Here is a 56,680-nt window from a genome sequence, read left to right as displayed (position 1 = left end):
GCAGCCAGCGGCGCCAGCTTGCGCAGCGGCGCCGTGGCGCCCGCCGAGGCGATCGCGGAAAACGCTGCCGCCGGCGCCGTCACGCCCGGCTCCTCGGCTGGCGAGCAAATGCAGTCTGCCGTGCTGCAGCCTGCCATGGCTGCGCTGCGCGCCATGCCGGAGATCGATCATGAGCGCGTGGCCATGCTGCGCGATGCGCTGGCCAAGGGTGAACTGCCGTTTGACCCGTCGAAACTGGCTGGCTTGATCCAGCGCTTTCACGGCGGTGAATCGTGAACGCCATCGTGAACACACCACGCAAGGGCATCACGCGCCAGCAGGCGCTGCAGCGCGTAGTGCAAGGCATCACGGACGATGGCCAGGCTTATGGGGAATTGCGTGCCTTGCTTGAGGAACAGTTTCAATCGATCTTGCGCCACCAGAACACGCATTTGGCCGTGCTGGCCGAACAGATCGTCGCCGCCGTCGAGCGTCTCGATGGCCGGCGCCGCCAACGGGTCAGCCTGGCCACTGCCCTGCTGGGAGCGAAGCCGGACATGCAGCAACTGTTCGCGCTGCTACCGGCCGAAAGCGGCGCGGCAGCCGCCGGCAACTGGACGGCACTGGAACAGATGGTGCTGGAGTGCAAGCGCCTGAGCGCACGCAACAGCGAATTTCTAACGGAACAGTACAGCACCATGCAACGCGTGCTGCACGGCGAGGATCATACTTATGCGCCAGGCTGATTTTTTCACCAGCAGCACCATGGCGACGCAGGCAACGACCGCCACGTCCGCCATCCAGAGCAATGTGCGCGCCACCGCAGCGACCGCTTCCACGGGCAGCTTCAACAGCGTGTTCCAGCAGGTGCAGGGCGAAGTGGCACGTTTCATAGAACAGGGTGGCGGCAGCGCCGCTACCACGCTCAGTCCGCAAGGGCGCGCCTATCTGGACCAGACTCAGTCCAGCAATGTATTGGGTAATATCAACCAGGGCGGCGAGATCGGCGAGGTGCAGCAGCAGTTTCTCGCCTCCATCAAACCGTGGGCCGAGGAAGCTGGTGCACGCCTGGGCGTGGCGCCGGAAGTCGTGGCCGCCCATGCGGCGCTGGAATCGGGCTGGGGCCAGCATCCGCTACGCCAAAGCTCGGGTTCCAATCCGGGCGCGGATACCAATAATCTGTTCGGCATCAAGGCTGGCGGCAAATGGCAAGGCGACGTGACCACTGCCCTGACCACGGAATATGAAGGCAATAGCGGCACGGCCCTGAAAAAAACCGAACACTTCCGCAGCTATCCCGACCAGGCCAGCGCCTTCCGCGATTACACGCAAGTGCTGCTCGATAATCCGCGCTACCGCACTGCCCTCAATACAGGCAGCAATGCGGGTGCGTTTGCGCAAGGTTTGGCGCGCGGCGGTTATGCCACCGATCCCAACTATGCCGCCAAGCTGACCCAGCTGGCCACGCGTTTGCAGCGCAGCGCGCTGACCGGCAACTGATCAGCGGCCGGGAATCTCGGCCGGCTCGACCACGCCGGCATCGAGCACCCTGGCGCGTATCTGCGTGCCGCTGGTGGTATTACGCACGCGAATGATTTCGCCTAATGCACCAGGATCCATGGCCTCGCCGGCCATGCTCACTTCCACCTGCTCCTTGCGCGCGACGATGCTGACCGCACTGCCCCGCTTGATCAGCACGGCCGACGCCAGCTGCCCCTGACGCAATACTTCGCCGGCGCGCAAGCTGCGTTTGCTGGTCAGGCCCACCACGCCAGACAAAGAAGAAACACTGTCCGGTATCAAGGTCACATCGTGACGCGCCAGGCTGATATCGGCAGCCTGCAAGGGCGTATTGGCTATTACTGGAACACTGGTGACAGCGACCTTGGCCGTGATGCTGCTACGCACCAGGATGTCATAGCGCCAGCCGCCAGCACCAGGACAGCTGGCCACAAAACGCATGCGCTGCGGCACGCGGCTGTCGGCCAGTTCCAGCGTGACTGGCACGGCGCAGGCCGGCATGATGCGTGACGTTTTGACGACAGCGACCTGGAATTGCGGTTCCAGCAGACCGGCAGCATCCGCTTGTTGCGTCAATTGCTCACGCGCCATGCTTTCTGTTCTTAAAAATATATTGTCGGCTGGCAATTCTGCGCGTCCTGCACTACTATAGAGGCTGGTCAGTAAAAACAGGCTTGGGATCAGTATGTGCAGACGCCGCGCCTGGTTGGATGTCACGACAGAGTTGTCGAAATGAGTCATTGCTAACCTTAATCAAAGATACTGAAGCGGCATGACCTTACCATGTGTCAATACGGCCTGGCAGGCATTTTACTCCGCCTCAGCTATTTTTAAGCCCAAACTGCAACAGCGCGATCACATTCAACACAAAGGAAGACCATGGGGATTAATTTCAAGGAAGCACTGGGTGTGCACAGCGATGCACTGCACTTGCGCGCCGACCGTACGCGCGTGCTGGCGGCCAATATCGCCAATGAAAATACACCGGGTTTCCAGGCCATGGATATGGATTTTGGCAGCGCCCTGCAGCAACTGCAGGACAATAGCGCCGGCCTGCTGTCGACCGACGACGACGCCAGCGCCCTGTACCGTGTTCCCTACCACCCCAGCCGCGACGGCAACACCGTCGAGATCGGCGTCGAACAGGCGGCGTTTTCACAGAATGCCACCGACTTCCAGACCAGCCTGACTTTCGTCAATATGAAAATCAAAGGTCTGGCCAAGGCCATCGCCGGACAATAAGGACAGCCATGAGTTTCCAGGACATTTCCAAGATCGCCGGTTCGGCGATGGCGGCGCAAACCGTGCGCCTCAATACTGTTGCCAGTAACCTGGCCAATGCCGATTCCGTGGCCGGTTCCGAAGGCGAAACCTACCGTGCGCGCAAACCCGTGTTTACGACCGTCATGGATGGCAGCGGCAATGCCGGTGGCCAGGTACAGGTGATGGACGTGGTCGAAAGCGACGAACCGCTGCGCAGGGTCTATGAACCGGGCCATCCGATGGCCAATGCCGACGGCATGGTGTTTTACCCGAATGTCAATCAGGTGGCAGAGATGACCGACATGATGTCGGCCTCGCGCGCATTTGAAACGAATGTCGAAGTTCTGGGCCGCATCAAGTCGATGCAGCAATCTCTCCTCAAATTAGGTGACTCGTAAGCCATGGAAACCAACCTCTTCACGAATAACAACAACAGCAGTGGCAGCAGCAGCGATGCCGTCAAGTCGCAAAACAATGCGACCCAGGACATGTTTACCAAGTTGCTGGTGGCACAGATCAAGAACCAGGATCCGCTCGCCCCTACCGATCCCAGCCAGTTCGTCAATCAACTGACGCAGCAGGCGCAAACCGAGGCGATCCAGAATATGGCTGCGCTGACCAGCTCCAATGCCAGCGTGCTGCAATCGATGCAGGTGCTGGCCCTGGGCGCCCAGGTCGGTTCCGAAGTCACGGTCAACAGCCCCACCGTGCAACTCGATAGCAGCAAGGTCAACGCCAGCATTGCGCTGACCGCCAACAGCAACAAAACCACCGTCACGCTCAAGGGCAGCGACGACAAGGAATACACGATAGAACTGGGCTCGAAGGCCGCCGGCACCGTGCCCTTCAGCATCGATCCGGTCGCGCTGGGTATCCCTGCAGGCAACTACACGATGACGGTCACCACCAGCAGCGGCGACAAGCCCACGGTCGACATCACCGGCAAGCTCAACAACGTACGCCTGTCATCGACCGGCACCATGGTGTTGAATGTCGCCAACGTCGGCGACATCAATCCTGGCGCCATCACCGGCTTCAACGGTAAAACAAGCTGATCTGCGGCTACCTGCCCCTCCTAATCCCGTCCTCCATTAAAGGAAGTCAACATGAGTTTCGACATCGCACTGTCCGGCATCCAGGCCATCAACCAGCAGCTCAACAGCACCAGTAACAATATCGCCAACGCCGGCACCTATGGCTTCAAGAGCAGCCGCGCCAACTTTTCCTCGATGTATGCCGGTTCGCGTCCGACGGGAACGGAAATCGGTTCGGTCACGCAAAACATGTCGCTCAACGGCGGCGTACTGAACACGGGCCGCGCGCTCGACGCCGCCATCGACGGCCGCGGCTACTTCGTCTCGCGCGATGGACAAAACACCCTCAGCTACAGCCGTGTCGGCATTTTCTCGGCCAGCAACGACGGCTACCTGGTCGATTCGAGTGGCAAAAAAGTGCAAGGTTATGGCGCAATTCCTGGCTCGAGCGCCCTGGGCCCGATGGGCGACTTGAAGATTCCAACCGGTCAGATTCCGGCACAGGCCAGCGACAAGCTGACCTATACCTCCAATATGTCGGCCGACTGGGTCGCCAAGACTGGCACCTTCAGCGCAACCGACAATCAAACCTATAACAGCCTGAAAACCTCGGTGCTGTACGATTCGCTGGGCAGCAAGCATGCCTTGAGCCAGTACTTCGTCAAAACCGGCCCCAGCACCGTCGAGGTGCATTACACGCTCGACAATGGCGCGCTGGCGGCGGGTACGCCCAACCCGACCACGCTGACCTTCGACGCCAAGGGCCAGCTGGCCACGGTGAATGGCGCGGGCCCGACCAATGCCCCGCCGGCAGGCACCACGCCGCCGAGCGACTACGTCCCCACGTTCGCCAACGTCGGCCTGACCAGCAACGCCATTCCTGGCGCAGCGGTGCTTGCCTTTGGCATCGACTACAACGGCACCACGCAATTCGCCGGTGAAGCGACCACCTCGACAGACCAGCCGAACGGCTACGCTTCGGGCACTTACATGGGCGTGGAACTGGCCAATGACGGCTCGCTGGTGGCAAAGTACTCGAACGGTTCGAAACAGAACATCGGCACCATCGCCCTGGCCAACTTCGCCGACGAAGGCGCGCTGACGCCGGTCAACGACACCAGCTGGATTGCCTCGACCACCTCCGGCACGCCGCTGTACGACCGTCCGGGTGTCGGCATGTCCGGCAAACTGGCGACCAGCTCGCTGGAACAGTCGAACGTCGACATCACTTCCGAACTGGTGGGCCTGATGACCTCGCAACGTAACTACCAGGCAAACTCGAAGGTCATCTCGACCGAAAGCGCGATGCTGCAGTCGCTGATGCAAGCGCTTTAATGCCCGCCACCCAAGGATAAAGCACGATGGATGCGCTGATTTACACCGCCATGAGCGGGGCCGACCGAGCCCTGCGGGCACAGCAGGTACACGCCAACAATCTGGCCAATATCGAAACGAGCGGCTTTCGCGCCAATCTGGAGGTATCGACCGCCCAGCCCTTGCAGAACGGCTACGGTTACGACGACCGCCACATGGCGCAAACGCAGTCGAGCGCGATTACCACGCGCAGCGGCACCCTGAAGGAAACCGGGCGCGATCTCGATGTGGCGATTGTCGGCAACGGCTTTCTGACGGTGCAATGGCAAAACGGCGAAGCCTACACGCGCGCCGGCGCCATGAATCTCGATGAGAATGGCACCTTGAGCATCAATGGCCGTGCCGTGCTGGGCGAAGGCGGCCCGATCACCTTGCCTGAGAACAGCAGCGTCTCCATCGGCGTCGACGGCACGATTTCCGTGCAGGTGCCAGGTAGTGCGCAAATGCAAATCATCGACAAGCTCAAACTGGTCAACGCCGAAACGGGTGAACTGACCAAGAACGAGGCGGGTCTGGTGGTGGCGCGCAATGGCGAAGACTTGCAGGCAGACCCGACGGTACGCGTCAGCGACCGCCACCTGGAAGGCAGCAACGTTTCCGCCGTTGAAGAAATGGTGGCCACCATGAGCCTGAACCGCAGTTTTGAAATGCAGATGAAGGTTTTCAAGGCCAGCGATGACATGACCCAATCGGGCAACCGCCTGCTTGGCGCCTGATCCACCTGACGAATGTAAAGGAAGAAACCATGAATCCAGCAATGTGGATCAGCAAGACCGGCGTGCAGGCACAAGATGCAAAACTGCAAGCGATCGCCAACAACCTGGCCAACGTCAACACGGTAGGCTTCAAGCGCGACCGCGTCGTCTTCGAAGACCTGTTTTACCAGGTCGATCAGCAGCCGGGCACGCAGCGCGCCGACAATACCCTGTCGCCATCGGGCGTACAACTGGGTAACGGTACGCACATGGTCGGCACGCAAAAGGTATTTACCACCGGCAGTCTGCAAACGACCAGCCGCGATATGGACGTCGCCATCACCGGCAACGGTTTCCTGCAAGTGCTGCGCCCGAACGGCGAAGCGGCCTACACGCGCGCCGGCCAGCTGACGATGAATGAAAATGGCGTACTGGTCAACGCCCAGGGCTTGCCGCTGGTGCCGCAAATCACCGTCCCGAACAATGCCACCGGCATCACCATCGGCGAAAACGGCCTGGTCTCGGCCACCGTGCCCGGCAACGTCGCCGCCACGCCACTGGGCCAGCTGACCCTGACCAACTTTATCAATCCGACCGGCCTGCAGGCACTGGGTGAAAACCTGTTCCAGGAAACTGCCGCCAGTGGCGCACCGACCGAAGGCGTGCCCGGCGAAGGCGCGCTGGGCAAGATCAAGCAGTTTGCGCTGGAAGGCTCGAACGTGCAGGTGGTCGAAGAAATGGTCGACATGATCGCGGCGCAACGCACCTATGAAATGAATACCAAGGTGCTGTCGGCCGCAGATAACATGCTGCAATACCTGTCGCAAGCGGCACGCTGATGAAACCTGCACTGAACACTGCGGCAGTGCTGCTGGTGTTGATGGCTGGCTGCGCCAGCCGTCCGCCGGCGCCGGTGCCGCCCAGCTTTGCCGACGAACCCCTGCCGCTGGCGCAGCGCAGCACGGCGCGAGGCGGCGTGGCGGGCGGCGTCTTCAATCCCGATGCCGGCCTGGCCCTGACCTCGGACAGCCGCGCCTTCCGCGTGGGCGATGTGGTTACCGTAGCCCTGCAGGAAACCACGCAGGCCAGCAAAAAGGCGGGCACCTCGTTCAACAAGGGTTCAAGCGTGGGCATCCAGGCCGCCAACGTGCTGGGCAAGACCTTGCCGAAGACCGGGCTGGACCTGGGCGCCAACCGCAATTTTGCCGGCGACTCCACCAGCACCCAGCAAAATGCCCTGTCTGGCGCGATCACCGTGATCGTGCAGGAAGTATTGCCGAACGGCTTGCTGCGGGTACAGGGTGAAAAAACACTGACCCTGAACCAGGGCGAGGAATTCGTGCGCCTGCGCGGCTATTTGCGCTCGGCCGACATCGATTCAAATAACCAGGTGTCATCCTTGCGCATCGCCAATGCGCGGATCGCCTATTCCGGTCAGGGCACCCTGGCCGAAGCCAATACACCAGGCTGGCTGACACGTTTCTTCGTCGGTCCATGGATGCCGTTTTAAGGTGACATCATGAAATTTCGCTCCGCCCTGCCTCTGGCAGCCCTGCTGGCCGCCTTGAGCGGCCTGTCCCTGCCGGCCACGGCTGCGCAAGTGCTGCGCAACCTGGTCAGCATCGAAGGCGTACGCGACAATCCCCTGGTCGGCTACGGCCTGGTCGTTGGCCTCAACGGCAGCGGCGACAGTACCCAGGTGAAGTTTTCCAGCCAGTCCGTGCTCAATATGCTCAAGCAATTCGGCGTGAAAATGCCGGACGGTATCGATTCAAAAAGCAAGAACGTAGCCACCGTCATGGTCAGCGCCGTGTTTCCTCCCGGCTACCGCCGCGGCCAGGCCATCGACGTCACCGTGTCGTCGCTGGGCGATGCGAAAAGCTTGCGTGGCGGTACCTTGCTGCTGACACAGCTACGCGCGGCCGACAATGAAGTCTATGCGCTGGCACAGGGCAACGTGGTGGTCGGTGGCCTGAACGCTACCGGCAAGAGCGGTTCTTCCGTCACTGTCAACACGCCCACCTCGGGCCGCATTCCCAACGGCGGCAACGTCGAACGCGAAATCATCAGCGATTTTTCGACCAAGCCCACGGTGACCCTCAATTTGCGCCACCCGCATTTTGAAACGGCGACCAATATCGTCGAAGCCGTCAACCGCCGCTTCGGCGCCGTCGCCACCACCAGCGACGCCACCAGCGTGGAAGTGCTGGCGCCAGAAAACCCGACTCAGCGCGTGGCCTTCATGGCCAAGCTGGAAGCCCTGTCCATCGACGTGGGCGTGGAGACACCCAAGGTGGTCTTCAATTCGCGCACCGGCACCGTGGTCATCGCCGAAGGCTTGCGCGTGAAAGCAGCCGCCGTCACGCATGGCTCGCTGAAAGTCGTCATTTCCGAAAACTCGGCCGTCAGCCAGCCGGCGCCATTTGGCCGCGGCCAGACTACCGTCACGCCACAATCGAAAGTCTCGGTCGACCAGGGCAACGGCAATATGTTCAACTGGCCTGCCGGCGCCAAGCTGCAATCGATCATCGATGTCGTCAACAGCCTGGGTGCCTCGCCCGACGATGTCATGGCCATCCTGCAGGCACTCGACCAGGCTGGCGCCATCGAAGGAGAATTGGTAGTCATATGATCAATATCAACGACAGCAACGGCGCCCTGCCTTCGTCGCTCGACGACACATCCATCGCTGCCGCCACACCGGCCGATCCGCGCTACGCGGCCAAGGCTACCGAGGCGGCCGTGAAGTTTGAAGCTTTTTTCATCTCGCACATGTTGCGCCAGATGCGTTCGGGCACGCGCGAGATGGCCGGCGAAGACAGCGTCTACAAGGACCCTGTCAACAGCGACATGCTGGAGATGGCCGATAACCTGGTCGCCGACAAGATGGCCGGCCAGCGCGCCTTCGGCATCGCCGACGCGATACTGCGCCAATTGCTGCCAGCCTCCAACAAGGTGGCTACGCCAGTCAAATCCGACAATATTGCATCTCCGCTTAATAAATCCGTCTGATACGTCGCCTGTACTCAGTAACGAGGACACCAGGCCGGGCGCAGCTTCCAGCGCGCCGCCTACCACACGAAAGATTGCCACATGAGCATCATCAGCAACGCGCTGTCAGGCAGCATTGCCGCCCAGGCCGCACTCGGCGCGGCCAGCCAAAATATTGCAAACTTACAGACTCCCGGCTATACGCGCCAGGGTGTACTGCTGACTTCGCTGGGGGCTGGCGTGGGCGTACGTTCGGCCGGCAATGGCGTGCAAGTATCGGCCCTGCTACGCTTTGCCGACGACTACAAGACCCAGCAGATGTGGCGTGCCGCTTCCGATCTGGGCGCGCGCACCCAGACCCAGCCTTACCTGACGCAGCTCGAGCGCGTCATGGGAGATAACTCGTCGAGTATCAGCAATGGCATCGATGGTTTCTTCACGGCCCTGAATGCAGCCGCCGTCGATCCGACCTCGACGCCTTTGCGCCAGCAGATCATCACCTCCGCCGATGCCATGGCGCAGCATTTCAACAGCATCAGCAATGTCATGAACAACCAGCTGCTGTCGGTACGCCAGCAGCGCGATGCGATCATGCCGCAAGCCAATACCGCACTGGCGGGTATTGCCGCCTTGAATCAGACCATCAGCAGCTCTATCGCCGCCGGCACCAACGTCTCGGCGCTGATCGATGCACGCGACCAGTTGATCGATGGCCTGGCGTCGCAAATGTCGATCTCGGTGACAGATCAGGCCGATGGCTCGCGCAACATTTCGCTCAAGACGGGACAGCCGCTGGTGATCGGCTCCATCCCCGCCACCATGAGCAGCAACATGAGCAGTACGGGCGAGCCGGTACTGAGCGTCAAATTCGCCAACGCCAGTTTTACGCTCGACAAGGTCGCCGTGGGCGGCCAATTGGGCGGATTGGGCGACTTTGAACAAAATACCCTGCAACCGTTGATACAGTCCGTCGCCGATCTGGCACAAAGCCTGACCGACAAGGTCAATGCCCAGCTGCAAGCCGGCCAGACCATCGGCACGCCCGGCGTACCCGGCACGCCAGGCAAGCCGCTGCTGGTGTATGCGAATGGCAAAATGAGCATCGCTGACAACTACACGACAGCGGATCTGGCGCTCGCCACGAGCGGCGGCGCCGCCGGTGACAGCGGCAATTTGCAAAAGCTGATCGATATCAAGAATCAACCGACCAATGTCACCTGGGTGGGTTCGGCCTTGATCGGTGATGCGGACACGCAACTGGTCGGCAAGCTGGGCATCAACAGCCAGCAAAACCAGGCATTGCAAAAGACGGCCAGCACCGTGCGCGATCAGGCCGTCAATGACTGGAAATCGACCAGCGGCGTGAACAAGGATGAAGAGGCGATGAATCTGGTCGAATTCCAGAATATGTATCAAGCCAATATGAAAGTCATTTCAGTGGCCAATAGCCTGTTTGACGCCACTTTGCAAATGATGGGTTAAGGAGAAGAATATGCGCGTCGCCACTGGCCAGTATCAACAACTGATCAATAACTCATTGCAACAGAACCAGGATCGCATCAACCAGCTGACCTTGCAACTGGCATCCGGTTCGCGTATCCAGCTGCCATCGGATGATCCGATCGGCAACGTGCGTATTTCGCGCCTGAACCGCGAACAAGCCATGGTAACCCAGTACAAGGACAATATCGCCACGGTCAAGGTGCGCCTGCTGAAGAATGAAAACTATCTGTCGAGCATGGTTACCGACATGGGCCAGGCGCGCGACCTGCTGGTCTGGGCGGCCGACGGCAGCAATACCAGCGATGACTTGAAATCGATGTCGCAGTCGCTGGTCGCCATGCGCGACAGTGTGATGTACACGGCCAATATGAAAGACCAGGAAGGCCGCTACATGTTTTCCGGCACGGCAACCGACCAGCCGGCGATCCAGTTCGACCCCAATGCTGCCCCTGGCGCGCGCTACACCTATATTGGCAATACCGACAGCCAGATGGTCGTCGTAGGCAATGGCATCACGCAGGCGGCCAACGTCGACGTGAAAGGCGTGCAGGACTGGCTCAACAAGATCGACCAGGTCATCAGCGCCCTCGACGTGCCGGGCGCCACCGCCAACGATCCGGCGACACACGCCGCGATCGTGGCCGGCCTGGACGGCACCGACGACGGCATGGACCTGGTGTCGAACAAGATCGCCGTTTTTGGCGGCGCGCAAAATATCCTGAGCACGCTCGACACTAACCTGTCGAATGTGTCGCTGTCGAACGATAGCGCCCTGAATGACTTGCAACAGACCGATGTGGCTGCCGCCACCATCGATTTGAACGGCTATCAGCTTGCCTTGCAAGCCACTTACAAAGCCTATGCCAAGGTGGGTAACCTCTCCCTGTTTGACGTACTCTGACCATCATGCAAATCGCCCAGCTCCCCACCTCTTCCGGCATTTCCGCCAAGGGCGCCGGTACGGCCCGCGTCGTCGATGAAGCCTCGGGTGCCAGCAACGCCAGTACCGGCGCGCGCGCTGGCAGCGCGGCGGCGAAGAGCACGCCCGCGCCGCTACAGCGCGGGCTGAGCAACTGGGATCACCAGTTGCAGGGCGAGATTTCCAACGCACAGCAAACCCTCGACTACCTGGACCGCAGCAGCAGCCAGTTGCAGGCGCTGAAAAGCGAACTGGCGGCCAAGCTGGCGGCGCGCCAGGGCCGCGATGGCCAGGTGGAAGCGCGCGTGCGCCAGTTCAGCAATACCTGGCGCCAACGCAGTAATGCGTCGGGTGGCACGCTCGATGCGCAGCTGGGCTACAGCAGTCCGCAAGCGGCGCAGCAAAATTTTACGATCCGCGGCCTGACCCTGACCAGCCTGCAAGATGGCCCGCCGGAAGTACTGGCGTTTTCCGTGGGCGGCGCCAACCAGGCCCTGCGTTCGGTGAATATCGAACCTGGCCTGAGCGATGATCAGATCGTCGCCCGTTTCAGCCAGGCGCTACTGCCGTCGAATATCCGCGTCAAGCGCGGCGACAATGGCGAGCTGATGTTCAGCACGCCGGAAAGCTCCTGGGCCTCCGTGCGTGACAGCCTGTCGGTGCGCGGCAATGGCATCCGTTTCCCTACCGGCCAGATGAGCCGCGTCAAGACCGATGCCGAACCGGCCGCCATTGCTCCCGAAGAATGGAATACGGGCGACGTGGAAGCCTTGCGCACCACCTTGCAGCAAGTGGTGCAGGCGCTGGCGCATTTGCAGCAGGCGCGCAGTTCGGTCAGCCTGGCGCTGTCGCAGGCAAGCAGCCGCGTCGCCGATGCCCAGCCGGTGCAAGGCCCGGTACGCATGGAGTCGCTGGCGCAAAACTTCAGCGACAAGGCGAGCAAACCCGGCTACGAATCGCTGCTGGCCATCAGCTCGGCGCTGGTCGGCATCAGCCGCGATCGCGTGATCGCCCTGCTGGGATTGAGCTAGTTTTAGTTTCCCCTATCAGTGCAAGGCGGAAATCCGTAAGATGTTGCTTGCGCACCAGTGCACGTACTCATCCACATTCGGAGTTTCCTTGATAAAGCTCGCCGCCAGGCTCATTAGTCACGCCCTGCTGGGCAAACGCTATAAACAGCCGCTCGATCTTGCCAGTGTGCGCAAGGTGCTGATCTTGCGCAACGACAAGATCGGCGACATGATCGTCTCCACGCCATTGCTGCGTGAATTGAAGCGCCGCTATCCGCACTGGCAGATCGACGTCGCCGCCAGCAGCGCCAACCGGGCCATCATAGACGCCTGCCCGCACGTCAACGACATCATCATCTGGGACAAGCAGCCGCTGCTGCGCGATTTGCGCACCAGCATCGCCGACCTGCGCCAACGCCGCTATGACGTCATCTTCAATCCCTACAACCGCTTTTCGATTCCGCTGCTGTTGCGTATCAAATGGCTGGGCGCGCGCTATCTGACGGGTTTTGCGATTCCCAAGTACGGCAGTTCGACCGCCAGGCTGGGCATGTTCGACCATACCGTGCCCTGCGACCGCAGCCGCCATATTCTCGACAGCTACTTTGCCACCTTTGCCGAGTTCAAGCTGGGTCAGGTCGACCAGCGCTATGAACTGTTTGGCGTCGACGCCCACGCGGCGCGCATCGATGCGGCCTGCGACACCCTGCTGGAAAAATATACCGGCCTGTTTTGCCTCAATTTCCAGGGCAGCAACTTGCAGCGCACGGTTAGCGTGGCCGATGCCCAGCGCTGCTGCGCGGCGATGGCAAAGCGCTATCCGCAACATGCACTGCTGGTGATTGCCGCCCCAGGCACCGAGGCGCGCGCACAGGAAATCGTCAGTGGCGCCGGCCACGCCAATGTCATGCTGGCGCCACCGACCGGCCATATCCTGGAACTGGCGGCCCTGATACGGCGTTGCGAACTGGTGGTCTCGCCCGATACCTCGGTGATACACCTGGCGTCCGTCTACGACAAGAAGATCGTCGGCTATTACATCCGCACCGACAATTACCGCTGGTTCTATCCGGCCAGCAGCCATTACCGCGTACTCCTGGCGCCAGGCTTGACGCTGGAATCGGTCAGCGCCGACGAGACGCTGGCCGCTGTCGAGCAGTTGATGCAGGGCGCAAGCCAGCGTCAAGCGGCGCTCTGAGCGGCCAGCCAGGCATCGAGTTCGCTGGCCGGCACGGCGCGGGAAAAGAAATGCCCCTGCGCCAGGTCGCAGCCGGCCGATATCAGCGCCTCGCGCTGCGCCGCCGTTTCCACGCCCTCGCCCACCACTTTCAAGCCCAGCCGGTGGGCCAGCGCGATGATGGCGTCACACAAGGCCTGTTCGGCATCGCCCTGCTCCAAGGCGCCCACCAGCGACTGGGCGAGCTTGAGGAAAGCAATATCGAATTTCTTCAGGCACGCCAGCGAACCATAGGCACTACCGAAATCGTCCAGCGCCAGGGACATGCCCATGGCACGGAACTGGCGCAGCCTTTCAAGCACCTGGCGCGTCTCGTCGAGCAAGATGCCTTCCGTGACCTCGACCACGATACTGCCCGCAGGCAAGCCCTCGCGCGCCAGCAGCTCGGCCCAGCCCTCATACAAGCCCGCATCGCAGCGCAACTCGGACGGCGATTTGTTGATGCAGATCTGAAACCCTGTTCCATGCCGTGCCTGCCATAATTTTGCCTGGCGCACCACCTGGCGAAAAGCCCAGTCGCCTATCTCGAGCAGCAAGCCATTCGCCTCGGCAAACGGCAGGAAATCGCCGGGCAGCAGCAAGCCACGCTGTGGATGGCGCCAGCGCAACAAGGCTTCGACGCACTGAACGCGCCCGCCGGGCAAGTCGACGATGGGCTGGTAATGCAGCTCGAATTCATGCTGCACCAATCCGGCGCGCATTTCACGCGCCATATTGCGGCGCAATTCGGCCGCCTGCTGCAAGGCCGGCGTGAAATAACTGTAGCTGTTGCGGCCCGCACTCTTGGCCGCGTACATGGCCTGGTCCGCGTGCCGCAGCAAGGTATCGGTGTCATCCGTATCGGCCGGATACAGAGCCACGCCGATACTGGCCGACACCTGCACGCTATCGCCATCGAGCATGAAGGGCGTGGCCAGCGCCGTGATCAATTGCTGCACCACCCGCTCGATGCCGCCCATCTGGCCCACGCCGGCCAGGATCACCGTGAATTCATCGCCGCCCAGACGCGCCACCGTGTCCGTGGCGCGCACCCGCTCAACGATGCGGCGGGCAGCCTGGCGCAGCAGCTGGTCGCCCTTGGCATGGCCCAGGCTGTCATTGATTTCCTTGAAATGATCGAGATCGATGAACAGCAGCGCCAGATAAGCGCCCTCCCGCTTGGCGCGGCGCGCTTCGTTCTGCAAGCGGTCGAGAAACATATGCCGGTTCGGCAAGCCCGTCAGCTGATCAAAATTGGCTTGCTGCCAGATACGCTCGGAAGCCGCGCGTTGCGCCGTGATATCGCTGACCAGCGCCAGCGCGCCCAGATAGGCGCCACTGGAATCGAAGATGGGATTGGTCGCCAGGGTGGCCCACAGCGGCTCGCCGTCGCGGCGCAGGAACTTGAATTCGTGGCGTTCGGCTATACCCTCCTGGCGGCGCGCGATATTGCGCTCCAACAAGGTACGCCCTTCGGCATCCATGAACGACGCCAGCGGTTTGCCGAGCATGTCTTCGATCTGGTAACCCAGCATCAACGCCATCTTCGGATTGACAAAGCTGGTCAGCGCTTGCGCATCGATTTCCCAGATACCCTCTTCGGCGCTGTGAACGATGCGCCGGAAACGCTCTTCGCTGCGTTCGAGCGCCGCCATCTTGCCCTCGGCCTGCTCCAGCACCAGGCGCAGCATCTGCCCGCCCGGATCGGTGCTGCCCAGCAAGCTGACCGGCAATCCCGGCGCCTGTGATGCCGGACGCAATTGCACTTGCAGCTGGATGCGTTCCGGTTCATTGCTATTGAGCACACGTTCGACGAACTGCGCAAAATCGCGGTGGAACGGCGGACTGACAAAGGTACGGAACAGGACAGGGCCGGGCCGTTCGCGCTGCAGGCCGAACAGTTCGGCGGCCACCAGGTTCATTTGCAATATCATGCCATCGAGACCGAGCACGAAATAGGCAAGCGGCGCCAGCAGATACAAATCGTTGAAATAAGCCTGTTCGCGCTCGACACGCATACGCCCGGGGCTGAAGACGCCATCGTCGAGCAAGGGCTCGGCAACAGGCACGGAAGCGGGCACGATGCCCTCTTCATGCCCGGCTGCCTCTTGCTCCCCCTGCCCTGCGCGCGGTATCTCGTCCATGGCTATCCTTTGCAGTCCCGCCCTGGCCCTCAGGCGCCCTTGGGCACGAGACTAGCATGCAAGGCGCACAGTGTCGAGATATGTGCAGCCTGATGCTGATCTGACCACGTGGGCCAGTAAAAATACCGCCTAGCGCCCCATGCCGCGCCGGCGCAGGCCGAAATCGTGGCCGACCACCAATAAAGTGCTGGCCACCAGGCTGGACAGCCCCACCAGCAACTGGATCAATTTATCGTCAGGCAAGATCCACAGTGTCGATGCCGGCGTCTCGCAGCCGGTGGCCGCGCTGATCAGGGGCGCCACCCAGGCTGCGTCGGGCCTCACGTCGAGCACGACGGCGCCATCGGCGCTGGTCTGCATATAGATATCGCCGCCCTCGGCCAGGGTAAAACAGATGCCCACGCCCGTTTCGGTGGCGCGGATATTGTCCTGCATGCTGCGGTTATGTTCTTCTATCCACACTTCCACGTCATACGGCGTTTCCAGGTGTTCCCACGGACGGGGACGGAAACGGGGACGGACATCGTTATCGGTATTATCCATATTGCTATCTACTGGGCCTGACATGCTTGCTCCATCTACGGTGATGCGGCGGACCAGTCGCCCGCCATCCGCCATTATCCACCGTTCATGGCCAATCCGGTATGCAAGCGTCATCACCCATCAAAAAAACTGACAGCTATTAACTTTTTACATCAAACTACCTGACTTACAATGGCGGCCACTTCATTTTTACAGGTCATCCATGCAAGGCATCAAGCGCAAAATCGTCTACGTCACCGCTTTTGAAATCATCGGCATGGCCATTTCCACCGCCTGGCTGACGCTGCTCTCGGGCGAGTCGCCCACCAGCACCGGGCCGCTGGCGCTGATGATCACCAGCATCGCCGTGGTCTGGAACCTGCTTTACAACACGGCCTTCGAATACTGGGAAATCCGCCAGGTATCGCGCACGCGCACCGTGAAACGCCGCATCCTGCACGCGATCGGCTTCCAGATCACGCTGGTGATGTATTTGATCCCCTTGATCGCGTGGTGGTTGCACATCAGCCTGTGGCAAGCCTTCGTGCTCGACTTCGCCTTGATGCTGATCATTCCCTGCTACAGCTTCATCTTCAATTACATCTTCGATGGCTTGTTCGACGTGCCGCTGTCGGCGCAGCAGCCGGTAGAAAACGACACACTTCAGGGCAGCGCGGGGCGTGCTTCGGCCAGCAACTGAAGAAAGGACCGCGCCGCCAGCCCCAGCGGCCGGTCCTTGGTCCACACCAGGTGGATCGGCAGTGCCAGCCCATTGCCCGTATTCTTGAACGCCACCTGGCGCACCCGGCCAGCCGCCAGCGAGTGCGCGATGGCCGACGCGGCGAAATTGCCCCAGCCCAGTCCCGCTTCCACCATCGCCAGGGCCACCGGCAAGCTGTCCGTACGCCAATGCGACAGGCCCACCACGGGCCGCGCATCGGCCATATCCAGCTCACGGCTGGCGACGATGATCTGCCGCAAGTTGACCAATTCCTCGATGAACAAGGGCCGCTCCACATCGCTGGAGGGATGCTGCGCCGAGACGATCGCCAGCAAGGCGTCGCTGCCCACCAGCTGGAATTGTTCCGCATGATTGATGCGTCCGCCGCCAAACACCATGCAGGCGCTGATGCGGCCCCGTTGCAGCATCTCGTGCAAATCATCCTGCGGCGCCGTCAGGACTTCGATATCGAGCAGCGGATGGCGCTGCGACAGCGCCTGCACGGCGCGCAGAAAGGGTGCGGGATCGAGCTCGGCTGCGATACCCAGCGAAATGCGGCTTTCCAGCCCCTGCGACAATTCCTTGACATGCACATGCAACTGTTTTAATTGTTCGGTAATCAGGCGTGCATGCGGCAGCAGCGCCAGCGCGGCCGGCGTAGGCACAGCCTCGCGCGCACCGCGGTCAAACAGGGTAATGCCCAGTTCAGCCTCGATATTGGCAATCGCCATGCTGACGGCCGATGGCGCCCGCCGCAAGGTGCGCGCGGCGTTGGAAAACGAACCGCCGTCGACGACGGCCAGGAACAGTTCGATGTTATTACTGGAGAGTTTCATTGGGGGGCCAGAAAAATGCGGCACTTTCTGTGCGCGAACGGTCTAATATGGAATGACAGGAACAGGAGCAGCGATGAACACTACAGCACCCTACCGGCCCGGCCACGGCGGCTATGTCTCGGAATTTGGCCGTTTTATCGACGGCTATCTGCAAGCGCACCCTGAGGTGCAAGCCAGCCAGCGCCAGGGTTGGCGCATCTGGTGGGAAAGGCCGCTCAATGTTGATGAGCTGAAGCGCTCCGGCAAGGATGCCGTGCCAGAGCCGCCGTATCACTACCGCTAAACCTGCGACAAGCCGCAGGCTCGGGCAGGTATCAACCTTTCCAGGTTCTTTGCAGGCCTGTGTCTGCATGAATCCAGCCGCCGCGCGGGCCGGAGCGGTAATAAAAGCCCACGCCGCCCTGCTTGAAGCTGCGTACCAGCGAGCCCAGCACTTCCGAATTCAGGCTGGCCACGCGGATGTCGGCAGCACGTCCCTTGATATGCAGCGACTGGCGCGCCGCTGGCACACCGGCTTCGCGCAATTTGCTGTTCGATTCTGCCGTACGGTAGCCCGACAGGATTTCCAGCGGCTGTTCGATGCCGTAGCGGGCCACGAAAGCTTGCGTGCCCCACAGGGTTTCCAGCAGCTTGGGATCGATGGCCATGGTTTTCTTGCCGTTCACGTCGCGCAGCAAATGGCACAGTTCCTGATATGCCGAATCGATGACTTCGCCATCTTTCCAGTACAAGAGCTTGGCTTTTTCATTGCTGGCCGGTCGCACCACTTCCAGGGTGCGGGGCTTGAGCCAGAAGTCCAGGTCCAGCGCCTGCGCATCAAAGATGTCGGGCGGTGGTTCCATCTCCGCCGCCTGCTGGCGCGTCTGCACGCTGGTGTAACGGTCAATGCTGGCCAGTTGCTGCGGCTGCGGCGGCACGCCGGTACGCGGTGGAGTGGGCCTGGCGCTGGCACTGGCCGAGGCGGGAGCAGCCGTGCGCGAGGCACAGCCGATAAGTGGCGTGGCTACCAGGCCCAAGGCGGCCAGGCCCATGCCATGATGGAGAAAATTTCTGCGCGATGCCATAGTCAGTCCAATGTAACGATGGGATTACTATAGCCTATTGTGCCGCGAAGAAAAACCCTCAACCTTATCGTGCAAGCACCATTTTGCACTTTTTTCTGCTCGTGTCCGCCTCAGGCAGCGACCGCAACAGCAACCGTTGCCAGCCTGGCATGGGCCAGGCTGCTCAAAGGTTTATCAAACAAATAACCTTGGCCGACGATGGGCAAACCCGTGGCAGCGCCTATACGTTGCAGCGTTTGCAAGGCGCCCGGCGTTTCCAGGCGCTTGAACACCACGCGGATATCTGCCGCATGGCAGAGCGTGACAAAATTGGCCACCGCCGATTCATCGCTGAGGTTGCCCGCATCGAGTTTAAAGGTATGCGGATGCAAACGCTCGAGCAAGCCGATGGCTTCGTTCACGCTGGTCACGTTGATCGCCAGGCGGAAACCGTTGCGGCGGTAATTATCCGCCACGTAATTCAGGAGCCAGCCCTGGTTGGGGGTCACGGTCGGCAGTTGCAGCACGATGCGTTCGATCGGCAGCCCCAGCGCGTCAAGGATGCGCTGGAAGGCGTGGCCGTGATTGCTGCTGACGGCGCTGAGCAGGCGGTCATGCACATTCAGGTACAGATCGGATTCTTCCGCCTCTGGCTGGCGAAAGAAATTGATGGCGTGCAGCATGCGGCACAGCCGGTCCAGCTCCACCGATTCATCGTCGCTGGCCGCGTGGTCGAGCAAACGCCACAAGGAAAGCCCCTCGTCGGCCTTCGAGACGCTGCGCGCCAGGCCCTCGAAGGCGACCAGCTTGCCGCTGTTGATTTCACGCAAGGGCTGGAAGCCGCTGGTCATGGTGCAATTGAAAAAGCGCCCCAGCGCCCTGCCTTCCTCATCGAGCCAGACGCTGGTGCCAGCCTGGGTGACATGTGACAAACGGGCCAGATAGTTTTTCAGGACGGGAAATGGCATGGTGACTCCTCTGCATAGCTGCAACGCGGCGCCCTCGTGGGGGACAACGTTGCCAAAGTGTGCAGAATAAGCGCGCCCCCTGGAAAGGAGAACGAATGCTTTCGCCATTTGATATGCGTTTCACGAATAAGCCACCGCCTCGCATGGCAATGCAGCGCATATGGATATGCGCAAACATTCCTTCCTGCGCCCCGCCCCAGCCATTACTGTTGCCCTGTACCGCAATCTTCATGAAGGCCACGCACCATGTGCCAGTTACTCGCAATGAACAGCAGCAAGCCCGCCACCCTCGATTTCTCGTTTGCCGGCTTCAAGGAACGCGGTGGGCGCACCGATGAACACCGCGACGGCTGGGGCATTGCCTTTCATTCCAGTAGTGGCTGCACCCTGCTGACCGACCATCTGGCCGCCATCGATTCCCCGCTGGCGGCGCAATTGCACGACCGCTCCATCAAGGCAAAAAACATCGTGGCGCATATCCGCAAAGCCACCCAGGGCCGTATCGCGCCAGAAAATACCCATCCGTTCGCCCGCGAGCTATGGGGCAAGACCTGGTCCTTCGCCCACAACGGCGACTTGAAAACATGGAATGCCCCCGCCAACGCGTATTACCAGGCAGCGGGCGACACGGACAGCGAGCAGGCTTTTTGCTATCTGCTGGCCAGCTTGCGCACGCGCTTTCCTGCCGGCGAACCAGCCCTGGGCGAGTTGCGCACGGCCATCGCCGCCATCGCCGCTGAGATTGCGGTGCACGGCAGCTTCAATTTCATTGTGTCCGATGGCAACGTTTTGTTTGCCCACTGCTCCACGCATCTGCACTATGTGATACGCGAATACCCGTTTTCCGTGGCGCATCTGATCGACTGCGAGCGCAGCATCGATTTTCGCCAGCACAACCACCTCGATGACCGCATCGCCGTCATCGCCACCCATCCGCTGACGCAAGACGAGCCATGGACCGCGTTTGGACCAGGGGAACTGAAACTGTTCGTGGGAGGAGCATTGCAGGAAGAGCTTGCTGAATCAAAGGCAGCGGCGCCGCCACGCGCCGTGTATATACAGATCAGTTACTGAAACAGCTTACGCCGAGTTGCAATTGCAAAAACGCTTGCGCTTGGGGTCGCCGGTAACCATGCCGGCAGGATCGAGCTGTTTCCAGCAAAAAACGGTTTCCACACCATAGGGCGAGCGCACATTGCCCGCCTCAACATAACCCTGCTTGACGAAAAAAGATTCACTGCTGGCCGTGCTATGCAATTGCAGGGCCTTGATGCCCCATTCGCGCGCCTGCACTTCCATGCGTTCGACCAGCGCCTTGCCGGCGCCCCTGCCTTGCGCTTCCGGCAGCAGATAGCACAGGGCCAGTTTGCCGGCGCGCGTCAGCAGGCCGACGCCGACGACGGCGCCCGCATCGATGGCGACCAGCGAAAAATTGGTGGGCGATGCAAACCAGCACGCCACCATCTGCGGTGTTTTATTGCCCAGCCAGGCTTCAAGAATGGCTGGATCGTTCCGATGATCGAGGCTGCAGCATTCGACGATAGAGCGCCGTAATACATTGCACGCTTCGAAAGCGTCGGTTGACGTTGCAATACGAATTTCAAGACTCATGTACGCTCACAAAATATTCCGGTTGCCGATGCAGGCGGGTTGCCCCTGTATCGCGCGATTCCGACTATACACCAAGCGGCGCTTTCGGGTTTCTTCACGCCGTGCCGCAAGGCGCTTTCACCTGTCATTATGCCTATGCGCGCCACTGCGTGCCATTGCAGGCTAAGCCCTGAGTAGCGCCTTGCCCACGAATGTTTACAAAAATCGATATCTGTTTTTTAGCGAAAACCGTGGTTTGATCTAAGCATATTACGAAAAATTCGTTTCTTTTCCGGCCAGAATTTTAGACTATGTCTGTCTGTTTTCACAACAAGAGTTGAATATGTCCAAACAAAACGCACTGTCGAGCCGTACCCGCCGCTGGTTTCTCGCCAGCTCCCTGGCCCTGGGCGCCGCAGCCAGCCTGCCTTTGATGGCCAGCGCTGCCGAGCCGGTGGTCTTGCTGAACGTCTCTTACGATGTCATGCGCGAATTGTTCAAGGATATCAACCCTGCGTTTGTTGCCGAATGGAAGGCAAAAACCGGTGAAACCGTGACCGTCAAGCAATCGCACGGCGGCTCGAGCAAACAGGCGCGTTCCGTCGCCGATGGCCTGGAAGCGTCGGTCGTGACGATGAATCAGGCCAACGACATCGACCTGCTGGTTGACCGTGGACTGGTGGCCCCGGACTGGGCCAGGAAATTCCCGAATAACGCGGCGCCCTTCTATTCGACCATGGTGTACCTGGTGCGCAAGGGCAATCCGAAACAGATCAAGGACTGGGACGACCTGGCCAAGCCTGGCATCAAGGTCATCGTGCCGAATCCCAAGACTTCCGGCAATGGCCGCTACACCTATCTGGCGGCCTGGGGTTATGCCATCAAAAAAGGCGGCAGCGAAGCGCAGGCGCGCGACCTGGTGACGCGTCTGTTCAAGAACGTGCCGGTGCTGGACGGCGGCGGCCGTGGCGCCACCACCACTTTTACCCAGCGTGAAATCGGCGACGTGCTGGTGACGTTTGAAAACGAAGTGCAACTGGTGCGCAAGGAATTCGGCGACAACTTCGAAGTGGTCTACCCGAGCATCTCCATCCTGGCCGAATCGCCGGTGGCGGTGGTCGACAAGGTGGTCGACCGCCAGGGCATCCGCAAGGAAGCCACGGCCTACCTGCAATACCTGTACTCGGAACCGGGCCAGGAAATTGCCGCCAAACACTTCCTGCGCCCCCGCTCGGCTGCAGTGGCCAAGAAATACGCAGCCAGCTTCAAGCCGATCAGCCTGTTCACGGTGGACGACGTCTTCGGCGGCTGGAAGCAGGCGCAAAAGAAACACTTTGATGATGGTGGTGAATTCGACAAGATTTATCAGAAGTAAGCGTCTGCAGCGTCAGCAAACAAACCGGGGTGTTGTTCAGCCCCGGTTTTTTCATGTCCGCCTGATCCAGATCGAATACGGCGCGCATAACCATATGCGCATCGATTCGTAGTCAAAAGCGGGCGCGGGCCGTACTCTGGCCATATCGCGCCACACGGCGTATCACGAGCAAAAAGGACGCACCATGGCTATCTCGGAAGTGAATGTACGCAACCAGTTTCGCGGCAAGATCAAGGAAATCATCTTCGGGCCCGTGGTCTCGGAAGTGGATGTGGAAACGCCGCATGGCATCGTCACCTCCGTGATCACCTCGCGCTCGATCAAGGACCTGGACTTGAAAGTGGGCAGCGAAGTCATCGCCCTGGTGAAATCGACGGAAGTGTCGATCGCCAAGATCCAGTAAATATTTCTGTACCACAACTAACAGCGCCCCGCCATGTGCGGGGCGTTTGCATGGTCGGATTACTCGCGGAACAGATGCGTAAACGTGCGGCTCACCGGCAACTTTTCCGTGCTGCCACGCACCAGCACCTGCATGCGTTCGGCATCGATGCGTTCAGCCGCTTCGATGGCTTTCACGTTGACCATGGTGCCACGGTGGATTTGCCAGAATTGCTCCGGGTCCAGGCCACCCAGCAAATCCTTCAGCGGCGTGCGCACCAGCGCTTCGTAGTCCGCCAGCACCACGCGCGTGTACTTGGTGTCGGCCTGGAAGAACAGCACATCGTTGATATCGATCAAACGTATCTGCTTGCCCACGCTGGCCTTGATCCATTTCATTTTTTCGCGCGGTGCTGCCGGCAGCGCAGCCCGCAAGGATTGCAGCAAATGCGCCATATCGGCCGGCGCCGCGCCCAGCTTGTCGCGCAAACGGGCCAAGGCACGTTGCAGGCGTTCGGCTTGCACCGGCTTCAACAGATAATCCACCGCACCGGCGTCAAAGGCGTCGACGGCGTACTGGTCGTAGGCGGTGACGAACACCACGTGCGCCCGCTTGCCGATGCGCTCGGCCACTTCCGGGCCGGACAGGCCAGGCATGCGGATATCGAGAAACACCACCTGCGGCTCGTGCTCGAGAAAACCATCCCAGGCGTCATTGCCGTTTTCCGCCACCAGCACGACCTGCGCCTCGGGCCAGCACCGTTCCAGCATGGCAAGCAGGCGCTCGCGCATCAGCGGTTCGTCTTCGGCGATCATGACCGTGGTTTTCATGCCATCCCTTCCATCAGTGCCGCTGTCTTCCCTGTCACTCCCGCCTGAAACGGCAGCACAATATCGGCGATCACGCCACCCGCGTCGCCATTACGCACTTCCAGGCTGCCCGCTGCAACGCCGTCCTGCTGTGCCACCAGCTGCAGCCGGCTGCGCACATTCTCCAGTCCCAGGCCACTGCCGGCCACCGGTGCCGCATGTTCGCTCAAGCCCACGCCCGTATCCTCTACCCGCAGACGCAGCATGGCGCCGGCGAGCTGCGCCGAAATATGGATGTCGCCACCGCGCAGCGCCGGTTCGATGCCGTGCTTGATGGCATTTTCCGCCAGGGTCAGCACGATCATGCTGGGCACCATGGTATGCGCCAGCTCAGGCGGCAAGGCCAGGCTGAAGTCCAGCCGTTGCCCCATGCGCGCCTGCATGACGCGCAAATACGCTTCCACCATGTCGAACTCGCTTTGCAGCGGCACTTGTTCGCTGCGCATCTCGGCCAGGCTGGCGCGCAGGAACGCAATCAGGTCGGCCGTCAGCGCAGCAGCCCTGGGCGCACCCTGCTCGGCCAGTTGCTGCACCGCGCCCAAGGTGTTGAACAGGAAATGCGGTTCGATTTGCGCCCGCAACAGGCGCAGCTGCGAATCGCTCAGTTCACGGGCCATGCGTTCGCGTTCGGCAGCCTGCTGCAGACGCAATGTCGTGGCATCGTGCTGCTGGTTGCGCCAGATCGCCACGATGCCGACCGGTATGATGTACAGCAAGCCCGCGACCAGCCAGGCGATACCGACAATGCGCAAGAGCCGCTCACTATCAAAGACATACGGTTTATCATTGACCATGGCCGCCATACCCATGCCGATGAGCAGGCCAAACAGGCACGCAAACAGCATGATCAGCACACTCTTGACCAACTTGCCGCCAACCAGCTTGCGATAGTTGAACCATGCACCCATCAAGCCCATTGCCATTGAAATACCCACCAGATTACTCAATACCAGGCCTTCAATCCAGCTGGTCTTTTCTGGCTGAAACAAGTGCAGTGCCAAGCCGAACAGACTAAAAACGGCAAGCAGCTTGAGCACCATCCGATTGAAGCGTGCGCCGCCATACCGCACGATGAAATCACGCAGCTCCATGCGCTCGATCGGCGTCATGGCGGCCAGGCGGGCCGCGATAAAGTGGCGATGGCCGGCCGGAATCGCGGCAAGGGCGTCCGGATTGTCGAGCACCAGGATCGCGTCCTGGTCCATTTGTTTCTGCCATTGCGTGAATAGTCGCCACATCGTGCTTCTCCTTGTCTGGTGAATCATGCATGAACGCAGTATGGAGCGGCGTTGCCATGCCGCCTATCGGCGGGCGACGAAACACGACTTTGCAAGCATCAGCGACGATCTTCGCCGCCATCCGCTAAATTACATGGCAAGATTGCTGGAATATTACGAAGTTTCCATAACGAAATCAATAAATCCAAAACAATTTTCACTCAAGCAATAGTTACACGCCTAATGCAGATTTATTTTACGATTCAAGGCGCAAAGCGGCCTGTAAAGCCCTTGTAGCGTAGACATCGGCCAAACTTTAATGGTATCGTCTACGCTTGGCAACTATTGCCCCGAAGACATATGCTGCGCTGCGGCAGGCGTATGTCGCGGTATTGTGCGCAGCGCCCTGGTGGCGCCCCAAAACTGCTTTTCCAAATACGATCCCATGCTCAAAAAAATTATCGCCACGGTGCTGATGACGCTCTCCACAGCGGCCATCGCCGTGCCCTTCGGTTCCCAGTCCGTACTGGTAGTCGAAGATGGCACGGGTAAAGTCCTGCTTGAAAAAAATGCCAACATGGTGGTGCCGATCGCCTCACTGACCAAGCTGATGACAGCCATGGTCGTGCTCGATTCCAAGCCGAACATGAAGGAAGAAATCAGTATCGACCGCGAGGACGTCGATATGCTGAAACACAGTACCTCGCGCGTGCCCGTGGGCGCCACCCTGAGCCGCCACGATGTGCTGCAACTGGCGCTGATGTCGTCCGACAACCGCGCCGCGGCTGCACTGGCGCGCAACTATCCGGGTGGCCTGACGGCGTTTTCGGTGGCCGTGAATGCCAAGATCAAGGCGCTGGGCATGCAACAGACCGTGATGGAAGAGCCGACAGGCTTGTCGCCGAACAACCAATCGACCGCGTCGGACCTGGTCAAGATGGCTGTCGCCGCTTCGCGCTACCCGGACATCAGCCGCATCACGACCGATCAGAAAGACGTGATCCAGATCAAGGGCCGCGATGTGGAATACCACAACACCAACCGCCTGGTAGGCGCCAAGGGCTGGGATATCGGCCTGTCGAAAACCGGCTTCACGAATGAAGCAGGCCGCTGCCTGATCATGCGCTTGAAGTCGGCCGGCAAGTTCGCCACCATGATCCTGCTCAACGCCCGCGCCAATTCCGTACGCTCGATGGACGCCGTCAACGTGCGCCGCATGCTGGCGATTGAAAACGGCGAAGCAGAACCGAAGGTGATGCGCGCCTCGGCCAGCCGCCATAAAAAGGCCAAAGCACACAAGCGCCGCCACGCGCATTAAACTGCTTGCAACCCCAGGCAAGCGCCTGGGGTTAATTTTTCCGGTTCGTCAGCACCACGCCCGCAATCGTCACCATCCCTCCCACCAGCATCGACAGCAGCACGGGTTCGCCCAGCAGCACCGCGGCCAGCAAAATGCCGAACACCGGCACCAGATTATTGAACACGGCCGTGCGCGATGGTCCCAGCGCTTTCACGCCTTCGTAGTACCAGACAAAACCGATCACCGTGCCGAACAGTCCCATGTAGGCGATGGAGACCCACACCTGCCAGCCAAAGCTGCGCCAGGCCACCGTTGGAAATTCAAACGCCGCGCCCACCAGCAAGAAAGCCAGTCCCCACATGGCGGCATAGGTGGTGGCGGCCACTGGCGAGAGCCCCTTCAAGGCCACGCGGCCGATCAGGGTGTAGGCAGCCCAGCTGGAAATGCCGCAAAACATGAAGACTTCGCCGGCACCGATGCCGCCTCCCGTGCCATGCAGCAAACCGGCCAGGTCGCCATGCGTGATGACGATGGCCGTGCCGCAGAACGCCAGCATGATGCCCAGCCATTTGATGGAAGCCAGGCGCTCGCGCAGCAGCACTGCCGAGGCCAGCGCCGTGACGATGGGGTTCAGTGCGACAAACAGGGCCGTGCGGCCAGCCGGCATGCGCGCCAGCGCGGCCAGGAAGAACAGGTTGTACAGGAAGAAACCCGTCAAGCCCAGCGCGGCCGTCGTCAGCACCTGCTTGCGGTCCAGGCGCGGCAAGCCGCCTTCGAACTTCCAGGCCAGCAGCAACAGGAATACCACGGCCACGCTGAAGCGCCCGCTGGCGGCCGTCATCGGTGGCATCTGCTGCGCCAGCACGCGGCCGGCAATAAAAGTGCCGCCCCAGAACAGGGCAACGAAGATCAGTTTGATATACACGAGCGATGCTGGCGCGGTGGAGAGTGAGGCAGGTGATACGGTGCTGGAACGCATAGATTTTCCTGTGATGCAGTCTGTCATGCCGCTTGCGCGGCGGGCTGTCAGCCTATATATTAATACTAATGTCAGCTCATGAAATAATGAGCTTTTACTCATACATCAACCTGCCATGACCTTCACGCAACTGGAAATTTTTACCCTGGTGGCCGAACTGCACGGTTTCTCGGCGGCCGCCGCGCGGCTGGGCATCAGCCAGTCGGCCGTCTCGCACGCCTTGAAAGCGCTGGAAAAAGAAATGGGCGTGGACTTGATCGTGCGCCACCAGGCCTCGGCAGAACTGACGGAAGTGGGCCGCCACTTGCTGCTGCGCGCGCGCGAAATCCTGGGACTGTCCGAAGCGATGCGCCAGGAAGCGGCCGACGTGCTGGGCCAGCACCAGGGCTCCTTGCGCATCGGCTCCTTCGGCCCGACCGCCTCGTTGAATCTGCTGCCGGCCATCATGGCGCAATTTCGGCATAGTTACCCAGGCATCGTCCTGCGCATCGACGAAGGCGGCGACCATGAAGTCATACAATGGATACGCGAACGCCGCGTCGACGTGGGTTTCGTGGTGCTGCCCGACGAACGGTTCGACACCGTGCCGCTGGTGGAAGACCAGCTGATGGCGCTGGTGCCGCGCAGCCATCCGCTGGCGCAACTGCCCGCCATCACCCTGGCACAGCTATGCGAAGGGCCGTTCATCATGTCCGAGGCGGGCTGCGCGATCCTGATCGAACCGCTGTTCGCCAACGCCGGCCTGCAACCGCAAGTGCCCTACCATATCAGCCAGATCATCACCATCCTCGACATGGTCAACCGCGGCGATGGCGTGTCCATCGTGGCCGAACTGGCGTTGCCCCAGCGCCTGCAGCAGCAATATCCCGACCTGGTCGCCGTGCCGCTAGCCCCGCCCGTCAGCCGCAAGGTCGGCCTGGCCGTGCGCGACCGGCGCCAGAACACGCCGGCCACGAATGCCTTCCTGGAAGTGGCCAGGCTGGTGGCGCCCACGCTGGCGCCGCAGCGATAACAAGCCAGCTACAGCGGCCGCGCATCGAAAGCCAGCTGCGCCTGTTCGATGCTGCCGCCATGTTCGGCAGCCCACGCCACCAGCGCCACGAACGGTTGCTGCAAGGTGCGGCCCAGCGGCGTGATCGAATACACCACGGCCACTTGCGACGTGGGGATGACGCGCCGGTGCACCAGCCCGTTTCTTTCCAGGCGGCGCAAGGCCTCCGTCAGCGCCTTGTGCGTGATGGGGTCCAGTCGCCGCTTGATGGCATTGAAGCGCGAAGGTTCGGTACACAGCACGGTCAAAATCAGCACCGACCACTTGTTGGCGACCTGCTCCAGCACCGGCCGCGTGCTGCTGATTTCGGCGAGGTCCATCGCGACATTCGAGCTCATCTCGGTTTCCTTTCGTATATCTGATTCATAGTTGGTGCGTAATTGACACCAGATATACGAAATGTATCATGAACCATTCCCCCCCACAGCAAGGAATGCACCATGTTGAAACTTGAAGGAAAAACCGCCCTCGTTACCGGAGGCAGCAGCGGCATCGGGCTGGCCATCGCCCGCCGCTTTGCCAACGAAGGCGCGCAGGTGTTCATCACAGGCCGCCGCCAGGCGCAGCTCGATGCAGCCGTCGCCCTGATCGGCGAGCGGGCAAGGGCTGTGCAGGGCGACGTCACCAGCAGCGGCGACCTTGAGCGCCTGTTCGAGATCGTCAGGCAAACTGGAAAGCCACTCGACATTCTCGTCACTTCGTCCGGCGTGTCGGAATTTTCCACCCTGGACGGTACCACTGAAGCACACTTCGACCAGGCTTTCGACCTGAATGTGCGCGGCATGGTGCTGACGGTGCAGCGGGCCGTCCTGCAAATGGGCAGCGGCGGCGCCATCGTGTTGGTCGGTTCGATTGCCGGCAATATCGGCAACCCTGGTTACGGCACCTATTCCGCCACCAAGGCGGCCGTGCGCTCGTATGCGCGCACCTGGACGCATGAACTGGCAGGCCTGGGCATCCGCGTCAATACGCTGAGCCCCGGCCCCACCGACACGCCGATGTTCGACAACGCCAGCGCAGAAGTGCGGCGCTTTTTAACCGATAAAATTCCCTTGAAACGCCTGGGCCGCGCCGAGGAAGTGGCCGCCGCCGCGCTGTTCCTGGCCAGTAACGACAGCAGCTTCGTGGCCGGCGTGGAGCTGTGCGTCGATGGCGGCATGACCGCCTGATGGGAACCATGCCATGAGCAATACGATAATGAGCAATCCGGCACAGACCACCCTGCCCCTGGTTGACCCGGCCGCGCGCCCGCTTGCGCAGGCGTTCGCCGCATTCGACCCGGCAAAGCAAGGCATCACGCAATACCGCGCCAGCCTGGCCCAGCTCTTCCCTGCCGATGCACAGGCAACTGACGCGCCATGGGAAGAGCGCATGATTGCAGGCGGCCCCGATGGCAAGCAGTTGCGGCTGCTGATCCATCGCCCGCAACAGGCCGTGGATCACCCCTTGCCCGCGATTTTGTTCCTGCATGCGAGCGGTTTCATTTCCGGCACGCCCGACATGTTTTCAAGGGCGAACCAGGCCATGGCGCAGCAGCATCAGGCACTGGTGCTCAGCGTGCAGTACCGGCTGGCTCCCGAGTCGCCATTCCCCGCACCCTTGCACGATGCGTATGCGGCGCTGGCCTGGCTGGTCAAGCATGCGCATGAACTGGGTCTCGATCCGGCCCGCATCATCGTCATGGGCGAGAGCGCGGGCGGCGGCCTGGCGGCCATGCTTGCGCTGCTGGCGCGCGACCGGGCAGAATATCGGCTGGCTGGCCAGGTGCTGATTTATCCGATGCTCGATCCCAGGACGGGCAGTGTTGCTGCCCCCGTGCAGAACCCGAGCACGGGCGAATTCGTCTGGACCGCCAGCCACAACCAGTTTGCCTGGTCGGCCTTGCGGGGCGTAACGTTCAAGGACGAATGGCAGCCATATTTTGCGCCTGCCCTCGTCCCGGACCTGGCAGCGCTGCCACCCACCTTCATCGCCGTCGGCGCGCTCGACCTGTTTCTCGAAGAAGACGTGACCTATGCGCTACGCCTGTCGCGCGCCAGCGTGCCCGTGGAAACGCATGTCTACCCGGGCGCCATCCACGGCTTCGATTTCGTGGACAGCGCGATAGCCACGCAATACCATGCCGACCTGGCGGCGGCGCTGGGCAGGATGCTGGCTACGCCACCGGGCGACTGATGCGCTAGGTGCCGATCAGCCCCCGCAAGCCGCTGGCGCGCTGGGTGCGGCGCAGAATAGCGTCGAACAGCACCGCCTGCGTGGGCGACACCAGGGTGAAGAAATCGCGAGCGCGCGTGATGCCGGTGTAGACCAGTTCGCGCGCCAGCATGGCGCCGCCTTCCTGCGGCAGCACCAGCACCGTGTGGCGAAATTCCGAGCCCTGCGATTTATGCACCGTCATGGCGAACGCCGTTTCCACGTGGCGCAAACGCGTCGCCAGCACGCTGCGCACCGTCTCGCCTTCCAGGAAATACACGCGCAAGGACCCCGGCCGGGCAGGGTCGCGCAAGGTCAGGCCGATGTCGCCATTGAATACGCCGGTGGCGTAGTCGTTGCGCGTGACCATCACGGGGCGCCCCACATACCATTCGCTGCGGCGTATCAGCCCTTCTTTTTCCAGCCGCAGTTCTATCGCCGTATTCAAGCCGGCCACGCCCCACTCGCCTTCGCGCACGGCGCACAGGATGCGGAAGGCTTCAAAGCTGTGCAGCACCTTGCGCACCCAGTCGTCATGCTGCGCATATTCACCATCCGGGCCCGCATTGACCAGCGCCAGATAAGGCTGATAACCACCGGGCGCATCGGCACGCCCGCGCAGGGCCAGGCGCAGCACGTCGTCCGGCTGCGCCGCAGCCAGCCACGCCACTTGTCCACCGCTGTCACTGGCCAGGCATTGCTGCGCCAGCCGTGGCTGGCCCGCGTTGACGGCAAGCGCCAGTTCGCCGATCGGCCCGCTGAAACGGTGGCTGTGGCGCAGCATGACCGTCTGCTGCGCCAGCGCGCCGGCGCTACCTGCAAACTGCGCCGGAATCTGCACGCCGCTGGCCGCCTGCACATAGGCGATGGTGTCGGCCGTATAGCCGCCCGCCTGCGCATCGTGGCACAGGTCGCCCAGCACGGCGCCCGCTTCCACAGACGCCAGCTGATCCTTGTCGCCCAGCAGGACCAGCAGCGCGGTGGATGGCAGGGCATCGAGCAGGGAGGCCATCATTTCCAGGTGCACCATCGACGCTTCGTCGACGATGAGCACATCGACATCGAGTGGATTGCCCGCGTGATGCTGGAAGGCGCGCGTATCGGGCCGCGCGCCGAGCAGGCTATGCAGGGTACGCGCGGGCCCCATGCGTTTGGCCAGTTCCAGCAGCGGCAAGCTGTCGCCCGTCTTTGCCGCCAGCCCCGTCAAGGCCTTGTCTATCGATTGCTTCAGCCGCGCCGCCGCCTTGCCGGTCGGCGCGGCCAGCGCGATGCGCAGCTGCTCCGGCTGCGCCGACACGGCAAACAGCAAGGTCAGCAAACTGGCCACCGTATAAGTCTTGCCCGTGCCCGGGCCGCCCGTGATGATGGCCACCTTGCCGCGCATGGCAATCGCGCACGCCGTTTTTTGCCAGTCCGGGCCGCCGTCGGGCGTGGGCTGGTCGAACAGGATATCGAGCCAGCGGCGCACCTGCGCCAAAGGCGGTGTCACGGTGATGCCCGCCCGCTCGGCGATGCGCTGGCCAACCAAGGTTTCATCGCGCCAGTAGCGGCGCAGATACAGGCGTGCGCCATCGAGCACCAGCGGCTGCTGCAGGTCGTCGTCCCTCACCGGCCACACTTGCGGCGCGCGGGCCAGCAGCGCGTGCCAGGCCTCAAGCGTCTCGGGCAGCGGGCCGGAAATAGCCAGCAAGTCCTGCCACAATTCTTCCTGCCAGCCCATCAGCTGCGATGGGCCATCGGCCAGCTCGTCGAGCATCAGACAGCTATGCCCGCGCCCTTCGAGTTCGGACAGCACCATGCAGGCCACGCCCAGCGCTGGTGCATCGGATGCGTCTTGCTCCAGGCTGGCGATAAAGCGGGCAAACGCCGCGCTCAAACGGCGCACATGGCCGGCCTCGGCGAGGCCATCGAAATGGGAAAACAAGGCGTCCAGCGCCACGTCATGCTTCATGGGTTTCTTCCAGCAGTTGATCCAGACCGTCCAGCAGTTCGGCTTGCGGCGCCAGCCAGTAGCAGCCGCGCGTTTGCGTATTGGCGATGCCGCGCAAAAATAAAAAGATGGCGCCGCCCAGATGCTCTGCCGGGTCATAGGCTTCCCCCAGGCGACTGCGCAACAGCCGGTGCAAGGCCAGCATATAGATGGCGCCCTGGATATCGTAGCGGTGCTGCGCCATGCCGGCCGCCAGCGCCTGCGTGTGATAGGCCGCGTCGTTGACGCCCAGCGCATTCGATTTGTAGTCGAGCACCCAGTAGCGGCCATCGCGTTCGATGACCAGGTCGGCAAAACCTTTCAGCATGCCGTGCAGCTGGCGCCGCGGCAGCACGGGACGCGGCGCGCCATCGAGCAGCAAGCGCGTGCACAGGCTATCCAACGCTTCGGTCGACAAATGCTCGCTGGGGAACCAGAACTCCATCTCGGACAGCGTGCTGTCCAACTCGGACAAGGAGGCAGCCAGCAGCGGCAGCGGAGTAAGCGCCACCTCGCGCAGCCAGGCGATGGCGTCTTCCTGGCGATGGCCCCAGCCTGCCCGCTCGCAGCGCGCAGCCAATCGCGTATCGAAACTGGCTTCATGGACGCAGTCAAAGCCTTCACCACCCATCCATTCGAGCTGCTCATGCAGGAAATTGCCGGGCATGGAACCACGCGGGAAGCGGTGCCACGGCGTGTCCTGGGCTTGCGGCGTTGGCGATAAGACTGCTGCACCCGTACCATCTTCCAGCAAGGTCTCTTCCTGCGCCCGCTGCGGCACATGGGCAGCCGTGACGGCGCCGATCTGGCGCGTCAGCGAGGTAAAACTGCCCACCGTCCAGTCGCGTTCGAAACTGCCCGTGAACTGCGGCGCCTCCTTCAGTTCCGGGCGCAGCTCCTTGCGCGCCAGTACGGTGACCGTATCGGGCTGGGCCAGGCTGTTGATCGCAATGGCGTCGCAGTCGCCGCGCAACTGCTGCCAGCGCGTTTGCAAATGCTCGGCCGGCAGCTTCTCGCCGCCCGTCAGCAAGTAGCCGAGCGCCGATTCATGCAAGGTGTTTTCGCCCGCCTTGCGGGCCGCCAGCGCGGCCACGCCCAGCCACAAAAAATGGCGCGCCCGCGTCAGCGCCACGTACAGCAGGCGCAAATCTTCCTCGATGCGCGCCTCTTCCACAGCAGCCATGGCCTCGTCGGACAGCGACAGGTCGATATGGCGCTCGCCTTCGGCGTCGGCATACTCGACAAAGCTGCGGTTGCGCTTGTCGACCTTGCGCGCCGTGACGGCAAACGGCAAATACACCAGCGGGTATTCCAGGCCCTTGGATTTATGCACCGTAATGACTTTCACCAGTTCGGCATCGCTTTCCAGGCGCAGCACGCGCTCGTCGCCGCTCTCGCCTTCACCGGCGATCTGCTCGGCCAGCCAGCGTATCAGCGCCTGTTCGCCATCGAGCTGGCGGCTGGCCGATTGCAGCAGTTCGGCCAGGTGCAACAGATTCGTCAAACGCCGCTCGCCACCCGTCTGCTGCAGCAGCATGGCGGGCAACTGCAGCTCGTGGATGAAGCGGCGCAGCATGGCCAGCACGCCCTGGCGCTGCCAGATCAGGTGCAGCGCCTTCAGTTGCTCAACCCTGCGTTCCCACTCCAACTCTTCGTTCGACAGGCGCGCCAGTTCGCCCAGCGACAAACCGATGGTGCGCGTGGCAAACGCGGCGCGCGCCAGGCCGCCATCGAGCGGATTGGCCAGCGCCGTCAGCCAGCGCAGCACGTCGGCCGCCTCTTCGCTGTCGATCACGGAATCCTTGTCGGACAAATACACGCTGGCCACCCTGCGCCGGGCCAGCGCGCGGCGGATCGCGGCAGCTTCCTTGCGGTCGCGCACCAGCACGGCGATATCGGCTGGCTGCAAGCGTTTGTATCCGTCCGGGCCATCGAAACCGGCCTGTTCATCGCCCAGCATGGCCACGATATGCTCGGCGCAATGAGCAGCAAAGTACTCGCGGTAGCTGTCGCCGCGTAGCGATTCGTCGCTGGCGCACGCCACTTGCAATGCAGGTAGTGGACCGTCGGCCGACACCAGCCGTTCAGCGCGGCCCTTGGCGCCGACCGCCTCGAAGGGCAGCGGATTTTCGCCATTTTTACGGTAGCGGAAAGCCCCTTTCGGCACTTCCTCGCGCTCGGCGTGCAGGAATAACTGGTTGACGGCGGCCACCAGCGGCGCCGTCGAGCGGAAGTTGGTGCCCAGCTGGTAATGGCGGCCATCGGTGGCGCGCCGCGCCGCCAGGTAACTCTGGATATCGGCGCCGCGAAAACCATAGATCGACTGTTTCGGGTCGCCGATCAGGAACAGGCCCAGCGAAGGTGCATTGTCGGCAATCCGGTACAGCAGATTGAAAATCTGGTACTGGCCGGGCGCCGTATCCTGGAATTCATCGACCATGGCCAGCGGATACTGGTCGACGATGCGCTGGCGCAGGGCCGCGCCATTTTCGCCGGCCAGCGCATCGTGCAGGCGCTGCAGCATGTCGGCAAAACCGAACTGGCGCGACTGTCGCTTCAGTTGCTGCATGCGCCGGGCGATCGAGGCGGCTGCATGCAAATGCAGCGCATGGGCCAGCGGCGTGAGGGCTGCCAGCGCGCGCCCCAATCCTTCCGTATGGTCGAAACACTCGGGCACCACGGCCGTAAAGTTTTTCGCATAGGCGTCTTCGATACCGGCCGGCGTCAGCCTTTCCCAGGCCTTGGCCGTGATATTCGGCATCAGCAGCATCGGATCAAAAGCCCAGGCCCGCAAGCCATCGAACCATTTGGCCACATTCTCGGGCTTCATCTTGACGCCGTTAAAACACTTGGGCGACGCTTCCCGGTGGGTGCGTATCCATTGTTCCATCTGCGTGGCGCGCTCGGCCCAGCCCTGTTTCAGCTGCGCCAGCTGCGCTGCCAGCGCGCGCTGTTCGCGCGTGATCAGGGTGGACAGCGGTTCATCCTGCGCCATGGCCATGATATCGCTGCGGCGCGCCAGTTCGCGCACGCCTTTTTTCAGCGCCTCGACGTCACCCCAGCAATCCTGCAGCGCCTGCAGGGGCTGCGGCGACAAGGGATAGACTTGCTGGCGCCAGTAATCGTGGGCCGCGTCCTCGAACAGGGCCTGCTCGTCGCTGACCAGCTCTTCATCGAACAGGCTGCCGCTATCAAACGCATGCTCGCGCAGCATGCGCTGGCACCAGGCGTCGATGGTAAAAATAGCCGCTTCATCCATCGTCTCGGCGGCCAGCATCAGCCGGTGCGCCGCCTTCTGGCGTTCGCTGTCATCCGGGTAGGAGTCCAGCAAGGCATCGAGATACGGGTCGCTGCTATCGGACTCGTGGCGGAAATACGCGGCCGCTTCGATCAGCCGTTCGCGCACGCGGTTCGACAGTTCGCGCGTGGCGGCGCGGGTAAAGGTCATCACGAGGATGTCGGCCGGCAGCAGCGGACGCACAAAGCGGCTGCCGTCGTCGCCATGGCCCAGCACCAGGCGCACGTACAGCGCGGCGATGGTCCAGGTCTTGCCGGTGCCGGCCGATGCCTCGATCAGGCGCGAGCCGTGCAGCGGAAACTCCAGGGGATTGAGCAGATGGCTGGTCATGGTTGTTCTTCTCCTGCGCCGTCATCCTGCGCGGTTATCGGGTCCAGCGTGACATGCTCGCGCAGCCAGTCGGCCAGCGGGCCATACAACTCACGCGTGCAGTCTTCCCAGGCTTCTTCAGCGGCCAGCGCGGAAAACTCGGGCCACAAACGGGCCAGGCACAATTCCTCGCGCTCGCCCGACAATTCAAAACCGCCGTCGTAGATGGCGCGCGGGTCGCCCTGCTGCACCAGTGCCAAACCGGTCTTGCAGGCCGTCGGCAGCGGGTGGTTCATGCCTTCGCGCCACAGCGCCAGCAAGGTGGCCAGGGCGTCGCGCGAAGCTTGCTGTTCCAACGGCGCCATGCTGACGATGGCGTCGCGCGCCACCAGGTAGCCCGTAACGGGAAAACCCAGGGCAGCGGCGGCCAGCTGGCGCAACCACATCAGCATCAATTTATCGCCACGCGCCTGGCCCTGCTTGTCCATCACCTTCGATGAAATCTGCATCAGCCAGGCCGTGCCGCTATCGTTGCGGCGCAGTTTATCGAGCCAGTCGTCGATGCGCACTTCGCCGAAAGCCAGGCTGATGGCGCGCTTGTCGGCCGCCAGCGGATACGAGGCGCGCAAGGATAGCCAGGCGCTGCGCACGGGCACCAGTGCCTCGACCAGCTGCGCCTGCACCTGCTGGCCGATCAGGCCGATCGGCAGCACGCCTTCGCGCGCCAGCCGGTCCGCGCGCGCCTGCAGGCTCACGCGCACATCAAGCAGGTCTTCCACCGCACCGCCATCGTCCAGCAAGGTATCTTCCAGCAGATAACGCTCCAAAGCATTCAGGCTGAACGGTTCCTCGTCTTCGCCCAGGGTGGCGGCGTCGATAAAGTTCACGCTGAGGCGCTGGCGGAAAAAATACTTGACGGGCTGGCGCAAGAAGCTGGCCAGTTCGCCCAGTTTCAAACGCCGGTCCGGATCGGGTTCATACGGCCCAAGCGAAAGCTGCTCCGCCTGCTGCGCCGCTTCCGTATGCGCCACCCGCCATTCGCCGGCATAGGTCAGCAAGCCGCCATCTTCGAAATAGCGGCGGCTGAACGGCTGCAGCGCGTGTTCCGTCGTCAGCGTGTGCAGATGGCGGTCCAGCGACCAGCCGGCGGCCAGGTAGTCGCGCAATTGCGACACCAGCACCGAAGGCGGCTGCTCGGCGTTGTCGCGCACATTGCGCCCGACCCAGCTGATATACAGCTTGTCGCGCGCGGCCAGCAAGGCTTCGAGCATCAGGTAGCGGTCATCGTCGCGGCGCGAACGGTCGCCGGGGCGCGCCATGCCGGGCAAGGCCAGCAAGTCGAAATCGGCTTTCGGCGCGCGGCGCGGGAAGTCGCCATCGTTCATGCCCAGCAGGCAGACCACGCGGAACGGCACCGCGCGCATCGGCATCAGGGTACAAAAGGTCACGCCACCGGAGACGAATTGATGATTCAGGGTCGGTTCGTCGAGCGCGCCCAGCCAGGCTACGCGCAGCACCGACAGCGGCACTGCTTCGACATAGCCCGCATGCTCGCAGGTTTCCAGCCAGCCCTGCAAAGCGCCTTCCAGCTGGGCCAGGGTCAAACGGTCGCCTTCGTCGCCGGCGTCGAAAAACGCCGCCAGCAGCGCGCGCGCCTGGGTGCCCCATTCGGCCGGCGTGCGCGCCCCGGCCAGCACCTCACGCCAGTGCAGCAGCGCTTCGACCAGCTGCGCCAGCGAACCGGCCAGCGCCGCATCGAGGCCGCCCACTTCCGCATACGGCTCGATGCCGTGGAAGCTGGCGCCGGCGCCACTGGCGTAACCGAGCAGCATGCGCCGCAAGCCGAAGATCCACGCATTCTGTTCGCCTGCCGCACCCAGCCCCAAGCCGCTGCGGTGTTCCTGATCCAGGCCCCAGCGCACGCCGGCGCCTTCGATCCAGGCGCCCAGGGTGGCCAGGTCGTCGGCCTGCAAGCCGAAGCGGGCCGCCAGCGCGGGTACGTCGAGCAAGTCGCGCACTTCGCTCTGGCGGCAGCGCTGCTGCGGCAAATGCAGCAGCCACTCCAGCGCGACCAGCAGCGGATTGACGCTGCGGTCCTTGACGTCGCCGATCTCGAACGGAATGAAACGCGCATCCGTGCGACGGTGCTGGCCGAACACGGCGTGGATCGCGGCAGTAAAAGTGTCGATATCGGGCACCATCACCACCACGTCGCGCGGTCGCAAGCCTGTCGTGCTGCTCCTGGCAAACATGGCCAGCAACTGGTCGTGCAGCACTTCGACTTCGCGCTGCACGCTGTGCGCCACATGAAATTCGATCGAACGGTCCTGCGGCGCAGGCGGCAGTTTTTCATGTTCGGCCAGCGGGCGCAGTTCGCGGATGGCGACCTGCACCTGCTGCAGCAGGGTTTCGCCCGCTTCCTCGCCAAACAGGTCGATGCGCAGGCTGTCGTCGCGCCCTTCGGCTGCCGCGCTTTCATCGAATTCATCGAGCATGCGGATAAAGTCGCGCCCTTGCCGGCCCCAGCTGGCCAGCAGCGGATGGCTGTGCGCATGCAGTTCTTCGAGCGGGATCTGCGCCAGGTCGGCGCCGTTGCGCTGCTGCTGGCGTTTATACGCGGCGCGCAGCAAGTCGCGCCCTTCGATGATATCGCCCCAGTAAAACTGGCAGGGATTGGGCACGGCCAGCACCACTTGCGTGTAGCGCGCCAGCGCGGCCAGCGCTTGCAGGGTTTGATACGGCAGGGCCGAGACGCCGAACAGCACCACCCGGCGCGGCAGCTTGCCGGCCGGTGCTTCGCCAGCGTCAATCGCGGCCAAAAAGGCGTCGTGGATGTCGGCCCGGCCCGTGCGGCGTTCGTTTTCAGCGACGTCTGCCGCCACCGCCCGCCACAACTGCGCCTGCCAGCGCTGGTCTTCTTTCAAGGGAATGGCGTCATTGCGCGCCGTGCGCAGCTGGTCGCGCCCGGCCGCCCAGTCGGCCAGCCAGTCGGCCCGATACACCTGGTACTGGTCGAACAAGTCGGCCAGGCGCTCGGCCAGCTGCAGCCGGCGTTCGGCATCGCCATCGGCCAGAAAATAGCGCAGCGGCGCAAACACGGCATCGTCCAGCAAGGACGGCAGCAAACGCATCAGGCGCCAGGTCAATGGCGATTTATCGAAGGGCGACACGCGCGGCACGCGCTCGCGGCCCAGCATGCCCCGGTAGCTTTCCCATAGCAGGCGCGCCGGCAAGGCGATGCGGGTAGCGGCACAAATACCCATTTCCTCGGCCAGGGCGATTTTCAGCCATTCGGCCACGCCATTCGACTGCACCAGGAAGATGTCGGTCTCGAGCGGCGCCAGCGGATGGCTGCGCAGCCACTGAAAGACGGCGGCGCGCAGTTGTTCCAGCTGGTTGCCGTGCAAGATGAGCAGGCCGGGCGTGACGTTAGTTTGCATGCGGTTCCGATGAGTGCGTTGGGGCGACTAGCGCGACAAAGTCATATTATCGCCTCTGCAAGCATCATCGTGCACTCAACGCGCATCGTGCAGCGCAAATTCCAGCATGATTTGTTCAGCTACCTGCTCCAGCGCCGGCGCCATCGCGGCCACCAGCGCGCGTGCCTGCGGCAAGTCGCCGCCACGGCGCAAGCCTTCGATGGACAGGCATAAGGCGGCGATGGCATTCGCGCCCACCGCGCGTGCCGATGACTTGCTGCGATGGCCCAGGTCCGCCAGGCGGCCCAGGTCTTCCAGCGCCAGCGCCTGCTCCATCTCGGCGATGCTATCGCGCGCCGTGTCCAGGAAAAGCTGCGCGTACTTGCGCATCTTGGCCGTATCGTGGCTGAAGGTAAGCGCCAAGGTAGCCAGGTCGAGGATGGCCGTGTCGCGCCAGTCGCTGCCCTGGCTCAGCGATGCCAATGACTGCAAGTTTGCCGTGGGTGCGGCAGCGGATGCAGCAGACGGCGCGGCGTGGCCGATGCCGCCGCGCAGGCGGAACCATTTCGCCAGCAGGTGGAACAGCAAATTGGGCGCGATCGGCTTGGTCACGAATTCATCCATGCCCGCTTCCAGGCAGCGGGCGCGGTCTTCGCTGCCCGCATTGGCCGTCATGGCGATCACCAGCACGCCGGACAGGCGCCGGTCGGCGCGGATGCGGCGGGTGGCCTCGAAGCCATCCATCTCCGGCATCTGCACATCCATCAGCACGCAGTCATAGCGCTGCCTTGCCAGCAGTTCCAGCGCTTCGCGGCCATTGTTGGCGATGGTGACGGTGGCGCCCGCGTCTTCCAGCAATTCGCAGCCCACCTGCTGGCTGAAGACATTGTCTTCCACCAGCAGGATGGAAGCGCCGCGGATCACGCCCAGCACTTCAGGCTCCACCTCGTTCATGCTGTCGTCATGCATGCCCACGTATTTTTCCAGACGCGCCGTAAACCAGAAGGTGCTGCCATGCCCGGGCTGGCTGGTGACGCCCACCGTGCCTTTCATCAGTTCAGCGAGCTGCTTGCTGATCACCAGACCCAGGCCGCTGCCGCCGTATTTGCGCGTCGTCGACGGGTCGGCCTGGTGAAATGAGCGAAATAGCTGCGCCACTTCCACTTCGCTCATGCCGATGCCCCGGTCCTGCACTTCGAAATGCAGCGTGCTGTGCTGGTCGCGTTCTTCGGACTGGCGTACCCGCACAAAGATATTGCCGTTTTCGGAAAACTTGATGGCGTTGCTGGCCAGGTTCAGCAAGACCTGTTCCAGCCGCAGCGGATCGCCGCGCCAGCGCTGCGGCAAAGCAGGAGGGATATCGAAACGGAAAACCAGGCCACGCGCGGCGGCCGCATCGCCAAGCTGGCTGGCGATATTGGCCAGCAGGGTATCGAGCCGGAAGTCCAGCACTTCCAGTTCCAGCTTGCCCGCCTCGATCTTGGAAAAATCGAGGATATCGTTGATCAGTCCCAGCAAGTGCTGGCCCGAGTGGTAGATTTTTTGCAGGTAATCGCGCTGGCGGACATCGGTCACCGACTTCAGCGCCAGGTGGGCCATGCCGATAATGCTGTTCATCGGCGTGCGGATCTCATGGCTCATGTTCGACAAAAAATCGCTCTTGGCCTGGCTGGCCGCATCGGCCTGCTCTTTCAGGCGATGCAGCTCCGTCACATCGGTGGACAGGCCGATCAGGCCCGTCACGGCATCGGGCGTGCCCAACGGCACTTTCACGCTCCACAAATGATGGACTTGCCCCTGCGCGTCGACGAAACGCTCTTCGCCGATAAACTTGACGCCGTTGTCAAACAGCTGGCGATCGGTGCCATGCACTGCCTGCGCCGCCTCAGCACTCATCAGTTCATTGTCGTGACGGCCGATGATCTGTTCTGGAGTACGCCCCAGCATGAAAGCCGCCCGGGCGTTCACATAACGGTAACGCAAGTCGGCATCCTTCATGTAGACGTAGGCATCGACGCTGTCGAGCACGGTATCGAGCAAGGCGCGCTGGGCGATGGCGTAGCGGCGCGAACGGTACAAGGTGTAGATGTAACCATAGGCCAGCAGGGTGCCGGCCACGCCGACCAGCAGCGCCAGCCACGGGAAGTAATGATCGAAATTGCTGTACAACTCAGTCTTGCGCATGCGGAAATGCGCTTTCCACACGCCGCCCTGATACTCGACCGGCACCACATGGTCGAAATACGCATCGTCGCTGCCGGGCTTTGGCGGCGCCAGCGCCAGATCCTGGCCATCGTTGTACAGCAAACGGTCCTGCGGCGTGAGACGGAAATCGGCATCTGACGCCAGTTCCACTGGCCTCACGTCGTGTGGCAAGGCATACAGGGACAGATGCAGCGATTCCAGGACGCTGTTCTGGAATGCGCTGTGCACCAGCTGGGCCACACCAAAACCGATGCCTACCGAGCCCTGATAGGCGGCGCGCCGCTCGCTGGCGTTCGATAGCGGCATGCCGTTGCGGTACACGGGCAGCCGCAGCCCCAGGCCCACGTGCGCGGGCGGCCCCTTGATCATGATCACCTGCCCCGAGGCATTCGCCTGGCCACTGTCGCGCGCCAGCGCCAGCGATTGCGCCACCAGGGGATTGGCGGCGATATCGACGCCGTGGCGTTCGGACAGCAAAGGGTCCGGCTCCAGATACGTCAGCACCGTATAGTCAGGCCGTTCACCCTCGGGCTGTATCGTAAAGCCGGGATAGCCTTGGGGATGCAAACTGGTGTCGGCGCGCACGGAGGCGATAAAGGCGGCGCGCTGGCGGGCGGTGATGGCCGCCGCATAGTTGATCGATTCGATGGCAGGAAACTGGCGCTCCAGGTCCAGGCCAGCCACATAATCGTGAAATTGCCGACGCGACAATGGATCGCTGGTACGGAATAGCGCCTCGAGTCCATGCAACAAGTCGGAATAGCTTTTTACGCGAGCCGTCAGGCTATGCTGGGCGCCGTGGGTCAGATTGTCGAAGCGCTGCCAGGCATCTTCATTGACGGTGCGCGCCGCATCGGCGTACAAAGCACCACCTATCGCCAGCGCCAGCAGTGCGCCCCCCGCCCAAATCTTGAAACCTGATACCGTCCAGCTCCTGTTCAGAGTGTGCATTGTCGATCGCTTATTCGGGTTCCTCAAGTAACGGGTGCGCAACCCCGCCTGACTAACGCCAGCATACTATCAAAGCCCCCGTGCGAGACGACCACCCACGAAAAAAAGTGCAATATGGCAAACGTTGCCATATTGCATTAACCCCTAATCAAGATGGCAACAAGACCGCTGAAAGCAGCTACAGCGCTGCAGCCAGGAAGTCGCAGAAGGCGCGCACCTTCTGCGGCACGTGGCGGCCGTCGGGTGTCAGCGCGTACACGCCGCGCCTGTCCATGGCGTGCGACGGCAGCACGCGCACCAGGACGCCGCTGGCCAGCAGCGGCGCGGCAATGAAGGACGGCAGCGCGCCCACCCCCACGCCAGCGACCAGCATGTCGGCCAGCAGCAGGCTGTTGTCGGCCGAAAAACGCACCGGCAGCACGATGCTGCTGGCCCCTTCCGGGCCGTCGAGCTGCCAGATGCCGGGGCTGTCGGCCAGCCGGTACGGCAGGCAATCGTGGCCGTGCAGGTCCAGCGCCTGCATCGGCGTGCCGCGCCGCGCCAGGTAGGCGGGCGCGGCACAGATCATCTGCTCGACTTCGCCCAGGCGGCGCGCCACCAGAGTCGAATCGGCCAGTGCGGCGCGGATGCGCAGCGAGACGTCATAACCCTCGCCCACCACGTCGCGCAAACGGTCGTCCAGGGTCAGCTCCAGCTTCACCTCCGGGTAGCGCTGCATGAAGGCGGGCAGCAGCGGCGAGAGCACCTTCAGGCCGAAGGACAGCGGCACGTTCACGCGCAAGCGCCCCGCCACCTTGCTGGCGGAACCACGTGTGGCCAGCTCCAGCGCGGCGATCTCGTCGAGCAGGCGGCAGCATTCAATATAGTAGGCACGGCCGCCGTCCGACAAGCTCATGCGCCGCGTGGTGCGCAGCAGCAGCAAGGTGCCCAGCCGCTCCTCCAGCTGGCGCACCTGCTTGCTGATGGCCGCCGCCGACTGGTTCAGCTCCAGCGCGGCCTTGCCGAAGCTGTCGCGCTCGACCACCGTGCGAAATACGCGCATGAGCGCCAATACATCCATGATTCTTTCCCTGCAGTGAAATATATTATTATTTTATCGCTGATTATCATTGAAATAGAAAACAATATGATGGCGGCTTCTTTCTTCACCTGACACCAGGAGCCCTCTCATGTTGACCTTCCCTAGCCCATTGAAAACCCTGCCCCTGCTGCTGGCCCTGCTGGGAGGCGCAGCACAGGCGGCCCCGGCCACCGCCGCCCTGCCCGAAGTGGGCGTCAGCCCCTGGGGGCCGAAAGACGAGATCGGCCGTTTGAACCTGATGACCGCCGCCTCGCGCGCGGCCATCCTCGCCCGCATAGCCGGCGGCAAGAGCTATGACCTGGCCGTCGATTTCTATATCGGCATGCCCAGCTGGCAGGCAGCCGGCGACCCGCCCTACCAGATGTGGATGACGCACACGCCGAAAGGCAATCTGGTAGCCGATTCCATGAACGTGGGCGACGCCATGAACCGCCACGTCAGTTACACGGGCTCGGCCGTTTCCATGTATGCCCACATGGGCACGCATATCGACGCGCTCAATCATTTCGGCCTGAACGGCAAGATCTGGAACGGCTTTACGGAAGAGCAGTATCTGGGCGACCGGGGCTGGACGGTGACGGGCGCGGAAAAGCTGCCGCCCATCGTCGCGCGCGGCGTGCTGATCGACGTGGCCGTCGCCAAGGGACTCCAGCAACTGCCCGACAATTACCGGGTCACACGGCAGGACTTGCGCGCGGCGCTGGCGCAGCAGAAGGTAACGCTGGAAAAGGGCGACGTGGTGCTGATACGCACGGGCCGCATGCAGCACTATGAGCAGGCGCAAGCCTATATGGCCAATCCGCCCGGCCTGTCGCTGGACGCGGCGAAATTCCTGGTGGAAGACGGCGGCGCCATGGTGGTGGGCGCGGACAACCTCAGTTTCGAGGCCTTCCCCTCCGAAGTGGCGGGCAATTACCTGCCCGTGCACACCTATCTGCTGGCGCAGCAGGGCACGCCCATCATGGAACTGGTCGACCTGGAAGCGCTATCGCGCGACAAAGTCTACCAGTTCGCCTTCATCGGCGCTTCCTTGAAGTTCCGTGGCGGCGACGCGGCGCCCATCCGCCCCGTGGCGCTGCCGATACGCTAGTGGCTAGATGGTTTTACTTCAGTGTCGGCATCGCAAACTCGGCCCCGGCCTGGGTCGAGGCGGGCCAGCGCTGGGTGACGGCCTTCTGTTTCGTGTAGAAACGCACCGCTTCCGGGCCATGCGCATGGTGGTCGCCGAACAGGCTGCGTTTCCAGCCGCCGAAGCTGTGGAAGGCCATCGGCACGGGAATCGGCACGTTGACGCCCACCATGCCCACCTGCACGCGGTGCGTGTATTCGCGCGCCGTGTTGCCGTCACGGGTGTAAATGGCCGTTCCGTTGCCGTATTCGTGGGCGTTGACCAGCTCCAGCGCGGCCGTGAAATCGGGCACGCGCACGATGCACAGCACCGGGCCGAAGATTTCTTCCTTGTAGATCGTCATGTCGGGCGTGACATGGTCGAACAGGCTGCCGCCCAGGAAAAAACCTTTTTCATGGCCAGGCAGCACGAAACCACGGCCATCGCTGACCAGCGATGCACCTTCCTTGACGCCGGTGGCGATGTAGCCGGCAATCTTGTCCTTGTGAGCCTGCGTCACCACCGGGCCCATCTCGGCCTGCAAATCCATGCCCTGGGTGATTTTCAGGGCCGCGATACGCGGTCTCAGGGCGGCCACCAGTTGATCGGCCACATTGCCCACCGCCACCACCACGGAAATGGCCATGCAGCGCTCGCCAGCCGAACCGTAGGCTGCGCCCATCAAGGCGTCCACCGTCTGCTCGATATCGGCGTCGGGCATCACCACCATATGGTTTTTTGCGCCGCCCAGCGCCTGCACGCGCTTGCCCTGCGCGCAGCCGGTGGCGTAGATATATTCGGCAATCGGCGTGGAACCGACAAAACTGACTGCACGCACATCGGGATGATGCAGCAAGCCATCGACGGCTTCTTTATCGCCCTGCACCACGTTGAACACGCCATCGGGCAAGCCCGCGTCCGTCAGCAATTGCGCCAGCAGCAAGCTGGCCGATGGGTCGCGCTCGGACGGTTTCAACACAAAGGTGTTGCCGCAGGCAATCGCCATCGGGAACATCCACATCGGCACCATCACCGGGAAATTGAATGGCGTAATGCCCACGCACACGCCCAGCGACTGGCGGATCGACCATGCGTCGATGCCGCCGGCGACTTGCTCGCTGTATTCTCCCTTCATCATTTGCGGGATGCCGCAGGCAAACTCCACCACTTCGATGCCGCGCGTCACTTCGCCTTTCGCATCCGTGAACACTTTACCGTGCTCGGCCGTGATCAGGGCGGCCAGCTGGTCCGAATGTTCTTCCAGCAATTCCTTGAACTTGAACATGATGCGCGCGCGGCGCAGCGGCGAGGTTTGCGACCAGGCGGGAAACGCCGCATGGGCAGCGGCCACGGCGGCATTGAGTTCTGCAGCGGTGGCCAGCGCCACTTTGGCGGCCACCGCGCCGGTGGCAGGGTTGAACACGTCGCTCGTGCGCTCCGAGCGCGAAGTCATCGGGTTGCCACCGATATAGTGGCCAATTGTCGGGGTAGTCATATCGTCTCTCACTTAGCTTTCACTTTGTCATCAGCCATTCATGGGCCGGGTCATTTTTAAAGTGCCAGACCCGTTTCGGGCCGGCCATCACATTGAGGTAATAGCCATCGTAGCCATAGGGCACGGTGACAGGATGGTAGCCGCGCGGCACCATCACCACGTCGTGGTTTTCCACCGCCATCGCTTCATCCAGCGAACGGTCATCCGTATAGACTCTTTGGTAGGCAAACCCCTGCTCGGGATTGAGGCGGTGGTAATAGGTTTCTTCCAGAGAACTTTCCGCCGGCACATTGTCGTTATCGTGCTTGTGCGGCGGATAGCTCGACGAGTGGCCAGAAGGCGTCAGCACTTCCACCACCAGCAAGCCATCGGCCTCGGCCGTCTGCGGCAGGATGTCGCAGACATACCGCGTATTGGCGCCCTTGCCGCGCACCGAGCGCGTCATCGTTTCAGGCGCGATCAGACGGGCCAGACGGTGGGTAGTGGCCGGCGCGCTGCACAGGGCCACCTCGGCTGCATTGCTTGCCGTGATGCTGACTTGCGTTTCCAAGGGCACATACACGGCATACGGCGAGCGTGCTTCAAACACGCTGGCCCGCCCGCCGATATCGGCCCAGGTCTGCTCGCCGGCCCGCACCGTCACCGTGCCGGTCAGCACCACGATGCACAGTTCGCGCGATCCTGTGCCCAGGGAAAGCTGTTCACCGGCGGCCAGGCGGTGGGCGGCAAAGCCCACGTGGGTCCAGCCGGCCGATTCGGGTGTGACTTGCACGATCTGCTGACCATGCTTGCTGGCTTTGACGAGCAGGCTCATGCTGCCTCCTGGCCCGCTTGGGGGCTAAGTTCAGGAATCTGGCGCACCAGTTGCGCCAGATAGTCGTAACCCATCTTGGCATATTGATAGCTGGGCGCCACGGCCGGGTCTTGCTCGGCTTCCACCACCAGCCAGCCTTCGTAGCCATTGCGGTACAAGCTCGTCAAAATCGCCGGGAAATCGATGCTGCCGTCGCCCGGCACGCTGAACGTACCGTTAATGACGGACTGCAAGAAACTCCAATGGCCGTTGCGTGCCAGTTTCATCACCTTGGGCCGCACATCCTTGCAATGCACATGGCACACGCGGTGGATGTGTTTATTGAGTATCGTCAAGGCATCGCCGCCACCAAAAGTGATGTGCCCCGTGTCAAACAGCAAGCCCACCTCCGGCCCCGTCAAGGCCATCAATTGATCGACGTCGGCCGGTGTTTCCACGTAAGCGCCCATATGATGGTGATAGGCCAGGCGCACGCCATGCGACAAACAATGGCTGGCAAAGGCGGTCAGCTTGCCGGCATAGTCTTGCCATTGCTGCTGCGACTGGAAACGCGGGCGCTTATACAGCGGGCGCGGTTCACCCTGGATGGCGTCGGCCACTTCGCCATATACCATCACGCTGGCGCCACTGTCGGCCAGCAAGCGCAAATGCGAGTCCACGGCAATAATTTCTTCTTCGACAGAGCGGTGGGCCAGCCGCCCCGAATACCAGCCCGACACGCAAGCCAGATCATACTTGCCCAGCACGGCCCGCAAAGCCGGCGCGTCCTTGGGAAACTTGTTGCCCAATTCAAAACCGGCGTAGCCGATTTCCGCGCCTTCCTTCAAGGCCGTTTCCAGCGGCGTTTCGCCGCCCAGCGAGGGCAAATCATCATTCATCCACGAGATCGGGTTGATGCCGATACGTACATTCCATGTGTTCATTTCAATTCCTTTGCTTCAGGCGCTCGGTTTCATAACGGGCACGCGCGGCGCGCACGCCTTCCTGGTTTGATACGGCCGGCACGGCCACTTCCCACCAGCAGCCGCCCTCTTCGGTAGTGCGCGTGTCGTCGGTATTGATGCAGATCAAATACGTTCGCGTGGCGGCGCGGGCGCGCAGCATGGCTTGCTCCAGGCCGGCGATGTCGGCCACGTGTTCGCTCAAGGCGCCCAGGGAGCGCGCATGCAGGGCAAAGTCGATCTGCGGCGCGCCCTCGCCCGCCTGCAGGCAATCGGCCAGCATATTGTTGAACGGCGCATTGCCACACGCCTGCTGCAGGCGGTTGATGCAGCCATAACCACGGTTGTCGAGCACCACGATGATGAGTTTTTTGTCCAGCATGACGGAGGTGGCGATTTCCGAATTCATCATCAGGTAACTGCCGTCGCCCACCATGACGATGACTTCGGCGTCCGGTTTCGCCATCTTGACGCCGAGGCCGCCGGCAATTTCATAACCCATGCAGGAATAGCCATATTCCATGTGATAACCGCCCGGCGTGCTGGTGCGCCACAGCTTGTGCAGCTCGGCCGGCAAGGTGCCCGCAGCGCAGACGACGATATCGCGCGCGGTGGAGTCCGGCGACGAGCGCTGCACGGCGCCGATCACTTCGCCGTCATATGGCAAACCAGCCACTTCGCGTTTGCCGGTGATGGCCGCCACCGTCTCGCGCCACGCCGTGCCCGCCTGCTGTGCCCGTTCATTCCACTGGCCGGCGCTATTCCAGCCTTCCAGCTGGCGCGACAAGCCCTGCAAGGCCAGGCTTGCATCGGCCTGCACGGCCAGGCCACGGCGTTTCAAGGCATCGAAAGCGTTGACGTTCAGGCTGACCATCTCAGCGTCACCAAACAGCGCGTTCGATCCCGTCGTAAAGTCTTGCAGGCGCGTGCCCACCGCCAGTACCAGGTCGGCGTCGGCGGCCAGGCTGTTGGCGGCCGGCGAGCCGGTCACGCCGATGGCGCCCAGTTGCAGCGGATGATCCCAGGGCAAGGCGCCCTTGCCTGCCTGGGTTTCGGCCACGGGCAGACCATGGCGCTCGGCAAAGGCACGCAAGGCGGCGCCCGCTTCGCCATACAGCACGCCGCCACCGGTCACGATCAACGGTTGTTTCGCTTTTTTCAAGAGTGCGGCCGCTTCTTCCAGTTCCGCCTCCACAGGAGGGATAGCGCGGAAACGCACGATGCGCGGCTCGAAAAATTCCTCGGGGTAATCGTAAGCCATGGTTTGCACGTCTTGCGGCAAGGACAGGGTCACGGGGCCGCAGGCGGCCGGGTCGGTCAGGACAGCAATCGCCCTCGGCAAGGCCGTCAGCAATTGCTCGGGATAAATGATGCGGTCGAAATAACGCGACAAGGGTTTGAAGGCGTCGTTGACGGACACGCTGCCATCGCCGCCATCTTCCAGTTGCTGCAGCACGGGGTCGGGCGCGCGCGAAACAAACACGTCGCCCGGCAACAGCAATACCGGCAAGCGGTTCACGTGGGCCAGCGCGGCGGCCGTCAGCAGATTGGTGGCGCCCGGACCGATGGAACTGGTGACCGCCATCATGCGCCGGCGCATATGCGCCTTGGCGTAAGCAATCGCCGCATGCGCCATGGCCTGTTCATTGTGGGCGCGGTAGGTAGGGAGGTGCTCGCGGTACTGGTACAGCGCTTCGCCCAGACCCGCCACATTGCCGTGGCCAAAGATCGCAAAGGCGCCGCCGAACAGCGGCTGCTGGTCTTGCGTGCGCAGCGCCGCCAGATAGCGCACCAGCGCCTGCGCCATCGTCAAACGTATCGTGTTTTTGCGTGCAATATTCATGCGGCACGCTCCATTTGCTTGCGGCTACCTTGCCACAGCGAAATCAGCTGCTCGAAGTTGGCCCGCACGGCGCAAATCAGGCCTGCATCATCGATCTCGCCAGCCAGCCAGCGGCGGCCCGGTTCATGGAAGATGGTGCGGCCGACCATGAAGCCACGGCAGGTCGTACTGTTGCGGGCGGCCTCGAAACCATCGGCCAGCGCATCGATAGGCGCGTTCAAGCCCAGCAGTACGACGCCTCTGCAGTAGGGGTCGCGCTCATGCACCAGCGCATCGATGGCTTGCCATTGCTGGGCGCTCATGCTTTCCAGCTTCCACCATTCCGGATAAATACCCAGGTTATACAGGCGTTTCACGGCGCGGTAGACCGTATCTGGATGTTGCGGCAAGCTATCGGACGGTATGACTTCGAGCAACAGTTCGTGACCACTCACTTGCGCCGCATCGTACAAGGCCTTGATCTGCGCTTCCTGTTCCAGCCGGTTTTCCACCGTATCGTCGGGATGCAATTGCACCAGGCATTTGATGACATGTTCTTTCGGCCAGCTGTTCAGGTGCGAACCGATAGAACGGCCCCAGTCGAATTGCAGGGGATTGGAACCGGGCAATTCGACCGGACGGCCTATCCACCAGCCGCGCCCGGTGGCGTCGTTCAGCGCGTCAAGACCGTAGCGGCCATCGATCAGCACGCCGGTCTTGCCGGACAAACCCAGCGCTGTTTCCGTTTGCGCCACGGCTTGCACCATCAATTGTTTTAAAGCGGAAATCGCCGATTCCGGTGCACCCGTCTGTTGCGCCAGTTCAAAAAATTGCGTGCGATGGTCAAAAGCAAACACGCACACTTCGTCCCATTGCTTGCGGGCCACCGTGCTGCGGTGCAAGCGCGCCAGGGTGGCGTCCTGGTCGGGGTGCGTGAGTCTGGCGGCATGGGCCAGGAAATAATCAAGCTCTACCGGTGACGGCATGGCGGGCGCGCAGGCGTGGCGCGAGACCACCAGCGCGCCGCAGGCATTGGCGTAGCGGCTGCACGCCGCATAGTCTTCGCCGCGCAGCCAGCCTTTCAGGAAACCGGAAATAAAGGCGTCGCCCGCGCCCAGCACATTGAGCACATCGACCCGCACGCCGGCATAATTGAAGGCCTCGTCCAGGCTGGCGGGAATCGCCGCGTCAATCACGGCGCAACCCAGGGGGCCACGCTTGACCACCAGGGTCGCGGCGCTAAGAGCCCGCACGGCGCGCAAGGAAGCCAGGATATCGACACCGCCGCCGGCGATCATGAATTCTTCTTCCGTGCCCACGATCAAGTCGAACTGCGGCAAGATGCCTTGCAGGTGGCGGGTCACGCCCTCGCTGGAAACAAAGCGCGTTTCGCCATCGGCCTTGCCCGACAAGCCCCACAGCACGGGCCGGTAATCGATATCGAGCACGGTGCGCACATTGCTGGCCCGGGCCAGCGCCAGCGCCTGGGTGCTGACGCCATGCATGGCCTCGGTGGAAAAATGCGTGCCGGTAATCAATAAAGCCTTGCTCGACGCGATAAAGCCGGCGTCCACCGAGGCGGGTGCTATCGCCATGTCGGCGCAGTTTTCGCGGTAAAAGATCAGCGGAAACGTGTGTTTATCCTTGATGCCCAGCATCACCAGCGCCGTCAGCCTTTCATGGTCGATGCCCACGTGGCTGATATCGCAGCCTTCACGGGCCAGGGTGTCGGTGAGGAAACGGCCCATATGGTCGTCGCCCACTTTCGACAGCATGGCCGATTTCAAGCCCAGCCGGGCCGTGCCGAAAGCCACGTTGGCCGATGAGCCGCCCAGGTATTTGGCAAAACTGCTGACGTCTTCCAGCGGGCTGCCGATTTGCTGCGCGTACAGGTCTACGGCCAGGCGGCCCAGGCAGATCACGTCCAGCGCGCGGCCGGGGGCAAATTGTGTCGTATTTTTCATGGCTATCCTTAGATCGTGACACCATCGAGTTCATTCATCAGCGTCTGCATTTCTGCACCGCCGGCCATCATGTCCAGCACTTCATCCTTGGTAACGGTTTCCTTGGTGTAAGTGCCCAGGGACTTGCCCCGGTTCAGCAAGGTGAAGGAATCGCCCACCGGGTAGGCGTGGTGCACATTGTGGGTAATGAAAATCACGGACAAGCCCCGCTCGCGCGCCTTGTAGATCAGTTTCAGGACGTTGAACGATTGCTTGACGCCCAGCGCGGCCGTCGGCTCGTCGAGGATCAGCACTCTGGCGCCGAAGTGAATTGCGCGGGCAATCGCCAGACACTGGCGTTCGCCGCCCGACATGGTGCCCACGGCCTGGTGCGGGTCGCGCACCATGATGCCCATTTCGGCCAGCTTGTCGCGCGCCGTGGTGGCCGCGTATTCCATGTCCATCACGGGCAGGACGCCAAACATTTTCCTGATCGGTTCGCGGCCCATGAAGAAATTGCGCGCCACCGACAACAGCGGCACCAGCGCCAGGTCCTGGTAGACGGTGGCCACGCCCAGGTCCAGCGCTTCTTTGGGCGAGTTGAAGCTGACGGGCTGGCCATCGACCAGATATTGCCCCGTGGTTGGCCGGTGCACGCCGGCCAGGGTCTTGATCAGGGTCGACTTGCCGGCGCCGTTGTCACCCAGCAAGCAATGCACTTCACCGGGTTTCAAGCGCAAAGTGACGTTTTGCAGGGCGATCACGGAGCCGAAACGTTTGCTGATATTTTCCAGCGCAAGGATGTAGTCGCTCATGGCTTATCTCGCTTCCGTGACGCGGGCACGGATAAAGTTGTTGAACAGCACCGCAATCAGCAGCATCACGCCGAGGAAGACGCGGAACCAGTCCGAATTGATATTCGTGTAAGTGATGCCGATCTGCACCACGCCGAAGATCAGCGCGCCGAAGCAGGCGCCGACCACGGAACCATAGCCGCCCGTCAACAAGGCGCCGCCGATGACGGCTGCAATAATCGCTTCGAATTCCTTTTGCAAGCCACGGTCGGCAGCAGCCGAGCCCACGTCAAACACTTGCAAGGTGGCAAACAGGCAGGCACAAAACGCCGTGAAGACAAACAGCGAGACCTTGATGGTTTTCACGGGCACGCCCACATTCTTGGCCGCGTTGGCGTCGCCGCCGACAGCGAAAATCCAGTTGCCGATGCGGGTACGGGCCAGCACGAAGCCGGACACCAGCGCCAGCGCGCCCCACCAGACGATGACCTTGGGTATGCCCTTGACCAGCGGCGCGCCATTGTCGAGCGCGGTGATCCAGCCCGCTTTCGCCATCCAGGCAAACAAGGAGGTACCCACTTCGCCATGGAACAGGGTCATGGCCAGCCAGTCGTTGGCCGCCAGGTCGCCGATGCCGCTGACGATGGTGCGGTTGGCAAACATGATCGACAAAGCCAGGGTCAGGCCGCGCAAGATGAACAGGAAAGCCAGGGTGACGATGAAGGAAGGCAAGCGCGTCTTGATGACCAGGTAGCCATTGAGCCAGCCCAGCGCCATCGAACCGGCAAACGCAAACAAAACCGCGGCCCACACGGGCCAGTGGAAATACACGGACGGGATGGCGATCATCATGCCGGCAAAGCCGATCATGGAGCCGATCGACAGGTCGAATTCACCGGCGATCATCAGTACGCAAGCGCCGATGGCGATGATGCCCAGGTAGGCGGCCACTTGCGCCCAGTTGATGATGCCGTCCAGATTGAACATGCCGGAATCGCCGGCCGTCAGGATGAAGAAAGCGAAGACCAGGATGGCGCCCGAGATCGAGGCAAACTCTGGCCGGCTGAACAGGCGTTTGATCCAGCTGACCTGGCCTACGCGCTCGTCCGTGACGGACTGGACTGGCGGCGTGCCGGCTGCGGCCACGCCGCCCTGCTCCACGCTTAATTTCACGGTACTCATGCTATGTCTCCCTTGTTTTATAGCAAGCTGCCAGCCTGGTGAGTAGGAAATCGCGGGCGGCAGCACCCGCGCGCCGGCAGAACTGGCCTGCGCGCGGGGACAACGTCGTTACTGCAATGAATGGAAAGTTGCTGCTTGGCCGATTAGCGGAATTGGCCGGCGTACTTCTCGACCTTGGCAATATTGTCCTTGGTCACGTAACCAGGACCGGAACCGATATGGCGCGGGCCATACGATGGCGTCAAACCGTATTCCGCCAGGCGTGCCTTGAACTTGGGATTATTCATCAGTTTTTCGCGCACCTTGGCCAGGTCGGTAGTCTTGTCCTGCTTCATGATGGCCAGCACGGCGACCGGGATATAGCCTTGCAGATAGGGCTGCTGGTCGATGGCAAACTGGATGCTGCCATCCTTGATGCCCTTGGAAATGTCATCGGACAAGTCAAAGGTGGCAAACCAGATCTTGCCTTTCAGTCCCATTTTTTCCAGCGCTTTCAACGAGGAATGGGCCGAGGTGGGGCCCAGCGCCAGCACGGCCTGGGTTTTCGGGTTGTTGCGCAGATAAGCGCTGAGTTTACTTTCGATGGTGGTCGGATCTTCGCCCACATCCAGGGTGGCCGCCTTGAAATCGACGCCGATCGCTTCGGCAAAGCCACGGCAGCGCTCGAACGACGATGGGTTGGTGGCGTAGTGATTGACGCACACAAACGATTTGATGCCAGCCGCCCTGGCTTTTTCGCCGGCGCCCTTGCCCGCCTCGTATTCAGGCTGGCCCACGTGCATCACGGCGCCCAGCTGCTCGCTTTGCGCCAGGGTGCCCGAGTTGATGGTAATAAAAGGGATTTTCTTGGCGGCCACCAGGCCCAGCGGTTTTTGCAGCACGCTGAAGTCGGCAATGCTGACGATTACGCCATCGTAGTTGCGCGCTGCTGCCTGCTCGACCAGGCGCGCCATGTCGGCCAGGTCGCCATTCGGTGGATTGCGGTAGTCAACGGTGACATTGAAATCTTCACCTGCTTGCTTGACGGCATTTTTGATGGTGTTCCACCAGGAATCGGAGTCGGGCGCATGGCTGATCAGCACGAATTTCTCACCGGCCGCCTGGCTGGCCCCCATGCCCAGAGTCAGGCCCAGACCCAGGCTCAGGATGGCTAGACTCTTGAGTATTCCCTTACGCTTATTGCTTTGCATGAATGTCTCCTTGAAGGATTAATTTTTATAGTTGCCAGCTTTATAGCGTGTCACCGGAGGCGCCAAAAAACCGGCAAGACCGATGCACTGCGCACAGCTTAGGCCACAAAAAAAACAAATGCAATGGAATTTTCAAAAAAAAATTAAATAGAAAATCGTTTCTATTTTTAAAATTCGCTCCTATAATTCTCGCCAGAACCGGCCGCATCCCACCATCCATCGCGGCCACGCAAGCACAAAGGAAGAACCATGGCAGCAACCGCCCCCATCGAACAATTGATGCAGCATATCGCCGCCGAGTACGACAGCCTGTCGCGCCAATTGAAGGTCATCGCGCAATACATCGAGAAACACCGCGCCAGCCTGATGCTCGAACGCATCAGCGACATCGCCGCCGCCTGCGACGTGCAGCCGTCGGCCATCGTGCGCTTCGCGCAGCGCTTCGGTTATTCGGGATTTTCCGAAATGCAAGATGTGTTCCGCCAGGCTTACACCGACCAGGCTGGCGCCACGCCCGATTACCAGCAGCGCATCCGCAAACTCATTTCCACCCGCGACGCCGCCCTGAGCGTAGGCGATTTGACGCGCGAGTTCATCGCCGCCAGCAGTACCGGCCTCGATGACCTGGGCGCGAGCCTGGACGATGCGCAGCTGGAAGCGGCCGTCAACCTGCTGCTGAAAGCAGAAAATATTTATGTGATCGGCGTGCGCCGCTCATTTCCGATCGCCTCCTACATCGCTTACGCCCTCGAACACACGGACAAGCGCGCCCACCTGGTTTCCGGACTGGGCGGCATGCACCGCGAGCAGATGCGCAGCATCCGCCCCCGCGATGTGGCGATCGCCATCAGTTTCTCGCCTTACGGCAAGGAAACCCAGCAGTGCATCAAGGTGGCGCAAGACAAGGGCGCCAAAGTCCTGGTGATTACCGACAGCAAGCTCGCGCCACTGGCGCGCAGCGCCGACGCGCTGTTGACCGTCACCGAGGGCAGCGCTTTCGCCTTCCGTTCGCTGACCAGCACCATCTGCCTGTGCCAGGCGCTATTCATCGCGCTGGCCTACAAACTAGAGCTCGACATCGAAGAAATCCATCACCCAGGAGAACATGATGATTGAAGTAGCATTGTTTGGCGCCGGACGTATCGGCAAGATCCACGCAGCCAACCTGGCCGCGCAGCCCGGCGTCCGGTTCAAGTACGTGGTTGACGTCAACGCGGAAGCAGCGGGCGCGCTGGTCGCCCAGCATGGCGGCAGCAGCGCCAGCATTGAAACGGCGCTGGCCGACTCGGCCGTCAAAGCGGTGGTGATCGCGTCGAGCACCGACACGCATGCCGACCTGATTTTGCGCTCGGCGGCCGCCGGCAAAGCCATCTTTTGCGAAAAACCGGTCGACCTGACACTGGACCGCGCACGCGCCTGCGCCGCCGCCGTCAAGGAAGCTGGCGTGCTGTGCATGCTGGGCTT

The 56,680-nt window shown here is 62.0% G+C and carries 52 protein-coding genes (2 of these 52 running past the window's edge); 28 read left to right on the top strand and 24 right to left on the bottom strand.

Annotation, left to right across the window (positions count from 1 at the left end; all coding sequences use genetic code 11):
* The 3 genes in view from flgM to HDE72_RS08965 are tightly spaced (each overlapping or abutting the next) and all read left to right on the top strand, a layout consistent with a single transcriptional unit that may run on beyond the window.
* Window positions 1-276: the 3' portion of a flagellar biosynthesis anti-sigma factor FlgM gene (gene flgM / locus HDE72_RS08975; protein WP_260176578.1), read on the top strand. The gene continues 15 nt to the left of window position 1, outside the view; the window shows 276 of its 291 coding nt (coding positions 16-291); its start codon lies off the left edge, out of view; its stop codon occupies window positions 274-276.
* The gene (flgN, locus tag HDE72_RS08970) at window positions 273-725 is read left to right on the top strand and encodes a flagellar export chaperone FlgN (RefSeq protein ID WP_311735276.1); all 453 of its coding nucleotides are present in this window, start codon (window positions 273-275) and stop codon (window positions 723-725) included. Before flgM ends, flgN begins: the two co-directional genes overlap by 4 nt.
* Window positions 712-1,479, top strand: a complete 768-nt coding sequence (locus HDE72_RS08965) for a glycoside hydrolase family 73 protein (protein WP_183739118.1) — start codon at window positions 712-714, stop codon at window positions 1,477-1,479. Before flgN ends, HDE72_RS08965 begins: the two co-directional genes overlap by 14 nt.
* Here HDE72_RS08965 and flgA read toward each other — a convergent pair whose 3' ends face one another.
* Window positions 1,480-2,091 carry a flagellar basal body P-ring formation chaperone FlgA gene (flgA, locus tag HDE72_RS08960; protein WP_260176577.1) on the bottom strand — a complete coding sequence of 204 codons (612 nt, stop codon included), beginning with the start codon at window positions 2,089-2,091 and terminating at the stop codon, window positions 1,480-1,482.
* 288 nt (window positions 2,092-2,379) lie between these two features.
* Here flgA and flgB point away from each other — a divergent pair, with 288 nt between their 5' ends.
* The 13 genes from flgB (at window position 2,380) to HDE72_RS08895 (ending at window position 13,487) form a co-directional block, all read left to right on the top strand.
* Window positions 2,380-2,742 (top strand): flagellar basal body rod protein FlgB, encoded by a 363-nt coding sequence (flgB, locus tag HDE72_RS08955; protein WP_183739112.1) that lies wholly within the window; start codon window positions 2,380-2,382, stop codon window positions 2,740-2,742.
* 8 nt (window positions 2,743-2,750) lie between these two features.
* Window positions 2,751-3,161, top strand: coding sequence for a flagellar basal body rod protein FlgC (gene flgC, locus HDE72_RS08950; protein WP_183739109.1), 411 nt, complete (start codon window positions 2,751-2,753; stop codon window positions 3,159-3,161).
* 3 nt (window positions 3,162-3,164) lie between these two features.
* Window positions 3,165-3,818 (top strand): flagellar hook capping FlgD N-terminal domain-containing protein, encoded by a 654-nt coding sequence (locus HDE72_RS08945; RefSeq protein ID WP_183739106.1) that lies wholly within the window; start codon window positions 3,165-3,167, stop codon window positions 3,816-3,818.
* A gap of 51 nt (window positions 3,819-3,869) precedes the next feature.
* The gene (locus HDE72_RS08940) at window positions 3,870-5,132 is read left to right on the top strand and encodes a flagellar hook protein FlgE (protein WP_183739102.1); all 1,263 of its coding nucleotides are present in this window, start codon (window positions 3,870-3,872) and stop codon (window positions 5,130-5,132) included.
* Window positions 5,133-5,158: 26 nt separating this feature from the next.
* Window positions 5,159-5,887 carry a flagellar basal body rod protein FlgF gene (locus tag HDE72_RS08935; protein ID WP_183739099.1) on the top strand — a complete coding sequence of 243 codons (729 nt, stop codon included), beginning with the start codon at window positions 5,159-5,161 and terminating at the stop codon, window positions 5,885-5,887.
* A 29-nt stretch (window positions 5,888-5,916) separates the two neighbouring features.
* Window positions 5,917-6,705 (top strand): flagellar basal-body rod protein FlgG, encoded by a 789-nt coding sequence (flgG, locus tag HDE72_RS08930; protein ID WP_183739096.1) that lies wholly within the window; start codon window positions 5,917-5,919, stop codon window positions 6,703-6,705.
* Window positions 6,705-7,376, top strand: a complete 672-nt coding sequence (flgH, locus tag HDE72_RS08925) for a flagellar basal body L-ring protein FlgH (RefSeq protein ID WP_183739093.1) — start codon at window positions 6,705-6,707, stop codon at window positions 7,374-7,376. The genes flgG and flgH overlap by 1 nt, the downstream gene beginning before the upstream one ends.
* Window positions 7,377-7,385: 9 nt before the next feature.
* The gene (locus tag HDE72_RS08920; RefSeq protein ID WP_183739090.1) at window positions 7,386-8,498 is read left to right on the top strand and encodes a flagellar basal body P-ring protein FlgI; all 1,113 of its coding nucleotides are present in this window, start codon (window positions 7,386-7,388) and stop codon (window positions 8,496-8,498) included.
* Window positions 8,495-8,878 (top strand): rod-binding protein, encoded by a 384-nt coding sequence (locus HDE72_RS08915; RefSeq protein ID WP_221291205.1) that lies wholly within the window; start codon window positions 8,495-8,497, stop codon window positions 8,876-8,878. The genes HDE72_RS08920 and HDE72_RS08915 overlap by 4 nt, the downstream gene beginning before the upstream one ends.
* Before the next feature lie 81 nt (window positions 8,879-8,959).
* Window positions 8,960-10,339 (top strand): flagellar hook-associated protein FlgK, encoded by a 1,380-nt coding sequence (gene flgK, locus HDE72_RS08910; RefSeq protein WP_183739088.1) that lies wholly within the window; start codon window positions 8,960-8,962, stop codon window positions 10,337-10,339.
* A 10-nt stretch (window positions 10,340-10,349) separates the two neighbouring features.
* Window positions 10,350-11,261, top strand: a complete 912-nt coding sequence (gene flgL / locus HDE72_RS08905; RefSeq protein WP_183739085.1) for a flagellar hook-associated protein FlgL — start codon at window positions 10,350-10,352, stop codon at window positions 11,259-11,261.
* A 5-nt stretch (window positions 11,262-11,266) separates the two neighbouring features.
* Window positions 11,267-12,310: a hypothetical protein gene (locus HDE72_RS08900; RefSeq protein WP_260176576.1), complete on the top strand. Its 1,044-nt coding sequence runs from the start codon at window positions 11,267-11,269 to the stop codon at window positions 12,308-12,310.
* A gap of 88 nt (window positions 12,311-12,398) precedes the next feature.
* Complete coding sequence (locus HDE72_RS08895; RefSeq protein WP_183739082.1) at window positions 12,399-13,487, top strand: glycosyltransferase family 9 protein; 1,089 nt, start codon at window positions 12,399-12,401, stop codon at window positions 13,485-13,487.
* Here HDE72_RS08895 and HDE72_RS08890 read toward each other — a convergent pair.
* Window positions 13,472-15,649, bottom strand: coding sequence for a putative bifunctional diguanylate cyclase/phosphodiesterase (locus tag HDE72_RS08890; protein ID WP_260176575.1), 2,178 nt, complete (start codon window positions 15,647-15,649; stop codon window positions 13,472-13,474). The genes HDE72_RS08895 and HDE72_RS08890 overlap by 16 nt on opposite strands.
* Window positions 15,650-15,778: 129 nt before the next feature.
* Window positions 15,779-16,216, bottom strand: a complete 438-nt coding sequence (locus tag HDE72_RS08885; RefSeq protein ID WP_260176574.1) for a hypothetical protein — start codon at window positions 16,214-16,216, stop codon at window positions 15,779-15,781.
* Window positions 16,217-16,394: 178 nt separating this feature from the next.
* On the opposite strand from HDE72_RS08885, the gene HDE72_RS08880 reads away from it, so the two are divergent.
* Window positions 16,395-16,871, top strand: coding sequence for a PACE efflux transporter (locus HDE72_RS08880; RefSeq protein ID WP_183739079.1), 477 nt, complete (start codon window positions 16,395-16,397; stop codon window positions 16,869-16,871).
* On the opposite strand, the gene HDE72_RS08875 is transcribed toward HDE72_RS08880, so the two are convergent.
* Window positions 16,835-17,728, bottom strand: coding sequence for a LysR family transcriptional regulator (locus HDE72_RS08875; RefSeq protein ID WP_183739076.1), 894 nt, complete (start codon window positions 17,726-17,728; stop codon window positions 16,835-16,837). The two genes, HDE72_RS08880 and HDE72_RS08875, sit on opposite strands and share 37 nt — an antisense overlap.
* Window positions 17,729-17,801: 73 nt before the next feature.
* Here HDE72_RS08875 and HDE72_RS08870 point away from each other — a divergent pair, with 73 nt between their 5' ends.
* The gene (locus HDE72_RS08870; protein ID WP_183739073.1) at window positions 17,802-18,011 is read left to right on the top strand and encodes a DUF3460 family protein; all 210 of its coding nucleotides are present in this window, start codon (window positions 17,802-17,804) and stop codon (window positions 18,009-18,011) included.
* A gap of 31 nt (window positions 18,012-18,042) precedes the next feature.
* On the opposite strand, the gene HDE72_RS08865 is transcribed toward HDE72_RS08870, so the two are convergent.
* Complete coding sequence (locus HDE72_RS08865) at window positions 18,043-18,792, bottom strand: YcbK family protein (protein WP_409254953.1); 750 nt, start codon at window positions 18,790-18,792, stop codon at window positions 18,043-18,045.
* Window positions 18,793-18,902: 110 nt separating this feature from the next.
* A complete protein-coding gene (locus HDE72_RS08860; protein ID WP_183739071.1) occupies window positions 18,903-19,739 on the bottom strand; it encodes an EAL domain-containing protein in 837 nt (278 codons plus the stop codon).
* Between the two features lie 246 nt (window positions 19,740-19,985).
* Here HDE72_RS08860 and HDE72_RS08855 point away from each other — a divergent pair, with 246 nt between their 5' ends.
* Entirely contained in the window at window positions 19,986-20,813 is an 828-nt protein-coding gene (locus HDE72_RS08855) for a class II glutamine amidotransferase (protein ID WP_183739068.1), read from the top strand.
* A 6-nt stretch (window positions 20,814-20,819) separates the two neighbouring features.
* Here HDE72_RS08855 and HDE72_RS08850 read toward each other — a convergent pair whose 3' ends face one another.
* Entirely contained in the window at window positions 20,820-21,350 is a 531-nt protein-coding gene (locus HDE72_RS08850) for a GNAT family N-acetyltransferase (protein WP_183739065.1), read from the bottom strand.
* Between the two features lie 322 nt (window positions 21,351-21,672).
* Between HDE72_RS08850 and HDE72_RS08845 the strand changes: the two genes are divergently transcribed.
* Window positions 21,673-22,704, top strand: a complete 1,032-nt coding sequence (locus HDE72_RS08845) for a sulfate ABC transporter substrate-binding protein (RefSeq protein ID WP_183739062.1) — start codon at window positions 21,673-21,675, stop codon at window positions 22,702-22,704.
* A gap of 184 nt (window positions 22,705-22,888) precedes the next feature.
* On the top strand, window positions 22,889-23,107 hold the full coding sequence (locus tag HDE72_RS08840) for a TOBE domain-containing protein (protein WP_034757699.1): 219 nt from the start codon (window positions 22,889-22,891) through the stop codon (window positions 23,105-23,107).
* A gap of 59 nt (window positions 23,108-23,166) precedes the next feature.
* Here HDE72_RS08840 and HDE72_RS08835 read toward each other — a convergent pair whose 3' ends face one another.
* The gene (locus HDE72_RS08835) at window positions 23,167-23,916 is read right to left on the bottom strand and encodes a LytR/AlgR family response regulator transcription factor (protein ID WP_183739059.1); all 750 of its coding nucleotides are present in this window, start codon (window positions 23,914-23,916) and stop codon (window positions 23,167-23,169) included.
* Entirely contained in the window at window positions 23,913-25,193 is a 1,281-nt protein-coding gene (locus tag HDE72_RS08830) for a sensor histidine kinase (protein ID WP_183739056.1), read from the bottom strand. Before HDE72_RS08830 ends, HDE72_RS08835 begins: the two co-directional genes overlap by 4 nt.
* 424 nt (window positions 25,194-25,617) lie before the next feature.
* Between HDE72_RS08830 and HDE72_RS08825 the strand changes: the two genes are divergently transcribed.
* On the top strand, window positions 25,618-26,490 hold the full coding sequence (locus HDE72_RS08825) for a serine hydrolase (protein WP_183739054.1): 873 nt from the start codon (window positions 25,618-25,620) through the stop codon (window positions 26,488-26,490).
* 31 nt (window positions 26,491-26,521) lie between these two features.
* On the opposite strand, the gene HDE72_RS08820 is transcribed toward HDE72_RS08825, so the two are convergent.
* Window positions 26,522-27,451, bottom strand: coding sequence for a DMT family transporter (locus tag HDE72_RS08820; protein WP_183739051.1), 930 nt, complete (start codon window positions 27,449-27,451; stop codon window positions 26,522-26,524).
* Between the two features lie 115 nt (window positions 27,452-27,566).
* On the opposite strand from HDE72_RS08820, the gene HDE72_RS08815 reads away from it, so the two are divergent.
* Entirely contained in the window at window positions 27,567-28,463 is an 897-nt protein-coding gene (locus HDE72_RS08815; RefSeq protein ID WP_183739048.1) for a LysR family transcriptional regulator, read from the top strand.
* An 8-nt stretch (window positions 28,464-28,471) separates the two neighbouring features.
* Here HDE72_RS08815 and HDE72_RS08810 read toward each other — a convergent pair whose 3' ends face one another.
* Window positions 28,472-28,840 (bottom strand): winged helix-turn-helix transcriptional regulator, encoded by a 369-nt coding sequence (locus HDE72_RS08810; protein WP_183739045.1) that lies wholly within the window; start codon window positions 28,838-28,840, stop codon window positions 28,472-28,474.
* A gap of 102 nt (window positions 28,841-28,942) precedes the next feature.
* On the opposite strand from HDE72_RS08810, the gene HDE72_RS08805 reads away from it, so the two are divergent.
* The gene (locus tag HDE72_RS08805) at window positions 28,943-29,671 is read left to right on the top strand and encodes an SDR family NAD(P)-dependent oxidoreductase (RefSeq protein ID WP_183739042.1); all 729 of its coding nucleotides are present in this window, start codon (window positions 28,943-28,945) and stop codon (window positions 29,669-29,671) included.
* Between the two features lie 13 nt (window positions 29,672-29,684).
* Window positions 29,685-30,677: an alpha/beta hydrolase gene (locus tag HDE72_RS08800; RefSeq protein ID WP_221291204.1), complete on the top strand. Its 993-nt coding sequence runs from the start codon at window positions 29,685-29,687 to the stop codon at window positions 30,675-30,677.
* 4 nt (window positions 30,678-30,681) lie between these two features.
* On the opposite strand, the gene recD is transcribed toward HDE72_RS08800, so the two are convergent.
* The 5 genes from recD to HDE72_RS08775 form a co-directional block, all read right to left on the bottom strand.
* Window positions 30,682-32,646: an exodeoxyribonuclease V subunit alpha gene (recD, locus tag HDE72_RS08795; protein WP_183739039.1), complete on the bottom strand. Its 1,965-nt coding sequence runs from the start codon at window positions 32,644-32,646 to the stop codon at window positions 30,682-30,684.
* The gene (gene recB, locus HDE72_RS08790; RefSeq protein ID WP_183739037.1) at window positions 32,636-36,292 is read right to left on the bottom strand and encodes an exodeoxyribonuclease V subunit beta; all 3,657 of its coding nucleotides are present in this window, start codon (window positions 36,290-36,292) and stop codon (window positions 32,636-32,638) included. The genes recD and recB overlap by 11 nt, the downstream gene beginning before the upstream one ends.
* On the bottom strand, window positions 36,289-39,711 hold the full coding sequence (gene recC / locus HDE72_RS08785; RefSeq protein ID WP_183739034.1) for an exodeoxyribonuclease V subunit gamma: 3,423 nt from the start codon (window positions 39,709-39,711) through the stop codon (window positions 36,289-36,291). Before recC ends, recB begins: the two co-directional genes overlap by 4 nt.
* Before the next feature lie 75 nt (window positions 39,712-39,786).
* Window positions 39,787-42,846 (bottom strand): CHASE domain-containing protein, encoded by a 3,060-nt coding sequence (locus HDE72_RS08780; protein WP_183739031.1) that lies wholly within the window; start codon window positions 42,844-42,846, stop codon window positions 39,787-39,789.
* A 178-nt stretch (window positions 42,847-43,024) separates the two neighbouring features.
* A complete protein-coding gene (locus HDE72_RS08775; RefSeq protein WP_183739028.1) occupies window positions 43,025-43,906 on the bottom strand; it encodes a LysR family transcriptional regulator in 882 nt (293 codons plus the stop codon).
* A 109-nt stretch (window positions 43,907-44,015) separates the two neighbouring features.
* Here HDE72_RS08775 and HDE72_RS08770 point away from each other — a divergent pair, with 109 nt between their 5' ends.
* Window positions 44,016-45,017, top strand: a complete 1,002-nt coding sequence (locus HDE72_RS08770) for a cyclase family protein (protein WP_183739025.1) — start codon at window positions 44,016-44,018, stop codon at window positions 45,015-45,017.
* Window positions 45,018-45,030: 13 nt separating this feature from the next.
* Here HDE72_RS08770 and HDE72_RS08765 read toward each other — a convergent pair whose 3' ends face one another.
* The 8 genes from HDE72_RS08765 to HDE72_RS08730 form a co-directional block, all read right to left on the bottom strand.
* A complete protein-coding gene (locus HDE72_RS08765) occupies window positions 45,031-46,530 on the bottom strand; it encodes a CoA-acylating methylmalonate-semialdehyde dehydrogenase (RefSeq protein WP_183739022.1) in 1,500 nt (499 codons plus the stop codon).
* Window positions 46,531-46,549: 19 nt separating this feature from the next.
* Window positions 46,550-47,344, bottom strand: a complete 795-nt coding sequence (gene iolB, locus HDE72_RS08760) for a 5-deoxy-glucuronate isomerase (protein ID WP_183739019.1) — start codon at window positions 47,342-47,344, stop codon at window positions 46,550-46,552.
* Window positions 47,341-48,267: a myo-inosose-2 dehydratase gene (gene iolE, locus HDE72_RS08755; protein ID WP_183739016.1), complete on the bottom strand. Its 927-nt coding sequence runs from the start codon at window positions 48,265-48,267 to the stop codon at window positions 47,341-47,343. Before iolE ends, iolB begins: the two co-directional genes overlap by 4 nt.
* A 1-nt stretch (window position 48,268) precedes the next feature.
* Window positions 48,269-50,128 carry a 3D-(3,5/4)-trihydroxycyclohexane-1,2-dione acylhydrolase (decyclizing) gene (iolD, locus tag HDE72_RS08750; protein WP_183739011.1) on the bottom strand — a complete coding sequence of 620 codons (1,860 nt, stop codon included), beginning with the start codon at window positions 50,126-50,128 and terminating at the stop codon, window positions 48,269-48,271.
* Window positions 50,125-52,071, bottom strand: a complete 1,947-nt coding sequence (locus HDE72_RS08745; protein ID WP_183739009.1) for a bifunctional 5-dehydro-2-deoxygluconokinase/5-dehydro-2-deoxyphosphogluconate aldolase — start codon at window positions 52,069-52,071, stop codon at window positions 50,125-50,127. Before HDE72_RS08745 ends, iolD begins: the two co-directional genes overlap by 4 nt.
* A gap of 8 nt (window positions 52,072-52,079) precedes the next feature.
* Window positions 52,080-52,865, bottom strand: coding sequence for an ATP-binding cassette domain-containing protein (locus tag HDE72_RS08740; protein WP_183739007.1), 786 nt, complete (start codon window positions 52,863-52,865; stop codon window positions 52,080-52,082).
* 3 nt (window positions 52,866-52,868) lie between these two features.
* Entirely contained in the window at window positions 52,869-54,026 is a 1,158-nt protein-coding gene (locus HDE72_RS08735; RefSeq protein WP_221291203.1) for an ABC transporter permease, read from the bottom strand.
* Window positions 54,027-54,169: 143 nt separating this feature from the next.
* Window positions 54,170-55,216: a sugar ABC transporter substrate-binding protein gene (locus HDE72_RS08730; RefSeq protein WP_183739004.1), complete on the bottom strand. Its 1,047-nt coding sequence runs from the start codon at window positions 55,214-55,216 to the stop codon at window positions 54,170-54,172.
* A gap of 249 nt (window positions 55,217-55,465) precedes the next feature.
* On the opposite strand from HDE72_RS08730, the gene HDE72_RS08725 reads away from it, so the two are divergent.
* Window positions 55,466-56,332, top strand: coding sequence for a MurR/RpiR family transcriptional regulator (locus tag HDE72_RS08725; protein ID WP_183739001.1), 867 nt, complete (start codon window positions 55,466-55,468; stop codon window positions 56,330-56,332).
* Window positions 56,325-56,680, top strand: the 5' end (the start) of a protein-coding gene (gene iolG, locus HDE72_RS08720) for an inositol 2-dehydrogenase (RefSeq protein WP_183739286.1). 631 nt of this gene lie beyond the right edge of the window; the window shows 356 of its 987 coding nt (coding positions 1-356); the start codon lies at window positions 56,325-56,327; its stop codon lies beyond the right edge, outside the window. Before HDE72_RS08725 ends, iolG begins: the two co-directional genes overlap by 8 nt.

Origin of the sequence: Janthinobacterium saanense (assembly GCF_014200675.1) — a bacterium.
GTDB lineage: Bacteria > Pseudomonadota > Gammaproteobacteria > Burkholderiales > Burkholderiaceae_D > Janthinobacterium.
Note: the sequence above shows the minus strand (reverse complement) of the source record. Positions and strands in the feature narration are given on the sequence as shown.

What these genes read in the sequence shown, in the direction of transcription:
- HDE72_RS08880 (WP_183739079.1), top strand. Translation starts at nt 16,395, where the DNA reads ATGCAAGGCATCAAGCGCAAAATCGTCTACGTCACCGCTTTTGAAATC.
- recB (WP_183739037.1), bottom strand. Translation starts at nt 36,292, where the DNA reads ATGACCAGCCATCTGCTCAATCCCCTGGAGTTTCCGCTGCACGGCTCG.
- HDE72_RS08840 (WP_034757699.1), top strand. Translation starts at nt 22,889, where the DNA reads ATGGCTATCTCGGAAGTGAATGTACGCAACCAGTTTCGCGGCAAGATC.
- HDE72_RS08965 (WP_183739118.1), top strand. Translation starts at nt 712, where the DNA reads ATGCGCCAGGCTGATTTTTTCACCAGCAGCACCATGGCGACGCAGGCA.
- HDE72_RS08850 (WP_183739065.1), bottom strand. Translation starts at nt 21,350, where the DNA reads ATGAGTCTTGAAATTCGTATTGCAACGTCAACCGACGCTTTCGAAGCG.
- HDE72_RS08820 (WP_183739051.1), bottom strand. Translation starts at nt 27,451, where the DNA reads ATGCGTTCCAGCACCGTATCACCTGCCTCACTCTCCACCGCGCCAGCA.
- HDE72_RS08940 (WP_183739102.1), top strand. Translation starts at nt 3,870, where the DNA reads ATGAGTTTCGACATCGCACTGTCCGGCATCCAGGCCATCAACCAGCAG.
- HDE72_RS08815 (WP_183739048.1), top strand. Translation starts at nt 27,567, where the DNA reads ATGACCTTCACGCAACTGGAAATTTTTACCCTGGTGGCCGAACTGCAC.
- HDE72_RS08920 (WP_183739090.1), top strand. Translation starts at nt 7,386, where the DNA reads ATGAAATTTCGCTCCGCCCTGCCTCTGGCAGCCCTGCTGGCCGCCTTG.
- HDE72_RS08900 (WP_260176576.1), top strand. Translation starts at nt 11,267, where the DNA reads ATGCAAATCGCCCAGCTCCCCACCTCTTCCGGCATTTCCGCCAAGGGC.
- HDE72_RS08725 (WP_183739001.1), top strand. Translation starts at nt 55,466, where the DNA reads ATGGCAGCAACCGCCCCCATCGAACAATTGATGCAGCATATCGCCGCC.
- HDE72_RS08835 (WP_183739059.1), bottom strand. Translation starts at nt 23,916, where the DNA reads ATGAAAACCACGGTCATGATCGCCGAAGACGAACCGCTGATGCGCGAG.
- recD (WP_183739039.1), bottom strand. Translation starts at nt 32,646, where the DNA reads ATGAAGCATGACGTGGCGCTGGACGCCTTGTTTTCCCATTTCGATGGC.
- HDE72_RS08915 (WP_221291205.1), top strand. Translation starts at nt 8,495, where the DNA reads ATGATCAATATCAACGACAGCAACGGCGCCCTGCCTTCGTCGCTCGAC.
- HDE72_RS08735 (WP_221291203.1), bottom strand. Translation starts at nt 54,026, where the DNA reads ATGAGTACCGTGAAATTAAGCGTGGAGCAGGGCGGCGTGGCCGCAGCC.
- HDE72_RS08830 (WP_183739056.1), bottom strand. Translation starts at nt 25,193, where the DNA reads ATGTGGCGACTATTCACGCAATGGCAGAAACAAATGGACCAGGACGCG.
- HDE72_RS08805 (WP_183739042.1), top strand. Translation starts at nt 28,943, where the DNA reads ATGTTGAAACTTGAAGGAAAAACCGCCCTCGTTACCGGAGGCAGCAGC.
- HDE72_RS08875 (WP_183739076.1), bottom strand. Translation starts at nt 17,728, where the DNA reads ATGAAACTCTCCAGTAATAACATCGAACTGTTCCTGGCCGTCGTCGAC.
- flgA (WP_260176577.1), bottom strand. Translation starts at nt 2,091, where the DNA reads ATGGCGCGTGAGCAATTGACGCAACAAGCGGATGCTGCCGGTCTGCTG.
- iolD (WP_183739011.1), bottom strand. Translation starts at nt 50,128, where the DNA reads ATGAATATTGCACGCAAAAACACGATACGTTTGACGATGGCGCAGGCG.
- flgL (WP_183739085.1), top strand. Translation starts at nt 10,350, where the DNA reads ATGCGCGTCGCCACTGGCCAGTATCAACAACTGATCAATAACTCATTG.
- HDE72_RS08740 (WP_183739007.1), bottom strand. Translation starts at nt 52,865, where the DNA reads ATGAGCGACTACATCCTTGCGCTGGAAAATATCAGCAAACGTTTCGGC.
- HDE72_RS08855 (WP_183739068.1), top strand. Translation starts at nt 19,986, where the DNA reads ATGTGCCAGTTACTCGCAATGAACAGCAGCAAGCCCGCCACCCTCGAT.
- HDE72_RS08890 (WP_260176575.1), bottom strand. Translation starts at nt 15,649, where the DNA reads ATGGACGAGATACCGCGCGCAGGGCAGGGGGAGCAAGAGGCAGCCGGG.
- HDE72_RS08825 (WP_183739054.1), top strand. Translation starts at nt 25,618, where the DNA reads ATGCTCAAAAAAATTATCGCCACGGTGCTGATGACGCTCTCCACAGCG.
- HDE72_RS08765 (WP_183739022.1), bottom strand. Translation starts at nt 46,530, where the DNA reads ATGACTACCCCGACAATTGGCCACTATATCGGTGGCAACCCGATGACT.
- HDE72_RS08865 (WP_409254953.1), bottom strand. Translation starts at nt 18,792, where the DNA reads ATGGCATCGCGCAGAAATTTTCTCCATCATGGCATGGGCCTGGCCGCC.
- HDE72_RS08885 (WP_260176574.1), bottom strand. Translation starts at nt 16,216, where the DNA reads ATGTCAGGCCCAGTAGATAGCAATATGGATAATACCGATAACGATGTC.
- HDE72_RS08780 (WP_183739031.1), bottom strand. Translation starts at nt 42,846, where the DNA reads ATGCACACTCTGAACAGGAGCTGGACGGTATCAGGTTTCAAGATTTGG.
- HDE72_RS08860 (WP_183739071.1), bottom strand. Translation starts at nt 19,739, where the DNA reads ATGCCATTTCCCGTCCTGAAAAACTATCTGGCCCGTTTGTCACATGTC.
- HDE72_RS08945 (WP_183739106.1), top strand. Translation starts at nt 3,165, where the DNA reads ATGGAAACCAACCTCTTCACGAATAACAACAACAGCAGTGGCAGCAGC.
- flgC (WP_183739109.1), top strand. Translation starts at nt 2,751, where the DNA reads ATGAGTTTCCAGGACATTTCCAAGATCGCCGGTTCGGCGATGGCGGCG.
- flgB (WP_183739112.1), top strand. Translation starts at nt 2,380, where the DNA reads ATGGGGATTAATTTCAAGGAAGCACTGGGTGTGCACAGCGATGCACTG.
- recC (WP_183739034.1), bottom strand. Translation starts at nt 39,711, where the DNA reads ATGCAAACTAACGTCACGCCCGGCCTGCTCATCTTGCACGGCAACCAG.
- HDE72_RS08870 (WP_183739073.1), top strand. Translation starts at nt 17,802, where the DNA reads ATGAACACTACAGCACCCTACCGGCCCGGCCACGGCGGCTATGTCTCG.
- HDE72_RS08800 (WP_221291204.1), top strand. Translation starts at nt 29,685, where the DNA reads ATGAGCAATACGATAATGAGCAATCCGGCACAGACCACCCTGCCCCTG.
- iolE (WP_183739016.1), bottom strand. Translation starts at nt 48,267, where the DNA reads ATGAACACATGGAATGTACGTATCGGCATCAACCCGATCTCGTGGATG.
- HDE72_RS08730 (WP_183739004.1), bottom strand. Translation starts at nt 55,216, where the DNA reads ATGCAAAGCAATAAGCGTAAGGGAATACTCAAGAGTCTAGCCATCCTG.
- iolB (WP_183739019.1), bottom strand. Translation starts at nt 47,344, where the DNA reads ATGAGCCTGCTCGTCAAAGCCAGCAAGCATGGTCAGCAGATCGTGCAA.
- flgH (WP_183739093.1), top strand. Translation starts at nt 6,705, where the DNA reads ATGAAACCTGCACTGAACACTGCGGCAGTGCTGCTGGTGTTGATGGCT.
- flgK (WP_183739088.1), top strand. Translation starts at nt 8,960, where the DNA reads ATGAGCATCATCAGCAACGCGCTGTCAGGCAGCATTGCCGCCCAGGCC.
- HDE72_RS08770 (WP_183739025.1), top strand. Translation starts at nt 44,016, where the DNA reads ATGTTGACCTTCCCTAGCCCATTGAAAACCCTGCCCCTGCTGCTGGCC.
- HDE72_RS08775 (WP_183739028.1), bottom strand. Translation starts at nt 43,906, where the DNA reads ATGGATGTATTGGCGCTCATGCGCGTATTTCGCACGGTGGTCGAGCGC.
- HDE72_RS08745 (WP_183739009.1), bottom strand. Translation starts at nt 52,071, where the DNA reads ATGAAAAATACGACACAATTTGCCCCCGGCCGCGCGCTGGACGTGATC.
- HDE72_RS08935 (WP_183739099.1), top strand. Translation starts at nt 5,159, where the DNA reads ATGGATGCGCTGATTTACACCGCCATGAGCGGGGCCGACCGAGCCCTG.
- HDE72_RS08845 (WP_183739062.1), top strand. Translation starts at nt 21,673, where the DNA reads ATGTCCAAACAAAACGCACTGTCGAGCCGTACCCGCCGCTGGTTTCTC.
- flgG (WP_183739096.1), top strand. Translation starts at nt 5,917, where the DNA reads ATGAATCCAGCAATGTGGATCAGCAAGACCGGCGTGCAGGCACAAGAT.
- HDE72_RS08810 (WP_183739045.1), bottom strand. Translation starts at nt 28,840, where the DNA reads ATGAGCTCGAATGTCGCGATGGACCTCGCCGAAATCAGCAGCACGCGG.